We start from the raw sequence: 56,858 nt of genomic DNA on the forward strand, positions 1-56,858 counted from the left end.
TTTCAGCAGTCGCTTGGGGATTAGGTTACTTCGGACAACCCCATATTATCGTTCGTTTTATGTCAATTAAATCTCATAAAATGTTACCTGCCGCAAGACGTATCGGTATATCATGGATGGCAGTTTCATTAATCGGTGCATGTATGACAGGTTTAATTGGTATAGCGTTTGTAAATAAATCAGGCGTTAAATTAGAAAACCCAGAAACAATTTTTGTAATGATGAGTCAAGTACTCTTCCATCCATTAATAGCTGGATTCTTCTTAGCCGCTATATTAGCAGCTATTATGAGTACAATTTCTTCACAATTATTAGTAACAAGTTCAGCATTAACACAAGATTTCTACATGTTACTTAAGAAAACAGATTTAAGCGACGTTTCAAGAGAAAAAGAATTTGTAATGGTCGGTAGATTATCAGTTTTATTCGTGGCAATCGTTGCTGGTGCCATTGCTTGGAGCCCTAACGAAACAATTCTAGCGTATGTTGGTAAAGCTTGGGCAGGATTTGGTGCTGCTTTTGGACCTTTAGTTTTACTTTCTTTATTCTGGAAAGGCTTATCTAAGCAAGGTGCGATTACAGGAATGATTTTAGGATCTATAACAGTAATTTTCTGGATTGTTATGCAAGGAATTTTAGGTGATAATAAAGGTATATTTGTACTTTACGAAATCATTCCAGGATTCATCATCAGCTTCGTATCAACGGTCTTAGTTTCAATGATGACACCGAAACCAGAGCAACGTATTATTGATGAATTTGATGAAATGAAACGTATTGTAAGAAGTTAAAAGTGCTATATAAATGCATCAATAGGGCGGGGACAATTTGTCCCCGCCCTATTTTTATATTCTTATAGCTTCTTTTTCTAAATCACGAGCGATTTCTTAGCGTTGCTTCCAATTTGTTCGATCCTAAACGCATTGAAAATAACCTCTATTGCTGATACACATGAATCTTCGGTTCTTTATCCGCTTTCTTTTTCACAATTAACGCCAATGGTTTATCATTATCGACAATCGAAATCTCAACATCGTCAATTTGGCTGAAATGCTTCATTGATAAATCAGCAATATATTGTGTAATCCCAATCACTTCTGCTTTCCCAAAATAATCTAAAGGCACATTAATATGCAACGATTTAATTGAATCATTCTCAAAATATCCTGTCCCAATAGATTGCGTGAAATTAGGGAAATACGTCTGCAGTTGATCATTAAATTGTTTATAGTCATTGTTTAACTTTTCATTTAACTCATTTGCTTCACCTGACGGTAATAACACATATTTCTCATTAACAGCTTTCCATTTACCAATCTTCTTACTACCTTCTTCACTCTCAGCATACGACACAAAATTACCCGGCGTAATACTTTCCGCTGAAGACTGAATATAAATCGCAAATGTAATCGGTATATCTTTTAACTCTTGTTTCACACGTAAACGAGATAAGATTTCATCTGCCATTTCTTTACCTTTTTTCTCGACTTCTTTTTTATCGAGCTTTTCACTATACACTTCTCCGTACTGCTCTTTTTGATAATAATACACACTATTCATTGCAAGTCCAATCGTCATACCCGATATTTTATCGCGCTTCGCATCAGACTCTGTATAGAAATCCTGTTCAATAATATGCGACAAATAAGCTGGCGATCTTTTAGCGATCTTCTCAGGATCCGTCTCACCTTTATGTGACGGATTTAACCCAAAATTGGCATACGCATTTTTCTCAATACGTTCATCTTTATCCATATTATCGATTTCTTCTTTTGTATATTGCGGTTCTAAATAACTTTCAACTGCATTCTTCGTCAATAATTGTCCATCACGGTATAAATAATCTTCTGGCGAAAAGACATTTTTACTAATACGTAATAACCCTGTCTCAAACGCTTCTCCGTTATAGCTACTCGCCATATTAGAACTCGTTAATCCACGAGCCTGACTTTCTTTGAACGGTAATAACGTTCTATAATAATCATTTGAGATTTGAATATCCGTTGAAATTTGCTTTTCTTCTTTTTTCTTAGATTGTTCGTTTGCTGTATTATCCGTGTTCGAACAACTTGCGAGAAGCAGCGTAGATAATACTAAATAGCCTAATCGTTTCATCGTTTTCTCCTTAACTATTACTTAAGTGCATCAATCATCATCGTTTCATTCCATACTTCAATGCCTAACGATTCCGCTTTAGCAAGTTTACTTCCTGCATCTTCTCCAGCAATTAATAAATCAGTCTTCTTTGTCACCGAACTTGTCACTTTCGCACCTAAATTCGTCAATGCTTTCGTCGCATCACTACGTGACATAATATTAAGTTTACCTGTTAATACGATTGTTTTATTGCCAAATACCGGATGCAGCGCGATATCTTCTTTCTTTTGTCCATTATAATTCATGTTAACACCGCTAGCGGCAAGTTTATCAATTAACTTAATAATATCTTCGTTTTGCATATAAGTCACTAGCGATTGTGCCATTTTATGGCCGATATCATCAACTGCTGTTAGCTCTTCTATTGTAACAGATTTTAAACGTTCCATCGTATGATATTCCTGGGCTAATATTTGACATGCTTTAGCGCCTAAATGACGAATACCTAATCCGAATAATAAACGTTCAAGTGAATTGGATTTCGATGCTTCAATCGCTGCTAATAATTTATCAACTTTCTTTTCACCCATTCGTTCGAGTGGTAATAGTTGTTCTCTTTCAAGATTATAAATATCTGCAACGTCATTAATAATCTCTTCCTGATATAAACTTTGAACGATGCGTTCACCTAAACCGTCAATATTCATCGCAGTTCTTGATACAAAATGGATGACGCCTTCAACGAGCTTCGCATCACATTTCGGATTAATACAGCGCAGCGCGACTTCTCCTTCGATACGGACAAGTTCATGGCCACATGACGGGCATACTTCAGGCATGTGATACACTTCAGTGCCTTCCGGACGACGTTCCAGTACGACACGCACAACTTCAGGAATAATCTCACCTGCTTTACGTATAACAACAGCATCACCGATACGAATATCTTTCTCATGAATTAAATCTTCATTGTGTAAAGATGCACGTCCGACTGTCGTTCCAGCAACACTTACGGGTTCTAATATTGCTGTCGGTGTTACAACACCTGTTCTACCAATCGATAATTCAATATCTTTAAGCGTCGTCACCACTTCTTCAGCAGGAAATTTATATGCAATTGCCCATTTCGGTGATTTCGCTGTAAACCCAAGTTCATCTTGTTTCGCTAAATCATTGACTTTAATAACGATGCCGTCTATATCATATGCTAAGTCATTACGCTTTTCAGTCCATACTTTAATATAGTCAAATACTTCCTGAATATTGTTGCATAATTTACGTTCATGATTCGTCTTGAATCCAATCTCATCTAATCGATCTAATGCGTCACTTTGGCTCGTCGCATTGATTTCACGTAAATCATTCACACTGTATAAGAAGATATCAAGCTTTCTTTTGGCAGCAAGTCTAGAATCCAGCTGACGTAAAGAACCAGCTGCCGCATTACGTGGATTCGCTGCAAGTTGCTCGCCATTTGCCTCGCGTTGTTTATTAAGTGCGATAAATGACTTTCTTGGCATATAAGCTTCCCCGCGCACTTCAAATGTTAACGGTTCTTTAATTGTTAACGGTATTGCATATATCGTTCTTAAATTCTCTGTAATATTCTCTCCAGTAGTTCCATCACCACGCGTCAATCCTTGAACGAACTTACCGTCCACATATTTAAGTGATACTGCAAGCCCATCAATCTTCAGTTCAACCATGTATTCGACATCGCCAACTTCATTTCTAACACGTGTATCAAATGCTAACAAATCTTCTTCACTGAATGCATTACCTAGACTTAACATTGGGGTATCATGATCCACTTTATCAAATTTCGATAGCGGTTCAGCACCTACACGTACTGTTGGTGAATCGTCAGTTCTCAGTTCTGGATGCTGCGCTTCAATCGCTATTAATTCATGTAACAATTTATCATATTCAGCATCAGGTACAGATGGATTATCCAGTACATGATATTCATAGTTATATTGGTGTAATAGCTGATGTAGTTCCTGTACTCTTTTGTCCATTGCTTACTCCTTCTTTTCAATCGGTGCAAACTGACTTAATAAGCGTTTTAAACCGACAGATTTAAATATAATATCCAGTTCCGTAGAACCGTTCTTAACACTCACATTACTTACTAAACCTTCACCCCATGATTTATGCATCACTTTATCGCCAACTTTGTACTCACTTTGAATATTCATATTTGCATTTGTATTAGGACTAGACATACGTCTAGCTGGACCGCGTTTCACACCTTTCGGAAGTCCAGGACGTACCGGTGTGTCTAAAATGTCATCCGGAATTTCAGAAATAAATCGTGACTTTCGATTGGCTTGTGTGCGTCCATATAAACTACGCATATCCGCATGCGTTAAATATAAATGCTCTTCCGCACGCGTTATTGCAACATACATTAAACGACGTTCCTCTTCCATTTCTGTATCGCTATTTAAACTTCTTGAATGCGGGAAGATTGTTTCTTCAAGACCTGCAATAAACACGACTTTAAACTCCAGACCTTTCGCTGAGTGCATCGTCATTAACGTAATACCAGCTTCTAAGTCTGCATTATCAACATCTGCAACGAGTTGTAAATCCGTTAAGAAATTAATCAGTGATTGTTCTTCGTCAGGTGTGTCTTTCTCATAATCTTTCGGAACAGACATAAACTCCTGAATATTTTCAATACGTGACTGTGATTCTAACGTATTTTCCGCTTCCAGCATGTTGATGTATCCCGTTTTCTCTAACACTTCTTCTGTTAATTCTGTAATGCTTAAGAACTCCTGCTGTTTCATTAAGTTATCCATCATGTTATAGAACTGGACAAGTGTTTCAGTCGTCTTCTTCGGTAAACCGATAAAGTCAACTTCAGCTAATGCATCGAAGTAACTTAAACCATTATTTTCAGCGTATGCAATAATCTTATCTAATGCTGATGGACCGATTCCGCGCTTCGGTGTATTAATAATACGTGCGAAACTAATATCTTCATTGCTATTCGCAATTAAACGTAAATAACTTAATAAGTCTTTAATTTCTTTTCTATCATAGAACTTTGTACCGCCAACCATCGTATAGTTTACATTTGATTTCATGAGTGTTTCTTCAAGCACACGCGATTGTGCATTTGTACGATAAAGGATTGCCATGTCTTTCAAGTCATACCCGTCACGTTTTTTCTTTAATATTTCTGATACAATATATTCTGCTTCAGAACGTTCTGACTGTGCTTTAAAGTAATTGATTTTAGAGCCGTGGTCATTATCTGTCCATAATGCTTTCGGTTTACGTTCTGTATTATTTTTTATGACTTCATTTGCAGCAAATAATATATTCTTCGTCGATCTGTAGTTGCGTTCTAAGAAAATGGTCTTCGCATCTTTATAATCTTCTTCAAAACTTAAAATATTATAAATATCCGCGCCGCGCCATCCGTATATCGACTGGTCCGAATCCCCTACTACACATAAATTCTTGAATTTAGCAGCCAGCATTTTCACTAACAAATATTGTGCTCTATTCGTATCCTGATACTCATCAACGTGAATATACTGGAACTTATTCTGATAATAATCTAATACTTCAGGCACACGTTCGAATAACTTTAACGTCACCATAATTAAATCATCGAAGTCTAATGCGTGGTTCTTCAGTAATTTCTCTTGATATTGTTTATATACTTTTGCCACCATAATACTCATAAAGTCATTCGCATTTAATTCAGCATCTTCTGGTGTTTTAAGCTCATTCTTTAAATTAGAAATTTCACCTACAAACATTCTCGGGTCATATTTTTTCGGATCAATATTTTCTTTCTTTAATATATCTTTAACGACTGAACGTTGGTCTGTCGGATCAAGAATTGTGAAGTTACGTTCTATTCCAATTCTATCGATATCGCGACGCAGTATTCTGACACACATTGAGTGGAATGTTGAAATCCAGATTACATCTGAAGCATCTCCAATGATATTTTTAACACGTTCTTTCATTTCTTTCGCTGCTTTGTTCGTGAAAGTAATCGCTAATATTTTGTACGGCGATACATCTTTCTCATCAATTAAGTAAGCAATACGATGTGTCAACACACGCGTCTTACCCGATCCGGCACCTGCCATAATGAGCAGTGGACCTTCTGTTGTCTTAACTGCGTTACGCTGTTCTTCGTTCATATTTTTTAATAAATCATTCACAAATATTAACCCCTAACTTTAACTGTTTGTAATGCGCTTTTTAAATCTGAATAAATAACGTTACCGACAACAATCGTATCTGCCACTTCAAACATTTCCTGTGCTTTTTGAAGTGAATCAATACCGCCACCATAAATTAAACGCGTACGATTAAGTCTATCTTTCGCTGCTTTTACTATTTGAACATCACCATACGTACCACTGTATTCAATATACATCGCTTTTAAACCATATAAATGCTCGATCATTTCAGCATATGCAGCGACATCTTCACGACTTAATGCAGTATTACTATCTGTAAGTTGTGCTACTTTACTATTTGCGTTTAATACGATATAACCTTCCATCGTAAATAAATCAAAGTCCATCATATGTCCCATTTGTTTGACTGCTTCGTGCAATAAACCGTTATGGAAATGGACATTGTGACTGTTTAATACTGAAGGAATTAAATAATGATCAAAGCCTGGAATAGCACTTTCAATATTTGAAATCTCTAATACACAAGGCACTGGATATCGACGTACACGACTCATTAAATCCAGTACATTTTCCATTGTTACATTGTCTGTACCACCAATTAATATCGCATCCGTTCCCGATTCACAAATCAGCTCTAAATCTGAATCGCTAATCGTTTTTGCAGGATCTAGTTTGAATATATGTTGCCAATCTTGAATCTCGTACATTTCGAATCTCCTTTTATAATAATAATGAATATTATATCATTTTTTAAGATAGAGGCAGTATTCAATGCGTTTAGGATCGAACAAATTGGAAGCAACACTGAAAAATCGCTCTTTGATTTTGAAAGTGTTGCTGAAATTTGACGAGATCCTGCATTGAATATGCCGTTTAGAGGCAGTATTCAATGCGTTTAGAAACCGTATTCAATGCGTCTCCCCACAAAAAAACCGAAGAAAACTAATAAATCACTGATTTATCGTCTTCGTTCGGTTTTCAAGTAATTCTATCAATCATTTATCGCGTGAATAATGGTTGTTCTGTACTTATTTGTATCTTTGACATCGATTGCTCTGTACTTATCGGCATTTCACTACTCGGCTGTTTATTAACAATAGATGACTGTACAATTGGTGTTTGTTCTATTGTCGGTTGTTCAGTCGTTGATTGTTCAGTTGTCGTCTTTTCAGTCGTTGGCTGTGCTTTCGTATTTGCCGCTTTACTTTGCGTTACTTTTTTCTTGTTAACCGATGGCTTATATACACCCAAATACTCTTCTAACGTCTGACCTGAACGATATAAACGCGCTGCATGATTTTTGCCAACATATCGAATATGCCACGGTTCATATTGATATCCTGTAATATGTGTCTTTCCTTTACCATACCGAATAATAAACCCATATTCATGCGCGTGCGCTTTCAGCCAGTTCCCTTCTTCTGTTTGACCAAACTGAATACTCATATCAGCTACAGATTCACGTGACCCTATATCAAAAGCAAGTCCCGTTTGATGTTCCGACTGTCCGGGCTTTGCACTGTACGTTTCAGCCATTGCTTGTCCATCTTTCGCCACGAAACTGTTATACAACGCTTGTTGATCAGCATATGAGCGATAGCCACTTCGAATCACTAAATGCATATTATCTTGCGCAGCATCTTTAATCATTTGATTTAACGCCGCTCTTGCTTCTTTATTTTCACCAGGATTATATGTAGATGGTAAACTGATTTGTTTATTCACAATGATAATACCGTTAATATACGTAACACCTTTAATCACTTGCTTATTATATTGAGGCACTGTAACTTTTGGTTTCACAACTTTCTTTTGTGGCGCTTCGGTCGTTGATTTCTCTGATGTACTTGGCAGACTACAACTTGAAAGTAATAGCACTGATGCAATTAATATTCTTTTCAATTTATTTCTCCTTAAACTCAACTTACTTCAGCCCTAAATATTCTTCTAATGTCAGTCCAGTCGCCTGAACTTTCTGTGCTGTTTCTTTCCCTAAATAGCGTAAGTGCCATGGCTCATATTGATACCCTGTAATATCGGTCTGACCTTTAGGATAACGTATAATAAAGCCATATTCATGTGCATGTTCTTTTAACCATTTTCCTTCAGCGGTTTGCTCAAATGACGTTTTGAAATCATCATTTGCCGCTTCATTACCTAAATCAAACGCTAGCCCCGTCTGATGTTCCGAATGTCCTGGTTTCGCACTATACATATCCGCCTTCGCCTGACCATCACGTGCAACATAACTATTATATAGCGATGCTTGCGTTTCATAACTTCTAAAGCCACTTCGCAATGCAAAGTGCAGACCTTGCTGATTACCTGCAGCCATTAATGTATCCACTGCTGCTCTTGCTTCCTGATTTTCTCCAGGCGCATAGTCTTGCGGTAATGCTATCTCTTTATTGACAATTAATATGCCATCAATATACGTAACACCTTGTTTCACTGTTCTTTTATGTTTCTGATTTGATTGTTGTGACGTAGATTGCTCAGATTTCGTTTGTGCTGATTGCTGTGTCGTATTATTGTCAGCATGCTTTTCGTCTGCTTGCTTCGTCAGTTGATTACATGATGCGAGTAACAATGTACATAAGATAATAGATGTCTTCTTCATAATCCGCCCTCATTTCTATCCTATTATATGACAAAAAAAATACTGAATCAAACTTGACCCAGTACTTCACAATTTAAATTTTCGTTTCGATATTCATTCTGTCTAACACCATCGTATAGGCATCATTTCCCCATTGTAATGAGCGTTTCACGCGTGAAATCGTTGCCGTAGAAGCACCTGACTCTTTCTCAATTGCAGCATATGTAAAGCCTTGCTTAATCATTTTAGCTACGAGTAAGCGTTGTGATAATGACTGAATTTCATTAACCGTACATAAATCATCAAAAAACTGATAACACTCTTCACGTGTTTCTAGCGTTAGAATTGCATCGAACAATTCATCGAGCTGTTTCCCCTTTATTTTTTCGATTTGCAATAAAAACACCCCTTCAACAAATTATATATATAAATTTTAACGCATTACATCGTTAAAGTACAGTAAGTTAGCGATTATTTCCTAGTAACCCACTAAAGTTTCTTATTTATATCTTAATTCATTTAACATAAATTTGTAAATATTAACTGTTTCATTATTTATCATTTCAAAAAAAGAATCTCCGAAGAGATCCTTTCAACAACACATTATTCTAAACCAGCACGTTTAAATAATGTATCAATTTGATTTAAATGGTGATTTTCGTTAAAGCACTCATCTAATTCTTCTTTAGATAATAAGTTCGTAATCTTTTCATCTGCTTCTACTAATTCACGGAATGGCGTCTTAGTAGCCCATGATTCCATTGCTTTCGGTTGCACTGTATCATATGCTTCTTCACGTACCATCCCTTTATCAATTAACGTTAACATTACACGTTGAGAGTAAATTAAGCCGAATGTTTTTTCCATGTTCGCTTTCATGTTCTCTTCGTAAACTGTTAAGTTATCAATAATGTTTGTGAAGCGGTTTAACATGTAATCTAATGCAATTGTTACGTCAGGTAACATAATACGCTCAGCTGATGAATGTGAAATATCACGTTCATGCCATAACGGAACGTTCTCGTACGCTGTCGTAATATATCCACGAATCACACGTGCAATACCTGTAACGTTCTCTGAACCGATCGGATTACGTTTATGCGGCATTGCTGAAGATCCTTTTTGACCTTTCGCGAATGCTTCTTCAACTTCACGCGTTTCAGTTTTCTGTAAACCACGTACTTCTACAGCAAATTTCTCAATTGAAGTCGCGATTAACCCTAAAGTCGCGATATAGTATGCATGGCGATCACGTTGTAATGTTTGTGTAGAAATTTCAGCAAAGCCGATGCCTAATTTCTCACATACATAGCTTTCTATTTCAGGTGGAATATTAGCAAATGTACCTACTGCACCGCTCATTTTTCCAACTTCGATTTCTTTACGCACTTCTTTGAAACGCTTTAAGTTACGTTGCATTTCCATATACCATAATGCCATCTTTAATCCGAAAGTCGTCGGTTCAGCATGCACACCGTGCGTACGCCCCATCATTAATGTCGTTTTGTGTTTTAATGCTTTTTGTTTCAATACTTCAATAAAGCGCTCTAAATCCGCTTCAATAATATCGTTTGCTTGTTTAATCACATAGCTTAATGCAGTATCCACAACGTCTGTACTCGTTAATCCATAATGTACCCATTTCTTCTCTTCACCTAAAGTTTCAGAAACTTGACGTGTAAATGCTACAACATCATGACGCGTTTCAAGTTCGATTTCTTTAGCGCGTTCTACATCAACTTTTGCATTTTGACGAATGAGTTTAACGTCTTCTTTAGGGATGTAGCCTAATTCAGCCCATGCTTCACTCGCTAAGATTTCAACTTCCAACCATGCTTCAAATCTATTTTGCTCTGTCCAGATATTCGCCATTTCAGGTCTTGAATAACGTTCAATCATGATCAAATTCCTCCGTATATTTCATAGTCAATTGTAGTATAACAAATAAATACAAATACGTACATTATTATTTTTATCTTATAAAAAGTTCGTAAATAAACTCATTAAAAGCATCAACATCTTTATTTTAACATGCTTTATTCATTTTTACCCATAAAAATAGACCAGCAATAACTGATTACTGATCTATTTTCTATTGATGCTGTTAAAGTAATACCATCAATATTATTCCGTTATCTTTTTGCCGGTAAATATTATTTGCTCTTTATATATTTCAATATCACCTTTTTCGTTTTCTTTGAAAATAGGCTTTTGAAATCTTTTGACCGGCGTATAGCCTGCTGCTTTCATGCGTGCTAAACATTCTGATATCGTCTCGTTATCTTTCACTTCAAATTTCATCTGTATCATACGCCTTTAACCTAGTACTTTTAACACCTTTAACCCAGAATCCACCGTGAATATTCTTCGGCTCATAAGCAATAATAAATGCCTTAGGATCGAGGTTCTTTACTGTATCCATGAGCTTGAGTTCATATTTACGTGGTGTAAGAATTTGCATCACTAAACGTTCTCCGTCACGACCTTGTGCTGCATAATGCGTAACACCATAACCTAAATCACGTAATGTTCTCGGAATTTCCTTGTCATATTCAGCGGTTGTCACATTGACAACGATATAACCAAGCGCTATCATCTCTTCTATCTTCATCCCAACGATAATACCTGCACCAAATCCAAGTGCGTACGCTATAATATTCTCAATCTTATCCAGACTGTTCATTACCAGTCCTAATCCTACGACATAAATAATAACTTCTACGACTGAAACTGCTGCCGCTAAATATCTGTAACCTTTTAACGTTAAGATCATACGCATCGTTAAAAAAGTCACATAAACGATATTAATCACAAATATTAATGCGACAACAACCCAGTGATTACTTAATATATCCATTTCAATCCTCCTGGCTTCGTTTCAAACACACTATACCATTTTTATTGAATGATTTCATGGAAAGAAAATCTCGTAATCGGCAACATACGTTTGTGTTGCGTTCTTAAATAATGTTGTTCAATCTTTTGTGCTGCTGCTTCCTCAATTTGTTTACCTTCAAGATAATCATCAATTTGATCATATGTGACACCCAATGCCACTTCATCCGGTAATTGTGGTTTGTTCTCTTCTAAATCAGCGGTCGGCGTCTTCATATATAAATGTTCAGGTGCATTCAAATGTTGCAATATCGCCTTCCCTTGTCGTTTATTCAGGCCGGCAAGCGGGAAGATATCTGCACCACCATCTCCAAATTTCGTATAGAAACCCGTAATACTTTCAGCTGCGTGGTCTGTACCAATTACAATGCCATTATGATGTGCTGCAATCGAATATTGTGCTTTCATACGTTCTCTTGCTTTTTCATTTCCTTTTTGAAAGTCCGTTAACGTAACGCCTTGTGCTGCAAGTGTTGCAACACTTGCTTCTACAGCAGACTTTATATTAATCGTATACGTCTTATCAGGTTGAATAAAATCAAGTGCGTCCTGACAATCTTGTTCGTCTTTTTGTACGCCGTATGGTAAACGGACGGCGATAAACTGGATATCCTTTCCTTCATTTCGAAGTTCTGTCGCAGCAATTTGACACAACTTACCACATAAAGTTGAATCTTGACCTCCAGATATACCTAATACAAATGATTTGATGAATGAATTTGCTTCGGCATACTGTTTAATAAAATTAATGATTTCACGTGAAGTTTGAACGGGATCAATTTCAGGCTGAACATATAAATCTTTAATAATTTGTTGTTGTAACGTCATTTATTTCACTTCTTTCACTTTTCTAGATACTTCATAAATTTCAGTGTTTTTATGTTCCCAGCATAACGTACTTAAATCCACTGGATATTCTTCCGGATTTAAATAACGTGTCGTTTCTTCCCATAATAACGCTAAATTGTCTTTTAAGTAGTTACGTGACTGCTCTAAAGTTGGCACATCATAAACAAGTTCACCATTAATAAAAATATCTGCATGTAAATCTTTCGCTGTAAAGTCATTAATCCATTTTTGCTTATATGTGTGTATCGGGTGGAACATCTTTAACGGCTTCTCTTTTGATGGATTTTCGAAATCAAGTGTTATATAATCCCCTTCAGATTTCTGCGTTTGATTGTTAATAATGCGATATACTTTCTTCTTACCCGGCGTTGTCACTTTTTCAGCATTATTTGAAATCTTTATACGATCTTCAAGCTGACCTGCTTTGTTCTCAATAGCAACAAGTTTATATACTGCACCTAGCGCCGGCTGATCAAAGGCAGTAATTAACTTCGTACCGATACCCCACGCAGAAATTTTAGCACCTTGTAGCTTTAAGTTCGTAATCGTTTCTTCGTCCAGATCGTTTGAAGCAAATATTTTAGCGTCCGGGAATCCCGCTTCATCCAGCATACGACGTGCTTCTTTAGATAAATACGCTAAATCACCTGAATCCAGTCTTATGCCGACAAAGTTAATCTTATCACCTAGTTCTTTTGCAACGCGAATCGCATTGGGTACACCTGACTTTAACGTATGGAAAGTATCGACTAAGAAGACGCAGTTCTTATGGCGTTCTGCATATTTTTTAAAGGCGATGTATTCATCATCATACGCTTGTACCATCGCATGGGCATGTGTGCCAGACACAGGGATGCCAAATAATTTCCCGGCACGTACATTACTTGTTGAATCAAACCCTGCAATGTATGCTGCCCTCGTTCCCCAAATCGCCGCATCCATTTCCTGTGCGCGTCGTGTGCCAAATTCCATAACAATTTCATCTTTCACGACTTGTTTAATACGGCTCGCTTTCGTCGCGATTAATACCTGGAAATTCACGATATTAAGTATTGCAGTTTCTAACAACTGTGCCTGAATTAATGGCGCTTCAATTCTCAGCAGCGGTTCATTGTTAAAACATATTTCCCCTTCCTGCATCGAACGAATATTACCAGTAAACTTTAAGTCCTTTAAATATGATAAGTAGTCATCTTTATAACCTAATGTCTTCAAATATTCTAAGTCTGTCGCTGAGAAAGTAAACCGTTTAACATATTCAATTACACGCTCCAGTCCAGCAAACACTGCATATCCACCTTCAAACGGCATATTTCTAAAATATACGTCAAACACTGCTGTTTGTTCGTGAATACCATCATTCCAATACGTCTCTCCCATATTAATCTGATATAAATCTGTATGCAGCATTAAACTATCGTCATCATATTTGTACATTATACTATCTCCCTTACACTTTGATGAGTCTCTCATGATCTATTATGATATTAAATCCATAGTAACATAACGATTACGTTTAGGCATCGTTAATAAATTCTGTTACAATCAGAAATAAGGAGGCATACCATGTTTAAGAAGAACTTTTTGATTTTAACAATTATCGTGTCGATTTCAGGATTAACGCAAGGGATGTTATTACCCCTCATCGCTATCATATTTGAGCGCGATAATGTGCCGAGTTTCATTAATGGGTTGCATGCATCGTCACTTTATATCGGCGTCTTTATAGCATCTTTATTTCTGGAAGGATTACTTAGGAAAGTTGGCTATAAGAATTTAGTCGTCCTCGGTGCCATATTAATTGTCATCTCAATGGCTTTATTTCCAGTATATAAAGAAATGACATTCTGGTTTATTCTGCGTTTGCTTGTCGGTGTTGGAGATAATATGCTGCACTTCGCTACGCAATCATGGTTAACAGAAACAACGCCGAAGCATAAGCTGGGACGTATTATTTCGCTATACGGATTAAGCTTTTCACTTGGATTTATGGCAGGCCCGATGTTAGCGAAACTTCATGACATTCATGAAAGTTTACCATTCATATTAAGCGCAGTATTCACTTTGTTTGCTAGCGGATTGGTCTTTATGTTAAAGAATGAATTCCCCGAAGATAACGCAAATAATATATCGTTTCGTTCAACGACGATTAATTTCGGCAAAGTGATGAAGACAAGCTGGGTGGCATTCTTATTTCCAATGATGTACGGTGTATTGGAAGCTTGTCTGAACAGTAACTTCCCGGTATTTGCAATGAAGCAGCACATTCCGGTGGATTTAATTATTATTATTTTGCCGGCATTTAGTTTAGGTGCGATCTTATTCCAAGTACCGCTCGGCATGATTTCAGACAACATGAATCGCAATGTATTGCTTGTAATGGTCACATTTATTGGTGCGATAATGTTCATGCTATGTCAAATCTTCAGTCAATCTGGATATGTACTTATCGCGTTATTCTTTATTACTGGTATTTTCGTCGGATCATTGTACTCATTAGGCGTTACATTTATGACCGAAATTACACCGAAACAACTCTTACCGGCGGGAAATTTAATGTGCGGTTTAATCTTTAGCGTCGGCAGTATTCTTGGCCCAATCATCGGTGGATTCGTAATTCAAATATCAAACCACACACAATTTTTCAGTTATATTGCTTTTATACTACTAGCGATTAGCTGTGCGACGTATTACGATTATAAGAAACGCAAACAGTTTCTTATTTAGCTTTAAAGCATAATAGAGAGATAAAGAGGTGAAACAAATAATGTATGAGAAAGCTAAAGCATTTATTATACAAATGCATCGAGAGTTAAACATTGCACCTCAAACGACGGATGCAAGATTACTTGCAATTCAAAGTGAAATCGATGTAACTGGAACGTATACACATACGTCAGAAGAATTAACGTATGGGGCACGGCTTGCCTGGCGTAATAGCAATCGATGTATCGGTCGTTTATTCTGGGATAAATTAAAAGTTGTCGATATGCGACACGTTACAGATGAACGCGATTATTTACAGGCGTTCGAACAGCATATTCAAAGTGCGACGAATGACGGAAAGATTATACCGACCATTACGATATTCGCGGATGCGAGTAAGATTCAATTCGAACTATTGAATGACCAACTCATTCGTTATGCTGACGATCCAATTGTTAGCGATACGAAGCAGTTGATTGAACATACAGGTTATCATCAATTCGGTCGTTTCTTACCATTGTTATATCGCTTTAACGGTGTGTATAAGACGTATGATCTTCGTTCAGATTTCATTCAGGAAGTGAATATTCAGCACCCGGACTATCCGAAGTTTAACGCACTCCATTTAAAATGGTATGCCGTACCAATTATTTCTGGCATGGATCTGAAAATCGGTGGCATAACGTATCCATTATGTCCATTTAACGGCTGGTATATGGAAAGTGAAATTGCCAGCAGAAATTTTCTTGATGAATATCGTTATAATTTGCTTTTACCGATAGGAGAAAGCATGGATTTAGACACAACACGCACGACGAGTTACTGGCGAGATAAAGTTGTTGTGGAATTGAATTACGCTGTCTATCATTCGTTTAAACAGCAAGGCTACTCAATTGTTGACCATTACAATGCAAGTAAGCAGTTCTTAAAGTTTGAAAACAATGAAGCAGCCAATCACCGTCAAGTGACCGGTGACTGGACGTGGCTGATTCCACCGATATCACCTTCACTTGTACATAACTGGCACAAAGGATACGACAATACGTACAATGAACCGAACTTCTATTATAAAAAGAAAAAAGCAGCGTGTCCGATTCATTAAAGGACACGTTGCTTTTTTACAATTCTTTATTACTTTCATCTCTAGCCATTTCTTCTGTATAGAACTCATCGACTTCTACTTTTTTAATTTTCTTCAAGTTTTTATTTTGCATACAAACGACATTTTTCGCTTTACCAATTTTTATCGTACAAGCATTATCTTCGCTAAACGTATTATCGATAATGTAAATATCTTTGTTTTTCTCTCCTTCATAACTTTGGAAGAGAATTGCATATTTATCGTTGATAGAATGGAAATGGTTATTTCGAATGACCGTCATTTCACCTGCTTGTGCACCATGATCATTACCGTTTAAATCTAATGAGTATTTGCCTTTTTTCGTTGCTAAATAACGAATACCACCATTACAATCGTTGAACGTATTATCATGAACGTGAAGAACTTTGGACTTTAAGAACGTTAACGCATAATCGCCCATTTGATTGAATGTATTATTTTTAATAGTAATGTTCTCATAATAAATCTCATATGTGCTGGCATGACTACCGATTGCACGATTCCACGGTTTCATTAAAGGCTCTTCAGAATTACCGAAATAACAATCCGAAATAATCACGTTCTTTGTAACTGTACCATCATACTCACCGAACTTCGGAAAAGAATCTTTCAGTTGTAAGTCTAATTGTATTGCTTCGCTAAATGATCGTTCGCCTGTATCATCTCTGAACCCTAAGAACTTGCATCCTGTCACTTTAAAACCATCAATACCACATGCATCAATCGCATGACCTTGAACGACATTTTTAAATGTAACATCTTTTATAGCTATCTCTCGGGCATGACCGAGCGACATAATACTATTATTATAATTAAGCACGTGACCATATTGATCAAACGTGCCACCTTCAATCGTAATAAAGCCATTACCGTCATAGCCTTTATACCCTTCACGCTTTTTACCGTTTTTGAGCATGGCAAACGGGCTCATTCGGCGTAGCACTGCATCGGGATGTAAATGCAAATACGTATGTGCATAGATGACAAGTTCATAACCGATATAATACGTCCCTTCAGGAATATAAACTTCTACCGGTTCTTTCTTTGCTTGATTGAGTGCACGTTGTATCCCAATCGTATCGAATATGACGTTACACCCTTTTGCACCGAAATCTTTAACATTAATCTTCTTCATCAACTAACACCTTCAAATCATTAATATGTAATACATATTATACCCATGTTTTCATTAATTCATACACAATAGCAATCAATACAATGTAATTGCACTGCAAGACTGTAGAAGAGATTGATTAATCATGATAAAATAAAGAGTAATTACAATCAAAGGAGACTATTATGAAAATATTAACTTTCGGACACAAAAACCCAGATACAGATACAGTAACATCTGCTTTAGTAATGGAAGATTTACAAAAAGCATTAGGTAAGGATATCGAAGCGGTACGTTTAGGTGATTTAAACGGTGAAACAGAATATGCTTTAAAGCATTTCAATGTGAATGCACCACGTGTGCTTGAGCGTTTACACGGTGAAGAGGTTATCTTAGTCGATCATAACGAATTCCAGCAATCAGCTGATGGCATTGAAGATGCAAATATCTTAATGGTTGTTGACCACCACCGTATTGCTAACTTTGAAACTGCCGGACCATTATACTACCGTGCTGAACCGGTTGGATGTACAGCAACAATCTTAAATAAAATGTATAAAGAACACGGTGTTGAAATTAAACCTGAAATTGCAGGACTGATGGTATCAGCGATTATTTCAGATTCATTATTATTCAAATCTCCAACATGTACTGAAGAAGACGTTAAAGCGGCTGAAGAATTAGCTGCCATTGCAAACATTGATTTACAAACATACGGCTTAGAAATGTTAAAAGCAGGTGCGAAAACATCTGATAAAACACCTGAAGAATTATTAAATATTGATGCGAAATCATTCTCTATGGGTGAACATGAAGTACGTGTTGCTCAAGTTAACACAGTTGATATCGATGAAGTGTTGAGCCGTCAGGAAGAATTAGAAAATGCAATCAATGCTGAAACAGCGCAAGAAGGCTATGCATTATTTGTATTAGTTGTTACAGATATCTTAAACTCTAACTCAAAAGTATTAGCGTTAGGTGCGCAACAAGCTGCAGTTGAGAAAGCATTCAACGTAACGTTAAATAACAATACAGCATTACTTGAAGGTGTTGTATCACGTAAGAAACAAGTCGTACCGCAGTTGACTGAGGCGTTATCGTAGGAGAGGCTGTTATTAGAGGTGATAGTAATGGAAATTATTCAAGGCAACAATAAATTTTACATCGGTGATGCAACACATCCTGATGCAGAAATCACATTCCAGCCAGCAGGACAAGACACCATTGCAATCGATCACACATTTACTAATCCGAAACTTCGTGGACAAGGTGTTGCAAAAGCCCTCGTACTTAAAGTAACGGATTATGCTAAAGCAAATAATTTGAAAATCATTCCGTTATGTTCATATGCACGTGTCGTAATGGAACGTGATGAAGATTTAAAAACATTAATTAAATAAAAGTAAACGAGGCACATCAGATTGATGTGCCTCGTTTACTTTTATTTGAAAGAATGAAAAAATGGTATGGCTTTATTATAATTTAAATTTTCTGAATAATCAATAACTTATTTGATTAAAATCCCAATTTGTTGTTTCACTTCATCCATTACTTTCATTGTTTCGTGGCTCGTTTTTAAATTTAATGCTTGTTCGTCATTGTTTTTAATCGCTTCAATAAAATGTGCAATTTCATACGACATCGGTAATTTGTCACTCACCAATTCATCTATCACATCACCTTGTCGATTCAACTTCTGTACTTTATTCGGCGCTGATATTTTATCAATTAAAATAATCCCTTCTTCTCCAATAATTTCTGAAGGTAAGTGACTATCAATTATTTTCGAATAACTTAATACAGACGTCATATAATGATGATTACAAATAATCGTGCCTTGACCATCCGCACCCGTCGATAATAGTTTACCTGTCGCCTGAACGGTCTTTGGCATTCCGAATAAATTCACTAGCGGACTAATGGTATATACACCTAAATCCATTAAAGCGCCATTACCTAACTCTGGTTTAAAGGCATTTTCAACGATTCCCTCTTTATATTTATCATAACGAGATGAATATTGATTATAATGAAAATTAACACGACGAATCGTACCAATATCGTGAATCCATTCATGCAACTTCTTAAACGATGGTGAATAAATACTTTTCATCGCTTCCATAAAGAAAACGTTATTATTTTGCATCGCCTGATACATTAAGTTAAAGTTTTTCTCACTTGTTGCAATTGGCTTTTCACATAATACATGCTTTCCGTGGTTCATTGCTTGTATTGCCTGTTGATGATGTAATATATTTGGTGTAGCAATATAAATAATATCAACAGCTTCATCGCTTAAGAACGTATCGAGATCATCTGTATAATTAGGAATCTCGTGTTGTGCTGCAAAGCTTTGAGCGCGTTCAATCGTACGAGAATACACACTATGTAATTCAAATTCATTTACTGTACGACCTGCTTCAATGAATCGATCAGTGATCCAGTTCGTTCCGATAATACCAAATTTCATACGTTCCACCTCAAATATAAATTAATTTATTTAATAGTATACACTTTAACAATTCTTAATGGAGGATTTTTTCATGAATATTCAACAACAAATCAATGCAATGCGCGATTACTTCGATACACATGAAACGAAACAAATCAAGTTCCGACGAAAAAAATTAAAAGCATTAAAAAAAGCAATAAAAGCACATGAGACAGATATTCTTGATGCGTTAAATAGCGATTTAGGAAAAGGGAAAGTAGAAGCTTACGCAACTGAAGTCGGAATCGTATTAAAAGAATTAACAACATATATTAAAGAAATTAAAAACTGGAGCAAAACGAAATCGATTAATACGCCGATGATGCAATTCCCTGGTAAGAGTTACTTAATGTACGAACCATATGGTACAGTGTTAATTATCGGACCATTCAATTATCCGTTCCAGCTTGTCATGTCTCCATTAATCGGTGCGATTGCTGCAGGTAACTGTGCTGTTGTGAAACCGTCTGAACATACACCACAGACGAGCATTATTATCGCACAAATTATTTCTGAAGTGTTTGCATCCGAACACGTACAAGTCATTCAAGGTGAGAAAAATATTACAGCTGAACTGCTTGATACACGTTTTGATTATATATTCTTTACTGGTAGTTCAAAAGTTGGGCAAGTTGTGTATGAGAAAGCTAGTAAGCATTTAACACCTGTCACATTAGAATTAGGTGGGAAAAGTCCAACGATTGTTGATGCGACTGCAAATGTTAAAGTCGCTGCAGAGCGTATTGCGTTCGGGAAATATATGAATGCAGGGCAAACATGTGTTGCACCAGACTATGTATTGATTGATAACAGTATTAAAGATAAGTTTGTGAAAGCTATGAAATCAACGTTAAAAGAGTTTTACGGAGATAATGCGCTTGAGAGTGAAGATTACGGCCACATTATTAATGACCAACATTTCAATCGCCTCACAGCAATGATTGACGAAGCACAAGATCGCGTGCTTATTGGTGGAAAGTCATATGCAGATGCGCTTCATATTGAGCCTACTTTGATTGATGCACATCTTACGGATTTATCGATGCAGGAAGAAATATTCGGACCGATATTACCAGTTATCGGGTATAACGATAAAGAAGAAATATTTAATATTATTAAGCGTTATGAGAAACCATTAGCATTATATATATTCAGTGATGATCATGACTTTATTAGAGATGTGTTCAATCGCGTTTCATTTGGTGGTGGTTGTGTCAATGATACCGTGATGCATGTTGCGAACCCGTACTTACCATTTGGCGGTGTAGGACATGCTGGAATTGGACATTATCACGGGAAATACACATTTGAACTATTCAGCCATCAGAAAGGTTATATGACTAAAAGCACGAAACTTGAATCCGGCATCATGTTCCCGCCGTATAAAGGAAAGTTTAGATATGTAAAACAGATATTTAAGTAGGAGACTATCGAATGAACGGTTAGCTGCGAACAAATTGAAACCCCGTCTGAAACTTCAGACGGGGTATTTCATGAATATAAATCCTCTCTTCTCGTTGTAAGCAAAGGTATTGCCCGTCTTATTTCACGCACTTCATTTAAATCAATCGTTGCAGTAATTGTTCCTTCCCCTTCTAACATTTGTGTCACTGAATCCCCTAATGGATTAATGATCATTGATTGCCCACCAAACACAGTGTTTTCACATTGGCCGACTGTATTACAGGCAATTACAAACAATTGATTCTCTATAGCTCTTGCGTATAGTAATTTTTCAAATTGCTGTATGCGCTCAACGGGCCACTGCGCAACTACAAAGAGTACTTCTATACCACTTAACGTTAACTGACGTGCAATTTCCGGAAATCTCAAATCGTAACAAATGATAATCCCCATTTTCACATTGTGTAATTCAAAAATCGAAATGTGCTGTCTTGGCGTTAAATATGCCGGTTCATTCAGCATCGGTACTAAATGCACTTTATCATATTGATGAATGACTTCTCCGTCTTTGTTAATAATAACTGCTCTATTGTATATGCTGCCTTTTACTTTTACAGCAATCGATCCTGCAACGATATGTATTTGAAAGTGCTGTGCTAACTGTTGCAAAGCTGCTATTTCACGTTGTCCATTTTTTGATGTAATAGATTGCAGTTGTTCTAATGTATATGACGTATTCCACATTTCCGGAAGCACTGCGATATCAATATTTTCTAATGTCTGCATCCATTTTTTTATCTTCTCAATATTTTTATCTGGATTTCCAGGAATAACTTCCATTTGGTATATAGCGATTTTCATATTCCTCACTCCAATTTTACAAATTTTTAACTCCTATTTAATATTGGCGATTTATCATTATTTTATCATTGAAATTGTAAAAGGAGATTGTTAATGATCATAAAGGAAAGAAAATTTGATGATGAATTATCGTATTTGTTACAGGTTAGTATTAGAGCTAAACTTTCTGAAACAGATAATGAAAGTATTAATGTGCGGATTAAAGGTATTAATGGAGAACGGCGCTTTGATGATTTAGCTATACAATATATTAAACATGGATTGATTCTTAATAATTTACAATTTATCGTGAATCAACAATACTTCCAGATTGATACGCTGATCATTATGAATAACGAAATATATATATTCGAAATTAAAAACATACATTATGATATCTTCTTTAAAGATAATTACTTCTACTTTAATAATGGTGCACCTATTGAAAAATTAAACGAACAGCGTACAAGAACACCAAAATTATTTAATCAACTACTGATACAAAACCACATTGATTTACCCTTCAATTATTACACTACTTTTGTGAATCCCGATTATAAAGTTTATGGCTATTCAACGCAAGATAATGTCTTAGAATTTCATATGATACCCAAAATGTTACAGACCTATCGAAATTGGTGATCCTCCAATTTCGGCATGTACTCACACAACTACCTCTGCCCCTATTCACCAAAAAAATCCTACCTCACCCGAGGTAGGATTCATCCATCTTATAAAAATTGAACACATACGCCTTCCGGGGTACGTTGATGATTCTCTAGTAGCGTAAGTCGGCCTGTTGCTTTATCTCTTTCAAATAAACTTAACACACCATCCACTTCGTGTGCACAAACTAAAAATGTATCACTTGGATCAATGTTAAAGTCACGTGGCCAGTCACCAGCACTACCAACGATTTCTACTAATTCAATCTTTTCACCTTCACCTAACACTTTAAATACAGTAATCGATTGATGACCGCGATTAGATGCATATAAGTATTTCCCATCATGACTTAAACGAATCGCTGCACCTTGTGAATTCTCTTTAAAATCACCAGGTATCGACGAAACTTTACTTAACATCTCAAAGATACCATCTGCATATTTCAATACAACAACTTCATTACTTAATTCCGTAAATAAATACGCGTATTTCCCGTTCTCATTAAACACTAAATGTCTTGGCCCCATGCCATGCTCAACTTTTAATGTATGAACACGCTTAAATCCTGCATCATCAAACGTGAAGGTAATCACTTCATCAGTTCCTAAATCAACAGCAACTGCATATTTGCCATCTGGTGTTTCTTGAATATAATGCGTATGTGCATGATCCTGACGTTCCTTATTGGGTCCAGTTCCTTCTTGCTGTGCCACATCTATCAGTTCCAGAATTTCTCCACTCTCTGAATCAAGTTTGTATAACCTCACAACACCTGGTCCGTAAACTGCTTCTAATAAATACTTACCATCTTGCGTCACCCAGATATGACAAGCTGAATCGGTAGAAGATAAATTATCATTAATCACTGCTAAACTACCATCATCTTTAATTTGATAACTTTGAATCCCTGCTTTGTTGTCTACTTTTTTAATACCGTATAATTTATCACCATGTTGCATAATATATGTTGAGGCCGGCACTTCAAACGCTGTCTCAACCTTTGTTATCGATTTAGCCTCAGTATCAAGTGTAAAGCTGTAAATCCCTTTACCATCTTGTTTCGTGTACGATCCAATCCATCCTTTTACTTCACTCACACTATCGCCTCCTATTGACTATATTCTAACAAATTCAATACAACTTTGCGAAAAGTAGAAAATTATTTTGTAAAAATGAAAACTTTTTGTTGCTAATAGTTTAGTAATACATTACAATTTGTTTGGTATTCATAAAGCAATAGTAATACCATACAATAAGTTAAGTGAAACTAATATTTTCCATAAAATAAGCTATAAAGGAGTGTCTTATGATAAACACTCAACAAAAAAAAACATTTACAACTATTAATTACGAGCGACAAGCTGAAACACCTTTGTTCGATGCTTTGAAAGTGTATGAACACGAACAAGTAACGAGCTTCGATGTGCCAGGCCATAAACGTGGTTTAGATAAATCATATCAGCTAAACTATTACGGCGATCGTACGTTACGTCATGATATCAACTCTATGCCAAGACTTGATAACTTTGATCATCCGACTGGTGTGATTCAGGAAGCACAACGTTTGATGGCTGAACTATTTTTAGCTGATGATGCCCATTTCTTACTGAATGGCACAACATCAGGTATTCAGGCAATGATTCTCTCTGTATGCAAACCGAAAGATAAATTAATTTTGCCGCGTAACGTTCATAAGTCAGTCCTTAATGCAATGGCTTTAGCAGACGTTACGCCCATTTATTTAGTCCCTGAGTTTGATACAACATTTGGCATCGCACATAATGTAAGTCTTAAAAGTGTAGAAGATGCGATAAAGCAACACCCTGATGCAAGTGCGATATTCTTAATGAATCCAACGTACTTTGGTGCAGTCAGTGAGTTACAAGCAATAACAACTCTAGCGCATCAGCACAATATGCCTGTCCTTGTCGATGAGGCACATGGTGCACACTTTAGATTCTCAAGCGAACTACCGATGTCTTCTATGGAAGCTGGCGCAGATATGGCTGCAACGTCACTGCATAAAACAGGCGGTTCTTTCACACAGACAAGTATATTACTTGTGCGTGATACGCTCATCGATCGCCATAAAGTAAAAAGTGTGATAAACATGCTGACATCTACTTCAGCTTCATATTTACTAATGTCTTCTTTAGATATTGCCAGACAACATTTAGCACTCAATGGTCAATCACGTATCGAACACAACCTTGAACTTGTACGTAACTTTAAAGCACGCATAAACCAAGTGCCTGGTTTCCATATGATTGAACCGAATGCATTTAGTCAACAATACAAACAAGCATTAGATGAAACGAAGCTTACGATTTATATCGATCACGCTTTAGACTTATCAGGCTTTGAAGTATATCATTTACTACGCAATGAATACGACATTCAAATGGAACTTGCTGAACCGAACATCATTATGGGGATTGTTTCATTTATGGATAACGAAACGGTACTCAATCAATTATTAGACGCATTGATTGATATTAGCCGAAATCATTTTAAACCGAATCAGGAAGTTGTACCTCCAATTTTGAAACAAATGGACATTCCTGAACAGAAGATGGGCTTACGCGATGTATTTTATGCAGAAAAGAAAAGTGTGCCGTTAAGCGAAGCACTTGATGAAATTTGTGCAGAAAGTTTAATGATTTATCCACCGGGTATTCCGATATTGATGGCCGGTGAACGTATTACTCAGAAAGTCATTGACTACTGGTCATTCATTAATGATCAGCCGATTGTAAAAATCGGCGCTGAAAATAAAAACGAAGTATTTATTATTGATAATAAGGGAGATAATTAAACATGAAATTAACAACATTAGGTAGACACGTATTAATCGAATATTACAACTGTGATAAAGAAATCTTAAAAGATCATGATGCCATTGAACGCATCATGAACGAAGCAGCAGTAGTTTCTGGTGCAACAATCGTAGAAAGCTGTTTCCATACTTTTAACCCATACGGTGTAAGTGGTGCAGTTATCATTTCTGAATCACATTTAGCAATTCACACTTGGCCAGAATACGGCTACGCATCAGTAGACGTATTTACATGTGGCGATTCAGTTGATCCTTGGAAAGCTGAAGATTTCTTACAAACAGCATTAAAAGCTGAGTTATCAGATTCATTTGAAATGGGTCGCGGTATGGCTGATAAAATCGAAAAATATTCAAACGGCGAATTTAAAGTAGAATCATTCAAACCAGTAGAAGGATAAGGAGGAACTGCACATGTTAGATTTATGGTATACAGAAAATCACACGGATAATGTTAAGTTCTCAATCAAAACGACTGAACACATCTTAACTGAAAAAACACCTTTCCAACAAATTGACTTCTTTAAATCTGAAGAATTCGGTACGTTCTTTACTTTAGACGGTTTAATGATGGTTAACGAAAAAGATGAATTCGTTTATCACGATATGATTACACACGTTGCGATGGCAACTAACCCTAATATCAAGAAAGTATTAGTAATTGGTGGCGGTGACGGTGGAACTGTACGAGAATTAACACGTTATGCTTCTATCGAACAAATCGACATGGTAGAAATCGATGAGCGTGTTGTACGTTTATCTCAACAATATTTACCAATCACTGCAGGTAAATTAGAAGACCCACGTGTTACATTATTATTTGAAGATGGTTTAGCATATGTTAAGAATAAAGAAGATGGCTACTACGATTTAATCTTAGTGGATTCAACAGACCCAATCGGTCCTGGTGAAGGATTATTCTCACACGATTTCTATAACAACTGTTACCGTGTGTTAACGGATGATGGTATTTTAATCAACCAACATGAATCACCATATTATGCATCTTACGCACATGAAATGAAACGTGCACACTCTAAGATTAAAGGTTTATTCCCGATTACACGCGTATACCAATTCCATATGCCAACTTACCCATCAGGTCACTGGTTATTCGGTTTCGCTTCTAAATCATTTGATCCTTTAAAAGATGCAGACTTAGATGCATGGAACAAACTTGGCATTAAGACGAAATACTACAATACTGACATCCATACTGGTGCATTTATGTTACCGACATTCGTTAAGGAGATGTTAGCAGATGAAGCCGAATAAACATGTTTACATGAGTTGTGAAGCTTCATTTGAAGAAGCAACAACAGTGATTTACGGTGCACCGTTTGACGGTACCGTTTCTAACCGACCGGGCACACGTTTCGCAGCAGATGCGATTCGTTCTGAATCATACGGGTTAGAAACATATAGCCCGTATTTAAACAAAGACTTAGAAGACGTTAACATTATCGATACAGGTGATGTTGATATTACAATTGGTAATAAAGTCAAAGTATTAGAAGAATTAGAAGACACGGCACGTACAATATTAAATGCAGGTAAACTGCCGTTTATGATCGGTGGCGAGCATTTAGTAACGCTTGGCCCTTTCCATGCTGTTCATGAAAAATATCCAGATGTTGTATTAGTGCAACTGGATGCACATACAGATTTACGTGACGACTACATGGGTGAACCATTATCTCATGCGACTGTCGTTCGTCGTATCCATGATATTACTGGCGATAATCGTATTTATCAATATGGTATTCGTTCAGGTACGAAAGAAGAATTTGACTGGAGTGACACACATACAACTTTAGAAAAATTCTCAATCGATACATTGAAAGACTTACCAGGTTTAATCGGTGATACACCAGTTTACGTTACAATCGATTTAGATTGTTTAGACCCATCAATCTTCCCGGGAACAGGTACACCTGAACCAGGCGGATTAACTTATAAGGAACTTGAGCCGGCATTTAAAGTATTCGAACAACTTAATGTTGTAGCAGCTGACATTGTAGAACTGTCACCACCATACGACCATAGTGGCGTTTCTAATGCAGTCGCAGCAAAAGTTGCACGAGAACTTATGTTAGCTATTACAAAATAAGTTAGGACATTGTCCTAGCTTATTTTTTTATCTATATTTTCTGATTATTATGAAATATAATGTATATAGACAGAAAATATCGAGGTATTGCTATGAAATTCAAAGACTTCCCTTCAAACGTTAAACTACGCATTATTTGTGGTTTCTTTAGTCATGTCGCCTCTATGAGCGTCATGCCTTTCATGGTTTTATATATTGCTGATGAACTTGGAAAAGTTACATCTGGTATATTAATGTCGATTAATGTATTTGTCAGTTTATCCTGCAATTTAGTCGGCGGTTACTTTGCCGATCGTTTTAGTCGAAAAGGTCAACTCATTTGGGGTCAATCGCTTTCTATCTTATTATATACAGCAATGGCGATTGGCATACATCCACATATTAATATGGCATGGTTAGTGGCATTATTATTTATGTGTCTGGCCATTCCAGGTGCAATGATTTTTCCGGCACTTGAAGCGCTCATTATTGATTCTACTGACGAAGCAAGTAGAAAGTCAGTCTATGTCACTACCTACTGGACGAATAATTTAGCAACAGCGATTGGTACTGCAATCGGCGGTTTATTTTATAAAGAGCATCGCTTTTTACTCTTTATGATTATTATCGTTATTATGTTAATCAACACCGTCATCTTTTATAAATTTTTACATGACCCGACAACGCATAAAGAAAAAGTCATTGTACATACCCATTGGATTCGCGACCTTTTCGGCAAATACAAAGTTGCTTTAAAAGATACACGGTTTGTCTTGTTTACCGCAGCTGCGATATTTATATTCTCAGCAGAGTTCGCATTGACAAACTATATCGGTGTCCGCCTCCACGAAGTGTTTAAGCCCATTGATTTATTTGGCGTGCATGTAGATGGTGTGCGCATGATGAGTATAATGCTTATTGAGAATACCATTCTTGTCGTAACGATTACTTTCCTCGTTAACAAAATCGTTGAACCTTTCAATCAACGTACGATGCTCGTCATCGGTGGCTTAATGTATACGTTTGGCTATGCATTAACACATACGATAGCCACGTGGTGGATATTAATGCTTTGTATTCTATTTGCAACGATTGGTGAACTAATTCAAAGTCCGATTTATTCTACTTATATGGCGAAACTCATGCCGGATGACGCGCGTGCAAGTTATGTGGCATTTAGTTCGCTTGGCTACAGTGGTGCGAGTTTAGTTGCTAGTTCAGGACTTATTATCGGAGTTGTGCTGAATAGTATCATGATGAGTGTGTATGTAGCGCTCCTCGGAGTGATTGGTGTCACACTTATCGTTATTGCTTTAAACCTTCCTGGACAACATCAATTTAAGACGAACAAATAAGCAGTGGAAAATTCCACTGCTTATTTGTATTGCGAAACAGAACGTATGTTCGTATAATAAAAGAAAAGACGAAGGGAGTGAGACGATGATTCACCCTATTTACGGCGAAACCGATTATCGAAAAGTAGATCCAAAACAACTCAATCGAAATATTCCGAAAGGGCGCGGCATGATTAAATGGGCACCTTTTGCAACGATGCCACAACAATTTGCCGACGTACGACGTCAAATCGACAATCAGAATAAGATAGAGCGTCCAGAATTATCAGAAGACCGCTTGCAGGAGATTAACACTACGTTACACATCGCACTTGCGAAACATCAGGATGTGACGATTGATTATTATATGGATGGCTATATTCAATCTATCGATATGACCATCGAAAAGATTGACCAGTGGTCGGCCATTATCATCGGTACAGCTAAAAATAACAATCAGACTTTTTTCATCTCTTTTATAGATATTATTAATATTACGCCACACTAGAAAGTTATCCCTACCAATACCAATAGCAAAAGCACTTAAAACAGACTGTTTTAAGTGCTTTTCGTTTCAATTTCTTCGATAATCCCTAAGTTGATGCCTTTAATCACAGCGCCTAATCTGGATTCTACACCTAGTTTACGAATGATCTTCGTAATATGATATTCAACAGTACGTTTACTAATATGTAGCGCTTCACTAATATCTTGGTTTTTCATATCTTTTGCTACCATACGTAATATCTCTTTTTCTTTTTTCGTTAATAATGGCTTCGCTAACACCGTGTCATTTTTTAAATTATGATTAAAGTAGTACACTGCACGAATGCCATCCACTAACTTATCCGTCGATTCATCTTTCAGAATAAAACCTACTGCGCCATTCTCATATGCTTTAATCTTATATTCTTCCAGGTTATACCCGCTTAACATAATAAACTTCACTTTAGGATATTGTTTAGAATATATCTTCACTAAATTTAAGCCATTTACATCTTTAATCTTAATATCACATAATACGATATTTGGATTTAATGTTTTAATATAATGCGTTAATAAATTAGGATCTTTAAAGACTTTAACGACGGATAAATCCTCTTCTGCTTCAATTATTTTTGCTACGCCGTGTCCAAATAGTTCGTGGTCATCTAATATAATAATCTTTACCAAACAATCACCTCTAATCTAATGGCAATGTAACGCTGACAATAAGCCCTTTTCTATGAGCATTCTCATCAAATACCGCGAAATCAATTTCCCCATCAAACATGTTAACCTGGTTAATTAAATACTTTAAACCATTGTTTGATCCTCTGAGTAATATATCTGAAACATTATGAAATTGAATACCTGAGCCGTCATCCGCAACTTTAAATGATAACGTGTCCAACGCTTCTGTTACTTCAACATAAATATGTTTCGCATCGGCATGCTTTATCGCGTTATTAATCAATTCTTTAATCATACGATAACTGCTAATCTTAATTAATTTATCGATAATCACATTACTTTCCTTATAATCCAGTTGTATATTAATCATCGATTCGTATAAATGACGACGAATTAAGCCGTTTAAGCTGTCATTTAAACCGAAGTCATCTAAATCTGCCGGGAATAAATCTTCACATGCTTCACGAATCGCATAAATGGACTCATCTAAAATCTCTTCTACGTGCTCACGATTGCCCTCTTTGTCTAATGTTTTTGTTTCATTCAATGCGAGAATAATATTTTGTAATATATCGTCATGCAGGAATATCGATAAACGTTCACGCTCCTCCTCAAGCGCTGCATGTGATAAATAAATGCGATTCTTATAATCTTCATCCATTAATTTAATAGAATAATTCTTCATAAAGAAATCGAACTGCTCTAGCAGGCCGACAAACTCATGGTACTTGAATTGTTCAACATCTGATGAATGGATTGCGATAAAGGCATTGTTCGTCAATGAGCGGTGGATATAGACCGTAATATCTTGTAACTGGTTAATTGCAATGACTGAACGTTCGTAAATCATGTGCGCTTTTGAAATAATGTCATCATAATTAAATGTTCCAGCTGGGAATCGATATTGTTCCATTTGATCCTGAGATTCAATAAACAAATAATAGTTCGGAAGCTTGATGTTGTTCTGAATTAAAGTGTCATAAATATTCTCGTTAATGTTACTACGCGTGTTGGCCGTGCGATGTTTAATTTGATAACGGTGCTTTAAATAAAAGGCAGCTGCGCATACGACAAGTAGTAAACTATGGCATATGATAACGTACACAAGCGATGGTTCTGCTAAGAAAAATACGTAAAATATAATCATTGCGCATAGCATTAATACGTTCCAGATTTGAAATAATCCAAATAATATCGATGTGTACGATTCTGAAATGATGATTTTAAATTTACAGAAAGAATAGAGTAAATATAACGGAAAAATAATTAATGTCGGTAACAAGTAATAGTATGGAATACTGCTATCAAAGAAATGCAGGAATATATTAAGCGTGAACATTGGTAATATACTTAATAGCAGTGACGCTAAAATCAAATACAATTCTCGACGAATTTGCCCTTGCGAATTACGAATGATTGAAAAAATGACATAAAACACACTTAATAATAAGATAATGCATACGATGATGAGCATAACAAAAGAAAATAATATAAATTCACTTCTTTGAAGCATCACGTTAAGAATTAATGCAATAACAAATAAAAATAGAATTAAATAGTTGTTAAGTTTCAAGAAATTATTTAATTTATTTGACCTGGAGAACACAGGATAAATACTAAATAATTTAGACAGCATCGCTAAAACAAAAAATAATAAAAATATTTCTGTCGTCGTACCAAACCCTTTAAAAATCGGATCATAAAAAGAAAATGAAATCGTATTGGCCAATAAAAAGCAAAGTATAAAAAAATGCTTTTGCACATAGGAGTTAAACTTATTAATCAATTGCAGAACTAAAATACTGATAAAAAAGCAAAAGCATGCAGTGCACGTTGTTAAAAAAGTAAAGTCGTTATCAATATCACCATTTAAATGTGATGTTTTTATTGCATAGAAAAATTTTAACTGCATTAGACATGCCAATAGCACTAACCCAATATAAAATGGCAATGACATGCTTTTTAATTTAAAAATTGAATTCATTTTTTAATTTCCTTATTCCTTCAGATTTATCAGGAAAAGCATCCAATAATATACTGTAGGCTTTTTCGATGTAATAATTATACAACAATCTACAGTAATCAAGCGAACCTGATTTTTGAATGTTTTCACGTGAATAATGTTGAAGTGTAGAATCTCCGGAAAAATAAATATATTTGATCAATGGTAAATACATCTTTTTTTGATTAAAGTCATTTTTATGTAAGGATAATATACTATCTATGTCATTTTTAATCTGAGCAGCAACACCTATATATAACATAAATTGGTTTAAAGGTTCATTGTGTTTATCAATAATTAAAGCAATCAATTGCATTAACTGACCAGATTTTTGTTGTACTAAATTTAAATAATCATCTTCTGATATATCAGAATGATACTGAAAATCGAATGTAATATCTTGAAATTCAGCATAGCCTGCCTTCACGATTAAATCCATTACTTCATCCCTCATATCGTGTTGAAACATTCTTAAACCTTGCAACATGACAATATGAGATAAGACAATTTGTTGCTCTTTTGAAATCCATTTTAATAATTGATCATCATCTACAACATCGTCTACTAAGTCAAATGCCCAAAAAACAAGCTGAATTGCAACAGAATTCTTTTGCGTATCAGCTTGTGTATTAATATTAAAAAGTTTATTAATCGTTTCGTAATAACTGCCCCAACTGTCTTGCTTAATTTTATTCGAAACATAATCTAATAATTGAGATTCATGCTCTGCTGATAAATTTAGTTTGCTTATTAATTTCGTAATATATTGGTTTAACACCTTAAAAATCGCCTGTCCAATACTTTGAAATTTTCACATCTATTGCCTTTCTTGCTGCCGAGTCAATAACTGTAACGACATCTTCGCTAAAGCCTAATTGTTTGTTGTGGTCTAACAATTCTTCCAGAGATAAGTTCATTTCTTTCATCTTTAACACTACTTTTTCTAACTCTTCTCTCATCACAATTTCCTCCAATCATAAATAATAAATTGCTTATGATAATATTACACGAAATTTTCAAAAAATTCGATACTTATTTCAATATTTTTATAATTCAATTTACATTAATACAACAAAAACAGCCTTCATAATTTAAGAAAATAGGATATAAATGGCGAATCTCATGCAAAAATCACAACTTTTATGACACAAAATTAAACGATATTAACCCAATATAAACTTACTAAAACAATTGTGAATTAATGGATATTATATAGCACTTCTTACACAATTATGTCATAATAAATGCAACAAGCTTAAAGGAGTGCCCCATGAAAAAATTCATCTTATCACTCGTGATACTCATCTCATTATCACTACCAACCCATGCGGATGCCCATACAAACCCAACAGTATTATATTTTCACGATACACAACACGAACCTATACAGCATTTCCCATTCAAAGTTGAGATCAACGAAGAAATGCATAATTTCAACGCGCTGGATGATGGTTATAAAGTATTAGAAGATGATGTTGAATCTATAGAAGTCGCAGGTATAATGTTCAAAATACATCCTGGAGAATTAAACGAAATTGAAGTGTTTCATCCTGATGTTGCTTTGCGTAAAGACACTTTACGTAAAGACGCAGTAGTCACTTCAACAGAAATGCCTTCAACCGAAACACCCGATACAACGAACAGGCATACTATTACAGTGTTTCCTGTGGATCGTTCTTTCTCAAAACTGGAAGATGGTACAATCGTTTATTTGAAATTAAACGATAAAGTAATTACACAACAGGAAGTTGCAGATGGTGCTGTCACATTTCCTCAAATTAAAGCTGACCAACACTATACGGTGAGCTTTGATAAAACTTCATCTGATAATGACTTAGCTATTTCAGCGAATGAAGAAAAATACTTCATTTACGAAAGACAGACGCGACCTGTAAAACGCATGCAAACGATGCATGTACCGTCACGTTCATCATATATGAATGCAAGTTTACGCAAAGCACCAGAAGACATTCCACCACTTATTGCAAGACGCCAAACATATAAAGAAGAACGCAAGACAGATCGCGAGAACGACAAGCGCGATACGCAATCAAGCGATACATCGTCAAAGAATAACAAGCAAACAAATACATCAACAGCAAAGAAACAATCGGAGCGTAAAACTCGCGCTACAGAACAAGAAAAGAATCAAGAAGCAATACGTAATCGTAACGTTAAGCCACAACTTCCAGTAAACAATAGGCACGTGAATCCGCTGCAACAATCATCAAATCGTACGGATAATATAACTGTAAGAGATAATACAATGTCTCCAAATGTTAGCCCTGCTTATCGTTTGTCTAAAGATATTACAGACGCACGTCAATCAAACACACCCGCTACACAAGAGAATACAACTGCAAATACGAACAGTAGTAATGCTACATATCGTGATACAAACAATACACATCCTCAAACCAGCACAAGTACCGACACGAAACAAGATGATGATGCTATAGACCTACCAGCAACAGGTGAGGCAATGAGTATACTTCTTCCGCTTGCCGCACTGATGACGGTAGCAGCAGGACTCGCATTATTGTATTTCACAAGAAAAGAGAAACAATAACAAAAGACGCAACACATATTTCACGTGTTGCGTCTTTTGTTATTATATTATTTGTATAATGCCATCCTGCACTGAAAAATAAGTCCCAATCTTAGATGTCCCTTTCAACCCTTCAAATATAAACATTCCACCACTATTAATCATATGCTGAGATTCGAGTGTCGATAATACGAAAGTGCGATTAGCTTTTATTTCAGTAAATCGATGCAGTCTTCTCATAATTTGTTCAAATCCATGCGTTTCACCCAGCGCAACAAATGCATCCGGAAGATGTTGTGCAATCCGATTAACATATTTATTAAACGACGATGAGTTCGGGTTCCAGCTTACAATCGCAAGAACTGTGCCCCCACTACCGTCAAAGCCACCATATGTTTCCCATAACACTTTAAACTGATAAGCTTGCTGTAACGCTTGATTATTCCTACTACATCCTATTACGATATCATGAATAACAGGTCTTTCATTGCTCATCAACTGGATAAGCGCCATCATTTCCTCATCCGTTTGACTATGATCAAACCTCTGTAACCATTCATTTGAAATAGATTGTAATGGACTCAATTGAACACCCCTAAAGTTTAATTTAATCAAAAGAAAAAGACTCTAAAGCAGAGTCTTAAACATTTTCAGATTCAATTTTTGCAACGATTTCTTTCGTACGACGCTCAATATCTTCGAAGTCTTTCTTAAAGCTAATTACAAATAAAGCTGCACCAGCTGTTACGATAACAGATAATACTAATAACGTAATCATTAAAGCTTTAAAAAGTGATTTAATAAATTCCATTGACGTTTCACTCCTCAGTGATTCTTTATGTCTCTATATTAACATATCAATAAAATGGAATGAAATAATTAACATTATTAATTTCAGTTTATGTTATAGTATTAATTAAGAACTTAAGAATAGGATGAGAAATATGCCACACGTACATCTATTAGCTGCATGGCAAAATAATGATATTGAAAAAATTAAAGAACTTGTAGATCATAATATTGAAACAAATATTATTGATGAAGACGGTAATGAGCATGAAAAAGGGTACGACGCGTTCATCTCAGCTATTCAAACATATCTGGAAGAGACAGAAGTAAAACATTTAGAATGGCAATTTGATGTGATGCATAAAACAGAACGTGGATTAGCTAACATTGTTATTATCAAGATTTCACGTGGTGATGATCAATACAATGTTTCTGAGAAAGCTGCTTTATGTATCTTTACTTTCGATACAGTACATAATAATGAGCGCAAAATGATTCGTGCATATGTTGAAAAAGGTGTTGCTAACAATTAGCAGCATCTTTTTTATTTAACGTGATTTGAAATGTTACTTTTGTTAAATGTGCTAATTTACTGTATTTTCTGATAAATTGAATTATGTTTCGTTCATTTTATGTAAATTTATGTTATATATTCTACTTTGTTAACTTTTTGTCGTTATAAAATTTACGGTTTACACGGGTGTTTTGAAATTAAAAATCACTATAATAAATTTTGTAACAACAATACATACAAAAAGGAGATTACAAAGATGAAGAAAAAGTATATTATTCCTGCAGCAGTATTATCTACTACATTGCTTACAAGCTTCGTACAAACAGATGTCGGTTATGCTAAAACCGAATCGTCAAAAGCGTTAGCTAAAATTCAAAAAGTTGAATCAAAAATGGATGCTAAAAATTTCTTGAAATCTCTTCCTGGTGATTCAAACGCTAAAAAGCATTATAAACAATATGAAATCACGAAAGTTGAAAAAGACGACAAAGGATTTACCCACTACACTTTAAAAGCACAAAATAACGGTAAAAAAACACTCAACAAAGAAATCAAAATTCACGTCAATGATAAAAATGAAGTTGTCCACGTGAACGGTGAATTAGATCTAAAAGAAGTGAAACCTACTAATACACAAAAGATTTCTAAAGATGAAGCAATTAACCTTGCGTTTAAAGCTGCTGGTGTTGAGCAATCTAAGGTAAAAAATATTGATAATCGCGATGTTGTTAAAAAAGCAGATGTTGTCATTAACGCTGATAAAAATAAACTCGTTTATGACGTTCAGTTGATTTATGTTACACCACAATCTGCGAACTGGCATATTCAAATCGATGCAGAAACAGGAGATGTCATCAAAAAGCAAAATATGTTGTTTGATGCTGCGACAACAGGATATGGTTACGGAATTGATAATAAATTCAAACCGTTAAATATATTCCAGGAAGGGACTGCCTTCTATTTAGCTGACACGACACATACAGGAAATATTGAAACATATGATGCGAATAATTCACAAAACGTTAAACTCGTGCAGGATACCGATAAATATTTCACGACTGACCGTCAAAAAGCAGCAGTAGATGCACATTATTATGCCGATATCGTCTACGATTATTATAAAAACGTACACCATCGTGATTCATATGACGGCAAAGGTGCTCCACTTTATTCTGTAGTACATTACGGCTATAATTACAACAATGCACAGTGGAATGGTGAAGCGATGTTATATGGAGATGGAGACGGTAGAACGTTTACTTCTTTATCAGGTGCCAATGATATTATTGCGCATGAATTAACACATGCGGTGACGGAACATACAGCAGGCTTGATATACGAGCATCAGCCAGGTGCTGTGAATGAATCAATGTCTGATGTATTTGGCTATTTTGTTGATCCTGACTTCTTAATGGGAGAAGATGTTTATACACCAGGTAAGCCGGGCGACGCATTACGTAGTTTCGAAAACCCTGAACTTTATGATCAACCATCACATATGGATGACTATCAGTTCCTTCCAAATACTGAAGACGGTGATTTTGGTGGTGTGCATATCAATTCAGGTATACCGAACAAAGCGTTTTACAATACAGTCACTAAAATAGGTAAATCAAAATCAGAACAAATTTATTATCGTGCATTAACGTACTACTTAACTTCAACGTCTAACTTTAAAGACACGAAAGAAGCATTGATTCAGTCAGCGCAGGATCTTTATGGTCAAGCAGAAGCTGATACGATTAAAGCTGCATGGGATGCAGTTGGTGTTTACTAATGTGATAAATTGATAATGGCCCGATTCCATGTAGGAACCGGGCCATTTTTTCTCACGCTTCAGCGCTGACGTCCTCCTATATTAATATTTTCTCCATAGCATAAAGTTACTTACTGAAAACGTTAAGAACATAATCGCTAACATAGTAATTATCGAACTTTCAGCTCTCATAGTTGTAAGACCAAATGTATATAAAGTGATAAAAATCATTCCAACAAATAAAGTTACTAAATATGATGTTTTAAATGCGCGATTGCTTAAATTAACTACACGTTCATCAACAATATCATCTCTATTCTGAACCCCCATCAGTATCAAATGGATACCTAACACCAATTGCATCGCATACAATTCTGGTTTCTCAAATACCACAATCATTAAAAATATAGACGTAAGTAATAATCCAAATCCAAGAAAATATAACACAGGTCGGTTCCCTTCTAAATGATCAAACATGATATCCCTCCTACTTATAATCGCTTTCTTCTATTATAAAAATATCTTCAACCTTCACTTTAAATATTTCTGCTATCATCAACCCTAGTGGTAACGATGGATTATACTTTCCTTTTTCAATCGAAATAATTGTCTGTCTGGACACCTTCAAATGTTGAGCTAATGTTTCTTGTGAGTACCCATGTAAACTACGATATTCAGCTAATTTATTTTTCATACAGTCACCTCTTCAATATCATTATAATGTAAAGTACCCTTTACGTAAAGTAAGCTTTACATTCAACATCAAAAACTATTCTTTGCTATAATTTCAATATAGTACGGAGGAGGTCACATAATGCAACAAGTCAAAAGTGTCATCACAGAATTTCGTGGAAGTCATTTCGATTTCGGAATCGAACAAGGGAAATGGCTAAAAACGACTTTAATGATGGAGAATCGTGAACGCGAATGGCGTCTGCGTCGTCCACGCTTTGATATAGATATTCAGGAAACAAAAGCAGCATTCAAGCGCTTCGCTCCTGGTATATGGGAAGAATTATTAGGACTTCAGGCAGCACTCAAAATGGATATGACACAAATTCTACTTAACTTTGGACATTACCGTGTATATGCGAAACCAAGTGGTTGTAGTGTCTTTACTACTGAAGATTACCTGCTGAGAAATTATGATTACCACCCTGCTACATACGACGGACGTTTCACGTTCTTTCAACCGGCAGACTCAGGCTATGCGACCATGGCACCTGTTTCCCGTATCACTGGCCGAATGGACGGGATGAACGAACATGGTTTATCAATGGGATATAACTTCATGCATCGTAAAGTACCTGGTGACGGCTTTGTCTGCTACATGATCGGTCGTATGATATTAGAATGTTGTAAAGATGTGGATGATGCTGTGCAATTCCTACAAGAAATCCCGCACCGATCAAGCTTTAGCTATATATTATTAGACAAAAAAGGTGTTACCCAAATCGTTGAGGCAACACCACGTGATATCGTTGTTCGTGAACATCACTATTGTACGAATCATTTCGAAGTATTAACGCATGAGAATCGTCGTGTTCTGAGCGATTCCAAGATGCGTATGACCAACTTAAAAGCACAAACGACTTCCAACATGGATGCGGATACCGCATTTAAAATCATGAATGATCCAGATGCCGGTGTCTTTAGTAGTATGTATTCCAGCTGGAGTGGAACGATTCATACGAGTTGCTACTTCCCAAAAGAGTTAACCGTTCAGTTTGCTTTAGGTGGCAACAACACACCTACGACACTTAATTTCCAGGACTGGCTTGACGGTAAGCCACTTCCGATTCAACAGTTTAACGGACATATTGATAGTGATATTACATTTGCCAGTGAATAAAAAGCAGCGTTCCACTCATACGGAACGCTGCTTTTTATTGGAATGACGTAATTATTTTAAACGGATTATTCTCATATAAATCAAACTTCTGCATTTTCATTTCTAATGCTTTTAATATACGATCTTCTGACACTTTGCGGTGCACATATTGCGAGATATTATCTTTTGTAATCGCGTAATATCCCACATCAGTTGTCTCTCCTTCTCGGTTCTGTAAAGTGCCACCGACCACTTCACCTAAGAACGTAAAGTTAACCACACCACTCGTTTTATTATGAGAACTATATAATAGTCCTTTAATTTCAACATCTAACCCTGTTTCTTCTTTCACTTCACGGATTGCACCGGTAATCATATCTTCATCTTTATCAAGACGGCCACCAGGCATTTCTAGCGTATCACTTCTATGTAGACTCCTTACGAGTAATACTTCACCTTGATTATTTTGAATAAGTACATTCGTAGACACGATATGTAAATCAACTTTATAATCTCCGGTTGGTGTGATAATCATATCTTTCTTGGAAATAATCCATTTGTCGTTTGCTAACTTATCCGGTAAAGAGTTCTGATAATGCTTCGTCTGCTTTCTCAATTCAAAGAAATCACGATAATGCTGCTCATCTAAATAGCCCCAGATTTCAGTGATAATCGTCTTGTCCTCATTCACCCATCGTCCAACGAGTGTAACGCCGAGCTCCAAATAATTATTCAAGACATGCTTATGAAAATAACGGTTCGTCGATTCATAGCCATCAGGAATAATCTTTATTTCCGTTTTCACTTCGAACATTAAGAACACACCCTTCACATTCACTTAATTTCATTATACTTTAAAGCGATATATATTTCATTTCACACCCCTTTAAACATGCTAAGAATAACAATCAAATATTTATCATTCTAGTGCTAAAAATTTTATAATAGAATCATCATCAGAAAAGGAGCATGACTATGAAAACTTTACTTAATACACCTTTCACGTATAAAGGATTAGCTTTGAAAAATAGAATCGTAATGCCACCGATGTGTCAATATTCAGTAGAAAAAGAAGACGGTACACCAACAGATTGGCATTATATTCACTATGCTTCTCGTGCTGTAGGACAAACGGGATTAATTATAGTAGAAATGACGAACGTAGAACCTGAAGGACGTATTACAAAAAACTGTCTCGGTTTATGGGATGATGCACAAATTCCTGCGTTTAAACGTATCGTAGATGGTATTCATGCAAATGGAGCGAAAGCAGCGATACAAATTGCGCATGCCGGACGTAAAGCACGTGACGTAGAAACACCGGTTTCTTCATCAACGACACCTGTAGAAGAACCGACAGATTTCGGTCCTATTCGTTATCCACGAGAACTTTCAAACTCAGAAGTAAAAGCAATGGTTAATAAGTATAAAGAAAGTGTTCGTCGTGCTGTTGAAGCTGGATTTGATGCGATTGAATTACACGGTGCGCATGGGTATTTAATTCATCAGTTCCATTCACCAAGTATCAACAAACGTACCGACGAATACGGTCAGGACTTATCATTGTTTGGGGTTGAAGTGATTAAAGCAGCGAAGTCTGTTATGCCTGAAGATATGCCGTTAATCTTTAGAATATCTGCCCGTGAATATATGGATGGAGGTTACGATGTTGAACATGCATTAGCAATCTCTGAGCAATATTTAGCAGCAGGTGTAGATATGTTCCATATTTCAACAGGTGGCGAAGCACCGGCAGGTAATGATAAACCAGGTAATTATCCAGGATACCAAGTACCTTTCGCAAAACGCTTTAAAGAGAAATTCGATGTACCTGTTATCGCAGTCGGTATATTAGATAATCCAGAAACAGCAGAAATGACGTTACGCAATGACGATGCAGATTTAGTGGCAGTTGGTCGTGGTATGCTCAATGATCCTTACTGGGCGATTCATGCTGTTAAAGCGTTACGCGATGATATTACAGTACCGAAACAATATGAACGAGGAATACGATAATGTATGAGCATATATTATTTGATTTAGATGGTACATTAACTGATCCCCATTTAGGGATTACAAACAGCATTATCTATTCACTGAATAAAATGGGTATTGATGCACCAGATAATGATGCTTTGACACCATTTATCGGACCACCATTACAGGAAAGCTATGAAGTATATTATAACTTATCTGGTGATAACAACCTGGAAGCCGTAAGATTGTACCGTGAATACTTCAGCGATAAAGGTATGTATGAAAATGAAGTATATCCTGGCATTGAGTTATTGTTACAAGCATTAAAGTCTATGGATAAGAAATTATACGTGGCAACTAGTAAACCGACATATTTTGCACGACCGATATTGGAACATTTCAATCTTGACCATTATTTCGAATCAATTACCGGAAGTAAATTAGATGGAACACGTACTGATAAAGCTGAGATTATTCAACACGTACTTGAAACACATAACTTAGATAAATCAACTTGTATCATGATTGGTGACCGTAAACATGATATTATCGGTGCACAGAAAAATAACATTGATTCAATCGGTGTGTTGTATGGATATGGAAGCGCAGATGAAATAAAGCAAGCGAGCCCAACTTATACGATTGCTACAGTAGATTATTTACTGGAAGGAATATTAAATAAGATAAATTAAATAAGATAAATTAAATAATTTCACCTTAAGTGAGCAATAAATAACAAGCGAGTGGTCGGAAAACACATTTTTCCGACCACTCATCTTTTATTTTGACGGTAAAATTTAACTGAGTGGTCGGAATATTTCTTTTTCCGACCACTCGCACCTATTTATAACAATCTTATATTACCCAGTTACCGTCTCTAAAGACTGGTTCTACTGTGCCATCTTCTTTAATACCATCTATTGCTAAATCACAACTACCCATCATGAAATCCACATGTATCATCGATTGATTTAAACCTTTGTCGATTAATTCTTCCTTCGTTAATGACTTACCGTCTTTAATTGCATTCGGGAAAGAGCGTCCTAACGCCACGTGACATGATGCATTCTCATCATATAACGTATTGTAATAAAGAATACCTGAATTTGAAATTGGAGAATCATCAGGTACTAATGCGATTTCACCCAAACGGCGTGCACCTTCATCATTATCTAACATATTCTTCAGAACATCATACCCTACACCCGCTTCAAAGTCCGTTACAACACCATCTTTAAACGTTAACTTGAAGTCATCTACAATCGCACCTTGATATGCTAATGGACGAGTATTACCAATCACACCATTTACTCTACGATAATCTGGTGATGTAAACACTTCTTCAGTCGGCATATTGACCTGTATCTCAACACCATCAGCATTGACTGCACTGGCTCCTAGCCAAACATGACCTTTCGTTAATCCTATTTCCACATCGGTAGTCGATGATTTATAATGCAGTCTGTCATAATTTTTCTCAGTTAATACGCGTGCTTTCGCATTAATATTTTCATTGTGCTGTTGCCAAGCCTGAATTGGGTCATCATGATCGACACGAACCGCTTTAATCATCGCTTCTAATAACTTCATCTTCGCTGCTTCACCTTTAAGTTCCGGGAATACTAACTCGCCCCACTTATCATTTGGGAATGCTACAATACACCAAGAGAAGTCATAGCGTCCAACCGCTCTGGAGAAATCTTTATTTGCTTCTCCTAATGCCTTCGCTTGTGCCGCAATTTTTTTTGGATCTGCATCCTTCAATAATTCTGGTGTTTGAGAATATACACGAAGATGTGCTACTTTATGTTTCACATAATCGTTCGTTTCATCTATTTTATATTGCGGTATACTTTCAAATACTTCAACCGGTGCATATTCAAATGTCATTTGCGTCGAAGGCCCATCTGTTAATTTCTGTATTACTTCTTTCGCTCCTTTTTGATAAGCAGCTTTCGTCACAGCACGTACAAAATCAATGGCATCAATATCTGCATTTACAACGACAGTCTGACCTGGTTGCACATTTAAACCCACACTAACGACTGTTTCCGCATACTTCGTAACAATTGCTTCATAGTTCATACTATCTCCTCCTTATGAATAATCATAACTATTATATCGGATACCGAATTAAATGCAAATAAAAAAGAAGACAATATTTATTGTCCTCATTCTTCAAATAATTCAATTCGTGTTACTTTATCACCTTTAAAAATAAACTTCATACCGACATGGTCTTCTTTATCTTTATAGTGAAATTGCGTTTGCTGTTTTGGTAAGATAGATTTCTTGTACGTGTCACCGTACGCATCAATAACTTCTTGTTTCGCACTGCCAATTGTAATATCACGACTCGTGTATACATGATTATCTTTGAATAATACAATCGCAGTAATACGATCATGCTTATTATCTTTACGAATCACTAATCCTTTACTATCTTTCGCATGATAGAACGACTTACCTTCTAATTGAATTTTCGGGTCAATTTCAAAGTCATTACCGATTTCTTTGAACGGTTGATTCACACTAACATCACCAAGGCTCTCTTGACTTAAATCATTGTCAGGTGTTGTACAATATGTATATAACCATAACCCTAAAGCGAAACAAAGTATTAATGATATTACTATTACAATATATTTTTTCATCATTCACACACTTTCATCATTTGTCTTAATTAATATACCATAAAATAACAAGTCTTAAAAATAAAAAAGCGGGTAGTTTTCACTACCCTTAGAGAAGACTTACATGTATGAAAAATTATTAGCTGAGTACAGTTTATCATGACAGTTATCGTAAAACATCCGTATATACCGTAAATTTTCAGAACATTTTTTCAATAATCAATTGAACATCATATCTTTTGTTCGATTATTCTGAAATTGTTATAATGTATTTATATTTTAAAAGACTATTAGGAGGCCATCATGACAACGTTAAACGATTATTTTGACCAAGGCTTATCGCTAGAACAGTACATTAAAGAGATGAAAGTCAACAAAGCAGAAATGCATAAAATTTATGAAACATTTGAACTACCTCATGATCCACGTCTGCAAGTTGTAAAAGATAACAATTTAAAAGTAATCGTCATTACAGAAGATTGGTGTGGCGATGCAATGATGAACTTACCAGTATTAATGAAGATTGCTGAAGCAATTGACATGCCAATTCGAATTGCATTACGTGATAGTACACCAGACCTTATGGACCAATACTTAACAAATGGTGCACGCTCGATTCCTATTTTCATCTTTTTAAATACTTCAGGCGAAGAATATGCAACTTGGGGGCCACGTGCTGAAATCGTACAAGATTTCGTAACAGACGTCCGTAAAGATTTACCCGCTAAAGAAGCATCTGATTTCGAAGCGAAACAAAAGGAAATCCATCATCAAATTCATGAAAAATATAAAAATACACCTGAATTCTGGAATGAAGTGTATGACTCAATCATCGCACAGCTGACAAAATAGTCGGCTGTTTTTTTATAGTGATTATCACTTTATGAACATTAATCATTATCATGCATCACACGATTTAAATGCGATTGGCGCAATCGTTTATGCTTCAATAATGCATTAAACGCTTTCGGTGTTAAATAAGATAAACGAATATGAAAGTAATTAATATATTCTACAATCGCAAAGCCAAATAAAAATAAACTCACACCTATATAATCTTGCTGCTTCATAATCGCATAGATAAATAGCACGCTACAAATAATCAGTAAAAGTAGCGCTACACGCTTGAGCACGACAAATATTCTTTTCTGTTGTGATGTTAATACCATCTTTTCTCCTTTAATGACGCTACCGAGCATCAATTTCCAGAAATAGGCACCAATCATTAATATGAAACAAAGCGTTATTGTTGGTAATGCAATATTCAATAGACGTGCAATTTGTTGATAATCATCATTGAAACATGCATAAAGCCAAATGATAAAGAAAGCAATACTCGACAATCCTTCACCCGAATATAAACTTTTTAATTCTTTAATGAGTGAATTTTGCATCGTTTCTCCTTTCAATGTCTTAAAGTGATTCAATCAGGGTATAAATAAAATATCAAACTGTGAGGTGAATCGAATGAATAATAGTAATCAAATTTACTTAGATGTAAAACAATCAAGAGATGAACTACTCAATCAAATTAAACAACTTAGTACTTCTCAATTAAACTATAATTTCGGCTCAAAGTTCAAAAGTATTAAATACAATTTATTGCAAATCGCATATGCTTATCACGAAGGTTTAACAGCACATCAAGAACAGATTGGAGATTATCAATTATTTAAAGAAAAAGGTCACACTTTAAATATGATTGATGTCCTTAATTATTTTGATAATATCGACTATGCCATTGAACAAAATCCAGTGCATCCGAATGAAGTGATGCCACTTATCTTTAATGAATATGAATATCGCGGCAAGATTAAATTTTTAATGACGTTCTTTGAAGTACTGGATAGTAATTTAGAACAAAGTATTCAAAACTTAAAAGTGACAAAAAAGTAATAACAAGAGGCAGGGACAGAAGTGTTCTGCACAAAGCAACAACCGAACGAAACTCATAAATCGCGCTTTGATTTATAGTTTTCATTCGGTTGTTGTTGTAGTGGCAACTTCTGTTCCGCCGTTTAAGCTATTAATCGTAAGAGGATAAAGCATCATGACTCTTTTTTGATCATTAATAAAGTACCCTTTTACTTAAAAAACGCGTCTGTCGTTCCAGCATCGATGGCGGCATTATTTTGAGTGCATTATTTCTCGCATTAATGAGTAATTTATTCTCCAGTTGTGCTGACTTACCAATTTGACGTGACTTTAATATCACTTTCTTAGCATGTGCCACACTTAAATTATCATATACATGTAATGCTTGATCTAACGGATAACGCTCAAGTTGTTGCGCTAAACAAATGGCATCTTCTATCGCTAATGACGCACCTTGCCCCATATTCGGTGTCGTTGCATGCGCAGCATCCCCAAGTAATACGACACGGCCTTTATAGAAACGCTTCAATGGATTAATATCATATATATCATGATGAATCGGATCGTTTATTGTAGCTGCTAACGTATCCGTCACATCGATTGGGAAGTCTTTAAAGTAATGTTGTAACTTCTTCTTATTGTAGTTACGAAACTCGCTATCACGTTCTCTCGCATTCATACAACAGAACCAGTACACTTGCTGATCGGTTAACGGTACAATACCAAATCTACCATCTTCACCCCAATACTCTATCGCCGTCTTATCGCTTAACCCGACATTCACGCTCGTACCTCTGAAACATGTATAGCCTTGGTAAATTGCCTCACTATGTTTAAACATTTGTCTTCTAATATTCGAATGAACACCATCAGCAGCAATAATCAAATCAAATCGATATTTCGTCCCATCTTGCAAGACTAACGTCGGTTGATCGAAATCTTTAATACGTACGACATCTTTAATTAAATGGATAGGCGCAGTCGTATGATTTAACAATATTTCATGTAACCTTTCACGTTGAATTGTTACATTATCTTCTTCTGAAATAGCTAAATTGAAAGCATTCAGCAATACATCTTTATCCGTTCTAAATTGGCATTCTGTTAATGTATTACCTGAATCTCTTATCGCTTCATCCAATCCGTATGCTTTCAAAGCACGAATCGCATTCCCACCTACACCGAGACCTACACCAAGTTGCTTTAATACGTGCCGCTTTTCAAATACTTCTACTTCGTGTCCCGCCGCTTCAAGTGCAATGGCAGCTGTCAATCCACCGATGCCCGCTCCAATGATACCGATACGCATTCTCTTCACCTCTATTATTTAATAACGATTATGTGCACATCTTTACTTTCAAATAATAAAAAACCCTCACCTATGACTGTTTACTTTACTACATTATAACGTAGCACAAGTGATTTGACAGTTTTAAGGTAAGGGATTCATTTATCCATACAATCTATCAACTATTTACGCATTAAGCGTAAACTATTCAATGTAACAAGCAGTGTTGCACCCATGTCTGCAAATATTGCAATCCATAAAGTCAACCAACCTGGTATGACGAGTAGTATCGCAATTAATTTCAATCCTAATGCGAAGCCAATATTTTGTTTAATTGTATTTAAAGTGCGTTTACTTAGTTGAATGACATCAGGTAAGTCCGTCAAATCATCTTTCATAAACGTAATATCCGCTGTTTCTATCGCAGTATCTGTAGCAGCACCACCCATTGAAAAGCCTACGTCTGCTTGTGCCAATGCAGGTGCATCATTTACACCATCTCCGACCATCGCGATATGACGTGCTTGACGTTGCTGCGCTTTAATTAAATTCAATTTATCCTCAGGTAACAATTCTGAATATACGTGTTGCACACCTAACGTGTGACCGATAGCGTCAGCCACTGATGCGTTATCACCCGTAAGCATAATCGTATTGATATTGGCGTTATTTAATGACTGAATGACTTCTTTCGCTTCAGCTCTGACTGTATCCTGAATAAAGAAGATTGCCTTTACTTTGTCCACTGTTCCGAACAATACTTTCGTAGTACCTGCCCTTTCGATCGAATCAATCATTAACGCATCATGTGTATTTAAATTAAAGAATTTACGCTGACCAATACGATATGTTATACCGCGGTGCACACCTTGCACACCAAGTGCTGTTACTACTTCATAATGCGATAACTCTAATTGTTCTTTAGAATTCAAATTATTGACGATAGCTTTGCTTAACGGGTGTCCGGCATCACTTTCTAACGTATAAATAAGCTTTAAATCATCTTCTGTTAAATCTACTAAGTCAACGCGCTCAATAACGACGGGTTCACCTTTTGTCAACGTACCAGTCTTATCAAAGGCAATCGTATCAAGGCGGCCAGCGTTCTCAAGATGAATACCACCTTTAATTAATATCCCTCTGCGTGCTGCACTACCGATTGCTGTTACAATTGCTACCGGGGTAGAAACGACGAGTGCACAAGGACAACCGACAACGAGTACCGATAAACCTTGGTATAAATAATGTTTAAAGTCTCCACCAAATAATGGCGGAACAACGATGACTAACAACGCGATAGCCATAATAAGCGGTGTATAGTATTGTGCAAACTTATCTACAAATTGTTGCGTCGGTGCTTTCTCGCTTTGTGCTTCTTCAACTAAATGAATCATTTGCGCAAGTTTCGTTTCATGACTACGCTTCGTGACGCGGACTTCAAGTTGTGCCGATTCATTTAACGTTCCTGAATAAACTTCATCATGGACAGATTTCGATACCGGTATGCTTTCACCTGTAATACTCGCTTGATTAACGTTACTATGACCCTGTACTACGATACCGTCAATTGGTACTTTCTTACCCGGTAATATACGTACGATATCACCGACAATTAAATCTTCAACTGACACTTCCTGATATTCTAATCCCGCTTGTTTCAATGCAACTTCCGGCGATAAATCAATTAAACTTTGAATACTATTTCGCGACTGTTCCATCGCGTAACTTTCGAGCGCTTCACTAATCGCAAACAATAAGACGACCATCGCACCTTCCTGTATTTCCCCAATTAGCGTGGCACCAATGATGGCAATCGTCATCAGTACATTCATATCAAAATTCAATTTAATGAGCTGCTTTAGTCCATCCATAAATAAAGCATATCCACCAACAATGATCGTTCCAATAAATAATGCACGTGTATACCAACTTTCTTCACCTAAAGCAAAGCTACAATATACGCCAATCATAAATAGCACGATAGCAATCGCAAATGGAAGATGTGCTTTATTGCGGTAAAATGGTATTTTATGCGCACGTTTAACATGTGCAGGTCTTACTTTAATATGATCAAATTTGCCTGCTTCTTCGAGTTGTTCTACAGTAACGTTTCCTGCGACATTCAACTTTGCAGCACCGAAATTTAAATCGACCGCTTCAACGCCAGGAATCGCCTCAATATTCTTAACGAACTTTGCAGCACAATTTGTGCAACTTAATCCGTCTAAACGATATGTTGCCACCTGTTTAGTCATCTGTCTCACCTCCGTGTGCTAATGCCGTACGAATTAAAGTCTTAATATGTTCATCTTTCAATCGATAGAATGCGTTCTTGCCTTCTTTTCTGAAATCAAGCACTTTCGCCTGGTGTAAATAGCGTAAATGATGACTTGTTGTAGCGACACTGGCATCTAATATATTTGCTAAATCGCAGACACATAATTCATCTTCTAACAATAAACTAAAGCAAATCTTTAATCGATTCTTATCTGCTAACGCTTTATAAATAATGAGCACTGGATTTAAATCAACTAAATCTTGTTGTACTTTGACGCGTTCTACCTTGTCGGCATCATATAAATAAATATCACAAAGTCCTTCAGACATACGTACCACCTCATTCAAATATGTATTTGAATAAAGTATACCACTAAATATTCATTCAAACAATCATTTGAATGATATGTTTATGTAATAATCATAAGGGAATATTAAAGATTGAAGAAATAAATAAAAGGAGCTTTTAATTTTAAATGAGTACTGAAAGTAATTATTTAACAATCGAAATTCAATTAGATAATGGAGAGACCGTCTATCATCAAGAATTCTTTACGACAGATGAAAAGATTGCGTTTAATAACTTTATGAAGAAAGTCGATTTGAACGATACAGGCTTTTTGCCGGTAAATGAGAAAGATGCTGCATGCACCATCAATATTAATAAAATCGTGAAGATTACGCCGAAAGGTGTTTAATCAATAAAAAAAGTGGACTCCTGTTTTACGAAGTCCACTTTTCTACTTATCAATCTTTAATACTTTCTCAACATACGTCTGAACAACTTTACCGCTTTTGTTTATAACGACAGCCGCCATTGCATCATGATTCCCTGCACCCGCATCAATATTTAATGTATGATATTGTTTCATATAAACCGGTTTACCGATTTCTGTTGGCGTATGACCAATCACTTGTAACTTCTTCATCTTCTTCAGCTTACCGCGAAAGCGCAATACACTCCACATACTCTCTTGTTTAAACTTTCTAAAGCCTAAGAAATTCACGCCTGCATGCGATACATATAGTACACTATTCTCATAGTATAAAGGTAAGTCACGCATCCAGAGCACATCCGCTTTATATTTATGTCTTAAATCGTAGTGTTCCAGTGTATTCTTGTAATTTTCTTTTATTTGATGCTTCGGCGTATCATTCAATATATATTCAGCCATTTGATGTTCATGGTTCCCTTTAATACAAATCGTATTCGGATACTCGCTTTGTAATTTACGAACGAGCTGGACAACCTCTTTCGAGTGCTTTCCTTTATTGATATAATCTCCAACAAAGATCAGCTGTTCTTCTTTAGGATTCCAGCATTTCAATAATTTCTTTAAAGTATGATAACAACCATGTATATCTCCAACGATAAAATAATTCATAACATAACATCCTTAACGTTTGAATTCTCTTAGTTGATTATATAGGAGTTCCGATTAAATCTAAAGTTAATTTTATGTTAAGCCATTCTTTCGTTGTGTTATGATACGTTGCTATAACCTATCGTAATTACCCATTTACTTAATGATTTCACTTAATTTCAAGTAGACGTATGACGATTCACCTGATCTGACAAAATTATTATTTATTTTCTTTCCATTGACATACACATCGTAATACGTCCCGACTGTAATGTTCTTCGTAAATACAGCCTTCCCTTTTTCATTTGTCTTAACTGTTTGAACTTTCACTTTCCCGCGGTAAATATCAACCGTTTGACCTTTAACCGCTTCACCATCTTCATTAACGACGTTCACTGTTGCAGGTTGTGTTGGAACATTATATTGATATGCCCCTTTTTTATTGACATAAAATGTAGTCGCAAATTGTGTCCCTTCTGAGCCACGAATTGTATACCCTTGATTTACGCCATTTACGTAAACTGCGAAATTTCGTTCTGCAGGTAATTGAGTGAAAGTTACTTTTCCGAATTTATCCGTTTTCTTAACAGCATACACTTTAGTACCTTTCGTAATATCAACTAATTTCACAACTTGATTTTTCACATATTGATATTGATTGTTGATGACATATGCATTGAATGTCACACCTTTTTTAACGGGTTGTACTTTATGATGTGCAGGGTTTGCTGCTGGCTTAGCGGCTGCATGTGCATTCTCAACCGCATACGGAGCAACTGTTGTCGCGATAAGTGATGAAGTTAATATTACTTTTCCAAATACGTTTTTCATTTTGACCTCTCCTTAAATCGTAATCATTACGATTTAAGTATATCCTTTCATGTATTTTTTTCAAGTACTAAATATTACACTTCTGTATCGGTATGAATATTATATTGAGTGTTTCAAAATGAATTGTAATTTCTTACTGTTTCATGTAATCTATTCTTACTTAGACCGTTTTCAAAATAATCGGCAGATCATAAATGAGGTTAACTATGAAACTACAGATTAAAAATCCATACTTAGTCATTATCAGTTCGTTCTTAGTGTTTCTTGTTATCGGAACACTGTTACTGTATATGCCTTTTTCACAAAAGCAACCGACGTCGTTAGTCGATTGTCTGTTTATTGCGACAAGTGCTTTTACTGTTACTGGACTGGCCACTATTGATATTACACAGCACTTCAATTACATCGGCTATACAGTAATTATGATGCTTGTGCAATGTGGTGGTTTAGGAATAATTACGTTAGCGATGATTGTGTTTATCATGCTTGGTAAGAAAGTAGGCTTTAAAGGTAGATCATTAGCGACAGAAGCATTAAATCAGCAGAATACGGGCGGAATTATCCGACTTGTGTTAATTCTCTTCTTTATCAGCTTAATCTTCGAAAGTATTGGTGCGTGTTTACTAGCGTTGGAATGGGTACCGTTATTAGGCTGGAAGAAAGGAATTTACAATAGTATCTTTACTGCGGTAAGTGCATTTAACAATGCAGGGTTTGCATTACATAGTGATAACTTAGTACAATTTCGTACGAATCCAATCGTTAACTTTATTATTACAAGTTTAATTATTATTGGCGGGATAGGATTTACGGTCATTCTTGATTTGTATAAGACGAAGCACTTTAAGAAGTTGCGCGTGCATACGAAAGTGATGTTAATCGGGACGCTGCTCGTTAATACGATAGCGACATTAACAATATTCCTGCTTGAATACAGCAATAAAGCAACACTTGGAGGTCACTCAACGTTTGACCAGTTTCAAATGGCGTATTTCCAGGCCATTACGACGAGAACAGCTGGATTTAATACCGTCGATATTGGGGCGTTAACAACACCAACGATTATGATTATGATGCTGCTCATGTTTATCGGTGGAGGACCTACATCAACTGCCGGTGGGATTAAACTGACAACAGCGGTCGTCATTCTATTTGGTTCTTTAAGTTTCGTGAAACATAGAGAGCATTTGAGTTTATTTAAGCGAACGATTGATAATCGATTCTTATTTAAAAGTTTGGCCGTCGCAGTGTTGAGTACAGGTTTCTGTTTCACGATAGTATTTGCGCTCGTACTCGCTGAGCCGAAAATGCCATTCTTAGCATTGCTCTTTGAAGTAATATCAGCATTCGGCACAGTTGGACTAACAATGGGCATTACAGCAAAACTCTCAGTTATCGGTAAACTACTCATTGTACTGATGATGATGATTGGTAAAGTCGGTGTCTTAACGATTGTACTGACATTCTCTAAACCACAGAAACAATTGTATAGCTATCCTAAGGAAGATATATTGACAGGGTAAAAGCTATATACTAAATACAAAATACTATACACAAAAAAGTTCCCGGATTTATTTCTTCCGGGAACTTTTTATGATTTACTATTTAGCATTTCTCATTTTGTATAATTTATAGAATAAAGGGCTTAACGGCTTTTCGAAATCTCCAACGTATTCTTCAACAACCGCATTGAAACCTTTCTTAAATTTAAGCACACCATAATCTTCAGCGTCTTCAGTGAAAACACCACTTACGCCATAGAAATTATACGTCTTTAAATTTAATGATTTCGCATATTGAATCATGCGCCACATCATGTGATACGCGCCCATAAATTGATTATATTTTGGATTTGATCCACTTGATAAATAATACAATTCATGTTCATTATGAATATATAACGCACTTGCTAAATCCAGTATCTCACCGTCTGTTTCGCGTAACTGTTCAATCTCTTCAACTTTCTTCTTCAAACGATTAACTGTATTTTCTAGTTCTTTCGTTTTGTTTTTCAGTTTACGATAATCTGGGTTTGCATTTAATTCTTCTACAGATAATTCATGTTGTTTTACAGCAACACCAAGTTCTACATTTAACTTCTCTAAATACTCATTTAAATCAATATACGTTAATATTAAACGACATTGTTTACCGTATGTGCGTTGCATACGTTCGAAATACGCTTTATCTCTAAATGAAAAGCCATGCTTGTCTTCTGCCATCTTGAATAACTTAAAGAAACGATCTGTTTCTTCAATCGATAAATCTTTAATCTTTACACCCATTTCAATCGTCTTGTTAATATTACGACGTGTCTTATATTCCATTTCCTTTAACAGCTGGTCTTCAGACTTACCTTCTAAATGTAGCACTGATAACCATCTTGCTTGAGAATCCATTGAATAACCAACGCTAAATCCTTTATGTTGGTAGCCTAATTGATTCATTTGATCAATAAAGCTGTCGACACGGCGTGATTCAATGATGTCACCGTCGTGATTACGAACGTTATAAATAATATGAGGATCAACTAAAGCAAATAAACCTTTACGCTTTTTCAAGTACTTCGTTAAACCTTCGAAGAATGTTGAAACTAATAATTTATTCGTGTAATCCATTACTGGTCCGCGATGTGAATAGAAATAATTAAAGAATTTGAAAGCAGGTGCGCTGTTTAAAAGACATGCTGCTAATACTTCGTTTCCTTCTTTTACGCCAACTAAGTATACTGGTTCGTTGTGTTCGACTTTGTAATCATAATGAATTCTTGATTGCGTATAATGACTGAAGTGCGCATTAACAAATTGTTCGAATTCTTCCGGGGTTAGTTCACAAAATTGCATTGAATACACCTTTTCTGTTGTTTATTTAATATCAATATTTTTTCCATTATTGTTGTGCACATGAAATAATACCGTATATAGTATAGTCTTGATGCAATAAGAATACAATAATAAGACGTGATATTTTCCATTAATTTTCAATATTTTTACTTAATATTTTGTAAAAACATGTATACATTATTATGATAATAGTGCATGTAATCCGATGCATTGAAGTTACTTCTATTAATCGTTCTCCAAATGTATTTACCAAATATAAATATAATACCATATTTTAATATTATATCAAAAAAAAAAACAGTACGATATTACACTTTAATACCGTACATTTATTGATTTGTAGTAACAAGTGCCGCTAATTGCATAAAAAAGACAGTGCTCGATGCACTGCCTTTAGTAAGTGAATATTATTTGTTGTTATATAAGTAATCGTATTTCTTCGTATTTGGATTACCTGGGTAAGGGTTGGATGGATATACTGATTTCTCCTGACCCGATTCAATTCTGAGAGAACTTTCATATGCTGCATCTGCAGGCCCTTCCATCACGTTGCCTTGTGGAATAATGCCATTCAGCACTGCGCTATTATACGCTGTAATCTTGTCCATTTGTGAATAGTTACCGTAAATAACTGTTTCTAATTGTTGTCTGTTCGTTATATTTTTTATGTTAATATAAGCAGTATTTGCTGTGTTAGATGTATTATTACTCTTTGCTACTGCATTCTGATTGACGTTATTTTGAGGTGTTTGATTTGCCTGTGTGTTATTATGCATATTGTTTGATTGAACATTTGCTGAAGGCATTTCCGTTGTTGGTGGTTGAGGTGTCGCCGCTTCAGTCTTCTGGACTTCTGTTGTAGCGACTTCAGTTGTTGTAACTTCTGTAGTTGGTGCTTCAGTCGTTGGTTTTTCTGTCGTAACTTTCTCTTCAGTAGATTTCTTATCCTTCGACTCAGTTTTCTTTTCTTCTGTTGTGACAGTCTTATCCTTGTCTTTATCCTTCTCGCTTTCACTATTACCTTTGCCACATGCGCTTAACAATACACTTAAGGATAATGCAGCATAACCAATTGCCTTTAATTTCATTTAAAAGCTCCTCCTTTTATTAATTTCAATAATTTTTTAATTTAACTTTTTATTGGCTATTATTCAGTTTCATTATAATATGATGGTGTTCGAATTTAAAATAGTTTATGACTAATTTAGAAGTTACAAATAATTATGCAAATAGCAAAAAAGCAACCCAAGATACATGGGTTGCTCTTGTACATACTATTCACTTACTGCAAAGAAATTCCCTTGTCCATCCTGGAAATTAAATACGCGAACGCCACCCATATCAATGATATCATGGCCTGTTAAATTTAATGCTTTCAGTTTGTCATATAATGCATCAAAGTTTGTTTCTTTGAACATTAAAGATGGTGTTTCAGTGCTTACTTCCGGACTGTATTTCTTGATGAATGCTTTATCGAATAAAGTGATTGATGTCTCAACATTCTCGTTTGGAGCTACTTCAACAGCTTTGTAATTGTCCGGCATTTCTGTTTCCTGAACGATAACGAAATTTAAAGTCTCAGTCCAAAATTTCACGGCACTTTCTAAATCATCTACATAAAGCATTACTTGATTTAATTTATCCATAGGTCATCTCCTGATTGTTAATGTTAGTTGTATAACTTAACTTTTATTTGTTATGCAATTATATTGTAATCGATAAGAATGAGATTTGCTAATAAAGTTAACTTTGGAGTATGGGGAAGGTTAGGTAGGTAATGAATAGTAATCATAGATATTTATTACTAAATAAATATTTATCAACAATGAAGAATCTGTAAGTTTTTTACTTCATTCTATAATCTATAAGATTACAGTCCAAAAAAGCACATTTTTTAGTGTTAAAATTTGTAAAGGTAAGTTAAATTATTTAAACTATACATACA

General features: G+C 35.8%; 59 protein-coding genes (1 of these 59 only partly in view). 23 read left to right on the forward strand and 36 right to left on the reverse strand.

Annotated elements, in window-relative coordinates:
* Window positions 1-791 carry the 3' portion of a sodium/proline symporter PutP gene (gene putP / locus OCL94_RS08710; RefSeq protein WP_262996535.1) on the forward strand. 751 nt of this gene lie to the left of the window's left edge, so only the last 791 of its 1,542 coding nucleotides appear in the window; its start codon lies beyond the left edge, outside the window; its stop codon occupies window positions 789-791.
* Window positions 792-936: 145 nt separating this feature from the next.
* Here putP and OCL94_RS08715 read toward each other — a convergent pair whose 3' ends face one another.
* The 12 genes from OCL94_RS08715 to OCL94_RS08770 form a co-directional block, all read right to left on the reverse strand.
* Entirely contained in the window at window positions 937-2,115 is a 1,179-nt protein-coding gene (locus OCL94_RS08715) for a CamS family sex pheromone protein (protein WP_262996536.1), read from the reverse strand.
* Between the two features lie 17 nt (window positions 2,116-2,132).
* Window positions 2,133-4,115 carry an NAD-dependent DNA ligase LigA gene (gene ligA, locus OCL94_RS08720; RefSeq protein WP_262996537.1) on the reverse strand — a complete coding sequence of 661 codons (1,983 nt, stop codon included), beginning with the start codon at window positions 4,113-4,115 and terminating at the stop codon, window positions 2,133-2,135.
* Window positions 4,116-4,118: 3 nt separating this feature from the next.
* Window positions 4,119-6,290 carry a DNA helicase PcrA gene (pcrA, locus tag OCL94_RS08725; protein WP_262996538.1) on the reverse strand — a complete coding sequence of 724 codons (2,172 nt, stop codon included), beginning with the start codon at window positions 6,288-6,290 and terminating at the stop codon, window positions 4,119-4,121.
* 5 nt (window positions 6,291-6,295) lie between these two features.
* Complete coding sequence (gene pcrB, locus OCL94_RS08730) at window positions 6,296-6,979, reverse strand: heptaprenylglyceryl phosphate synthase (RefSeq protein WP_262996539.1); 684 nt, start codon at window positions 6,977-6,979, stop codon at window positions 6,296-6,298.
* 292 nt (window positions 6,980-7,271) lie between these two features.
* A complete protein-coding gene (locus OCL94_RS08735; RefSeq protein WP_262996540.1) occupies window positions 7,272-8,174 on the reverse strand; it encodes a M15 family metallopeptidase in 903 nt (300 codons plus the stop codon).
* A gap of 22 nt (window positions 8,175-8,196) precedes the next feature.
* Complete coding sequence (locus OCL94_RS08740) at window positions 8,197-8,892, reverse strand: M15 family metallopeptidase (RefSeq protein ID WP_262996541.1); 696 nt, start codon at window positions 8,890-8,892, stop codon at window positions 8,197-8,199.
* A gap of 73 nt (window positions 8,893-8,965) precedes the next feature.
* Complete coding sequence (locus OCL94_RS08745) at window positions 8,966-9,268, reverse strand: YerC/YecD family TrpR-related protein (protein WP_262996542.1); 303 nt, start codon at window positions 9,266-9,268, stop codon at window positions 8,966-8,968.
* 206 nt (window positions 9,269-9,474) lie between these two features.
* Window positions 9,475-10,770, reverse strand: a complete 1,296-nt coding sequence (purB, locus tag OCL94_RS08750) for an adenylosuccinate lyase (RefSeq protein WP_262996543.1) — start codon at window positions 10,768-10,770, stop codon at window positions 9,475-9,477.
* A gap of 225 nt (window positions 10,771-10,995) precedes the next feature.
* Complete coding sequence (locus OCL94_RS08755) at window positions 10,996-11,172, reverse strand: NETI motif-containing protein (RefSeq protein WP_262996544.1); 177 nt, start codon at window positions 11,170-11,172, stop codon at window positions 10,996-10,998.
* Window positions 11,162-11,728, reverse strand: coding sequence for a DUF2179 domain-containing protein (locus OCL94_RS08760; RefSeq protein ID WP_262996545.1), 567 nt, complete (start codon window positions 11,726-11,728; stop codon window positions 11,162-11,164). Before OCL94_RS08760 ends, OCL94_RS08755 begins: the two co-directional genes overlap by 11 nt.
* Before the next feature lie 41 nt (window positions 11,729-11,769).
* Entirely contained in the window at window positions 11,770-12,594 is an 825-nt protein-coding gene (gene nadE / locus OCL94_RS08765; protein WP_262996546.1) for an ammonia-dependent NAD(+) synthetase, read from the reverse strand.
* The gene (locus OCL94_RS08770; RefSeq protein ID WP_262996547.1) at window positions 12,595-14,052 is read right to left on the reverse strand and encodes a nicotinate phosphoribosyltransferase; all 1,458 of its coding nucleotides are present in this window, start codon (window positions 14,050-14,052) and stop codon (window positions 12,595-12,597) included.
* A gap of 129 nt (window positions 14,053-14,181) precedes the next feature.
* On the opposite strand from OCL94_RS08770, the gene OCL94_RS08775 reads away from it, so the two are divergent.
* Together OCL94_RS08775 and OCL94_RS08780 are read left to right on the forward strand one after the other, a co-directional pair.
* Window positions 14,182-15,342, forward strand: coding sequence for an MFS transporter (locus OCL94_RS08775; RefSeq protein WP_262996548.1), 1,161 nt, complete (start codon window positions 14,182-14,184; stop codon window positions 15,340-15,342).
* Window positions 15,343-15,379: 37 nt separating this feature from the next.
* Entirely contained in the window at window positions 15,380-16,423 is a 1,044-nt protein-coding gene (locus OCL94_RS08780) for a nitric oxide synthase oxygenase (protein WP_262996593.1), read from the forward strand.
* Between the two features lie 16 nt (window positions 16,424-16,439).
* Here OCL94_RS08780 and OCL94_RS08785 read toward each other — a convergent pair whose 3' ends face one another.
* The gene (locus OCL94_RS08785; protein WP_262996549.1) at window positions 16,440-17,576 is read right to left on the reverse strand and encodes a glycoside hydrolase family 55 protein; all 1,137 of its coding nucleotides are present in this window, start codon (window positions 17,574-17,576) and stop codon (window positions 16,440-16,442) included.
* Between the two features lie 161 nt (window positions 17,577-17,737).
* Between OCL94_RS08785 and OCL94_RS08790 the strand changes: the two genes are divergently transcribed.
* Window positions 17,738-18,658 carry a manganese-dependent inorganic pyrophosphatase gene (locus OCL94_RS08790; protein WP_262996594.1) on the forward strand — a complete coding sequence of 307 codons (921 nt, stop codon included), beginning with the start codon at window positions 17,738-17,740 and terminating at the stop codon, window positions 18,656-18,658.
* Window positions 18,659-18,685: 27 nt separating this feature from the next.
* Window positions 18,686-18,955 carry a GNAT family N-acetyltransferase gene (locus tag OCL94_RS08795; protein ID WP_262996550.1) on the forward strand — a complete coding sequence of 90 codons (270 nt, stop codon included), beginning with the start codon at window positions 18,686-18,688 and terminating at the stop codon, window positions 18,953-18,955.
* A gap of 107 nt (window positions 18,956-19,062) precedes the next feature.
* On the opposite strand, the gene OCL94_RS08800 is transcribed toward OCL94_RS08795, so the two are convergent.
* Window positions 19,063-20,025 carry a Gfo/Idh/MocA family protein gene (locus OCL94_RS08800; protein WP_262996551.1) on the reverse strand — a complete coding sequence of 321 codons (963 nt, stop codon included), beginning with the start codon at window positions 20,023-20,025 and terminating at the stop codon, window positions 19,063-19,065.
* A gap of 73 nt (window positions 20,026-20,098) precedes the next feature.
* Between OCL94_RS08800 and OCL94_RS08805 the strand changes: the two genes are divergently transcribed.
* The gene (locus OCL94_RS08805) at window positions 20,099-21,469 is read left to right on the forward strand and encodes an aldehyde dehydrogenase (RefSeq protein ID WP_262996552.1); all 1,371 of its coding nucleotides are present in this window, start codon (window positions 20,099-20,101) and stop codon (window positions 21,467-21,469) included.
* A 68-nt stretch (window positions 21,470-21,537) separates the two neighbouring features.
* Here OCL94_RS08805 and OCL94_RS08810 read toward each other — a convergent pair whose 3' ends face one another.
* Window positions 21,538-22,311 (reverse strand): carbon-nitrogen family hydrolase, encoded by a 774-nt coding sequence (locus OCL94_RS08810; protein WP_262996553.1) that lies wholly within the window; start codon window positions 22,309-22,311, stop codon window positions 21,538-21,540.
* Window positions 22,312-22,404: 93 nt separating this feature from the next.
* Between OCL94_RS08810 and OCL94_RS08815 the strand changes: the two genes are divergently transcribed.
* A complete protein-coding gene (locus OCL94_RS08815; RefSeq protein WP_262996554.1) occupies window positions 22,405-22,932 on the forward strand; it encodes a nuclease-related domain-containing protein in 528 nt (175 codons plus the stop codon).
* 89 nt (window positions 22,933-23,021) lie between these two features.
* Here OCL94_RS08815 and OCL94_RS08820 read toward each other — a convergent pair whose 3' ends face one another.
* The gene (locus OCL94_RS08820) at window positions 23,022-24,053 is read right to left on the reverse strand and encodes a lactonase family protein (RefSeq protein ID WP_262996555.1); all 1,032 of its coding nucleotides are present in this window, start codon (window positions 24,051-24,053) and stop codon (window positions 23,022-23,024) included.
* A gap of 209 nt (window positions 24,054-24,262) precedes the next feature.
* Here OCL94_RS08820 and OCL94_RS08825 point away from each other — a divergent pair, with 209 nt between their 5' ends.
* From OCL94_RS08825 to OCL94_RS08850, 6 genes are all read left to right on the forward strand, one after another.
* A complete protein-coding gene (locus OCL94_RS08825; protein WP_262996556.1) occupies window positions 24,263-25,771 on the forward strand; it encodes an aminotransferase class I/II-fold pyridoxal phosphate-dependent enzyme in 1,509 nt (502 codons plus the stop codon).
* Window positions 25,772-25,773: 2 nt separating this feature from the next.
* Window positions 25,774-26,190, forward strand: coding sequence for an adenosylmethionine decarboxylase (gene speD, locus OCL94_RS08830; protein ID WP_262996557.1), 417 nt, complete (start codon window positions 25,774-25,776; stop codon window positions 26,188-26,190).
* Window positions 26,191-26,203: 13 nt separating this feature from the next.
* On the forward strand, window positions 26,204-27,064 hold the full coding sequence (speE, locus tag OCL94_RS08835; RefSeq protein ID WP_262996558.1) for a polyamine aminopropyltransferase: 861 nt from the start codon (window positions 26,204-26,206) through the stop codon (window positions 27,062-27,064).
* Window positions 27,051-27,899: an agmatinase gene (gene speB, locus OCL94_RS08840; protein WP_262996559.1), complete on the forward strand. Its 849-nt coding sequence runs from the start codon at window positions 27,051-27,053 to the stop codon at window positions 27,897-27,899. Before speE ends, speB begins: the two co-directional genes overlap by 14 nt.
* Before the next feature lie 92 nt (window positions 27,900-27,991).
* Window positions 27,992-29,233 (forward strand): MFS transporter, encoded by a 1,242-nt coding sequence (locus tag OCL94_RS08845; RefSeq protein ID WP_262996560.1) that lies wholly within the window; start codon window positions 27,992-27,994, stop codon window positions 29,231-29,233.
* An 85-nt stretch (window positions 29,234-29,318) separates the two neighbouring features.
* Window positions 29,319-29,720: a YolD-like family protein gene (locus OCL94_RS08850; protein ID WP_262996561.1), complete on the forward strand. Its 402-nt coding sequence runs from the start codon at window positions 29,319-29,321 to the stop codon at window positions 29,718-29,720.
* Window positions 29,721-29,770: 50 nt separating this feature from the next.
* Here the strand turns inward: OCL94_RS08850 and OCL94_RS08855 are convergent, their stop codons facing one another.
* The 4 genes from OCL94_RS08855 to OCL94_RS08870 form a co-directional block, all read right to left on the reverse strand.
* Window positions 29,771-30,385 (reverse strand): response regulator transcription factor, encoded by a 615-nt coding sequence (locus tag OCL94_RS08855; RefSeq protein ID WP_262996562.1) that lies wholly within the window; start codon window positions 30,383-30,385, stop codon window positions 29,771-29,773.
* Between the two features lie 10 nt (window positions 30,386-30,395).
* Window positions 30,396-32,114: a sensor histidine kinase gene (locus tag OCL94_RS08860; protein ID WP_262996563.1), complete on the reverse strand. Its 1,719-nt coding sequence runs from the start codon at window positions 32,112-32,114 to the stop codon at window positions 30,396-30,398.
* 238 nt (window positions 32,115-32,352) lie between these two features.
* Window positions 32,353-33,165, reverse strand: coding sequence for a class 1 isoprenoid biosynthesis enzyme (locus OCL94_RS08865; protein ID WP_262996564.1), 813 nt, complete (start codon window positions 33,163-33,165; stop codon window positions 32,353-32,355).
* Window position 33,166: 1 nt separating this feature from the next.
* Window positions 33,167-33,346 carry a hypothetical protein gene (locus tag OCL94_RS08870; protein WP_262996565.1) on the reverse strand — a complete coding sequence of 60 codons (180 nt, stop codon included), beginning with the start codon at window positions 33,344-33,346 and terminating at the stop codon, window positions 33,167-33,169.
* Between the two features lie 311 nt (window positions 33,347-33,657).
* On the opposite strand from OCL94_RS08870, the gene OCL94_RS08875 reads away from it, so the two are divergent.
* A complete protein-coding gene (locus tag OCL94_RS08875; RefSeq protein ID WP_262996566.1) occupies window positions 33,658-34,956 on the forward strand; it encodes an LPXTG cell wall anchor domain-containing protein in 1,299 nt (432 codons plus the stop codon).
* Between the two features lie 42 nt (window positions 34,957-34,998).
* Here OCL94_RS08875 and OCL94_RS08880 read toward each other — a convergent pair whose 3' ends face one another.
* Both OCL94_RS08880 and OCL94_RS08885 read right to left on the reverse strand, forming a co-directional pair.
* Window positions 34,999-35,520 (reverse strand): type 1 periplasmic-binding domain-containing protein, encoded by a 522-nt coding sequence (locus OCL94_RS08880; RefSeq protein WP_262996567.1) that lies wholly within the window; start codon window positions 35,518-35,520, stop codon window positions 34,999-35,001.
* A gap of 55 nt (window positions 35,521-35,575) precedes the next feature.
* Complete coding sequence (locus OCL94_RS08885) at window positions 35,576-35,746, reverse strand: hypothetical protein (RefSeq protein WP_262996568.1); 171 nt, start codon at window positions 35,744-35,746, stop codon at window positions 35,576-35,578.
* 133 nt (window positions 35,747-35,879) lie between these two features.
* Here OCL94_RS08885 and OCL94_RS08890 point away from each other — a divergent pair, with 133 nt between their 5' ends.
* Both OCL94_RS08890 and OCL94_RS08895 read left to right on the forward strand, forming a co-directional pair.
* Complete coding sequence (locus OCL94_RS08890; protein ID WP_262996569.1) at window positions 35,880-36,257, forward strand: hypothetical protein; 378 nt, start codon at window positions 35,880-35,882, stop codon at window positions 36,255-36,257.
* Between the two features lie 237 nt (window positions 36,258-36,494).
* Window positions 36,495-38,015 (forward strand): M4 family metallopeptidase, encoded by a 1,521-nt coding sequence (locus OCL94_RS08895; RefSeq protein ID WP_262996570.1) that lies wholly within the window; start codon window positions 36,495-36,497, stop codon window positions 38,013-38,015.
* A gap of 81 nt (window positions 38,016-38,096) precedes the next feature.
* Here OCL94_RS08895 and OCL94_RS08900 read toward each other — a convergent pair whose 3' ends face one another.
* Both OCL94_RS08900 and OCL94_RS08905 read right to left on the reverse strand, forming a co-directional pair.
* Window positions 38,097-38,471, reverse strand: a complete 375-nt coding sequence (locus OCL94_RS08900) for a hypothetical protein (RefSeq protein WP_262996571.1) — start codon at window positions 38,469-38,471, stop codon at window positions 38,097-38,099.
* A gap of 10 nt (window positions 38,472-38,481) precedes the next feature.
* A complete protein-coding gene (locus tag OCL94_RS08905; RefSeq protein WP_262996572.1) occupies window positions 38,482-38,688 on the reverse strand; it encodes a helix-turn-helix transcriptional regulator in 207 nt (68 codons plus the stop codon).
* A gap of 120 nt (window positions 38,689-38,808) precedes the next feature.
* Between OCL94_RS08905 and OCL94_RS08910 the strand changes: the two genes are divergently transcribed.
* On the forward strand, window positions 38,809-39,846 hold the full coding sequence (locus tag OCL94_RS08910) for a C45 family autoproteolytic acyltransferase/hydolase (RefSeq protein ID WP_262996573.1): 1,038 nt from the start codon (window positions 38,809-38,811) through the stop codon (window positions 39,844-39,846).
* Window positions 39,847-39,880: 34 nt separating this feature from the next.
* Here OCL94_RS08910 and OCL94_RS08915 read toward each other — a convergent pair whose 3' ends face one another.
* The gene (locus tag OCL94_RS08915; RefSeq protein WP_262996574.1) at window positions 39,881-40,639 is read right to left on the reverse strand and encodes an NUDIX hydrolase; all 759 of its coding nucleotides are present in this window, start codon (window positions 40,637-40,639) and stop codon (window positions 39,881-39,883) included.
* Between the two features lie 161 nt (window positions 40,640-40,800).
* Between OCL94_RS08915 and OCL94_RS08920 the strand changes: the two genes are divergently transcribed.
* Complete coding sequence (locus OCL94_RS08920) at window positions 40,801-41,841, forward strand: NADH:flavin oxidoreductase/NADH oxidase (RefSeq protein ID WP_262996575.1); 1,041 nt, start codon at window positions 40,801-40,803, stop codon at window positions 41,839-41,841.
* Entirely contained in the window at window positions 41,841-42,494 is a 654-nt protein-coding gene (locus OCL94_RS08925) for an HAD family hydrolase (RefSeq protein ID WP_262996576.1), read from the forward strand. Before OCL94_RS08920 ends, OCL94_RS08925 begins: the two co-directional genes overlap by 1 nt.
* Before the next feature lie 163 nt (window positions 42,495-42,657).
* Here OCL94_RS08925 and OCL94_RS08930 read toward each other — a convergent pair whose 3' ends face one another.
* Window positions 42,658-43,887: an aminopeptidase gene (locus tag OCL94_RS08930; RefSeq protein ID WP_262996577.1), complete on the reverse strand. Its 1,230-nt coding sequence runs from the start codon at window positions 43,885-43,887 to the stop codon at window positions 42,658-42,660.
* Window positions 43,888-43,973: 86 nt separating this feature from the next.
* Window positions 43,974-44,459, reverse strand: a complete 486-nt coding sequence (locus tag OCL94_RS08935; protein WP_262996578.1) for a hypothetical protein — start codon at window positions 44,457-44,459, stop codon at window positions 43,974-43,976.
* A gap of 279 nt (window positions 44,460-44,738) precedes the next feature.
* Here OCL94_RS08935 and OCL94_RS08940 point away from each other — a divergent pair, with 279 nt between their 5' ends.
* On the forward strand, window positions 44,739-45,287 hold the full coding sequence (locus tag OCL94_RS08940) for a thioredoxin family protein (protein WP_262996579.1): 549 nt from the start codon (window positions 44,739-44,741) through the stop codon (window positions 45,285-45,287).
* A 38-nt stretch (window positions 45,288-45,325) separates the two neighbouring features.
* Here OCL94_RS08940 and OCL94_RS08945 read toward each other — a convergent pair whose 3' ends face one another.
* Complete coding sequence (locus tag OCL94_RS08945; protein WP_262996580.1) at window positions 45,326-45,829, reverse strand: hypothetical protein; 504 nt, start codon at window positions 45,827-45,829, stop codon at window positions 45,326-45,328.
* 73 nt (window positions 45,830-45,902) lie between these two features.
* Here OCL94_RS08945 and OCL94_RS08950 point away from each other — a divergent pair, with 73 nt between their 5' ends.
* Window positions 45,903-46,331 carry a DinB family protein gene (locus tag OCL94_RS08950; RefSeq protein WP_262996581.1) on the forward strand — a complete coding sequence of 143 codons (429 nt, stop codon included), beginning with the start codon at window positions 45,903-45,905 and terminating at the stop codon, window positions 46,329-46,331.
* A gap of 172 nt (window positions 46,332-46,503) precedes the next feature.
* Here OCL94_RS08950 and OCL94_RS08955 read toward each other — a convergent pair whose 3' ends face one another.
* The 3 genes from OCL94_RS08955 to OCL94_RS08965 form a co-directional block, all read right to left on the reverse strand.
* Window positions 46,504-47,619: an FAD-dependent monooxygenase gene (locus OCL94_RS08955; protein WP_262996582.1), complete on the reverse strand. Its 1,116-nt coding sequence runs from the start codon at window positions 47,617-47,619 to the stop codon at window positions 46,504-46,506.
* Window positions 47,620-47,780: 161 nt separating this feature from the next.
* A complete protein-coding gene (locus OCL94_RS08960) occupies window positions 47,781-49,853 on the reverse strand; it encodes a heavy metal translocating P-type ATPase (protein ID WP_262996583.1) in 2,073 nt (690 codons plus the stop codon).
* A complete protein-coding gene (locus OCL94_RS08965; protein WP_262996584.1) occupies window positions 49,846-50,205 on the reverse strand; it encodes an ArsR/SmtB family transcription factor in 360 nt (119 codons plus the stop codon). The genes OCL94_RS08960 and OCL94_RS08965 overlap by 8 nt, the downstream gene beginning before the upstream one ends.
* A 146-nt stretch (window positions 50,206-50,351) precedes the next feature.
* Here OCL94_RS08965 and OCL94_RS08970 point away from each other — a divergent pair, with 146 nt between their 5' ends.
* Entirely contained in the window at window positions 50,352-50,573 is a 222-nt protein-coding gene (locus OCL94_RS08970) for a hypothetical protein (RefSeq protein WP_262996585.1), read from the forward strand.
* Between the two features lie 42 nt (window positions 50,574-50,615).
* Here the strand turns inward: OCL94_RS08970 and OCL94_RS08975 are convergent, their stop codons facing one another.
* Both OCL94_RS08975 and OCL94_RS08980 read right to left on the reverse strand, forming a co-directional pair.
* The gene (locus tag OCL94_RS08975) at window positions 50,616-51,260 is read right to left on the reverse strand and encodes a metallophosphoesterase family protein (protein WP_262996586.1); all 645 of its coding nucleotides are present in this window, start codon (window positions 51,258-51,260) and stop codon (window positions 50,616-50,618) included.
* Window positions 51,261-51,395: 135 nt separating this feature from the next.
* A complete protein-coding gene (locus OCL94_RS08980; RefSeq protein ID WP_262996587.1) occupies window positions 51,396-52,070 on the reverse strand; it encodes a hypothetical protein in 675 nt (224 codons plus the stop codon).
* A gap of 206 nt (window positions 52,071-52,276) precedes the next feature.
* On the opposite strand from OCL94_RS08980, the gene OCL94_RS08985 reads away from it, so the two are divergent.
* Window positions 52,277-53,593, forward strand: a complete 1,317-nt coding sequence (locus tag OCL94_RS08985; protein WP_262996588.1) for a TrkH family potassium uptake protein — start codon at window positions 52,277-52,279, stop codon at window positions 53,591-53,593.
* 78 nt (window positions 53,594-53,671) lie between these two features.
* On the opposite strand, the gene OCL94_RS08990 is transcribed toward OCL94_RS08985, so the two are convergent.
* The 3 genes from OCL94_RS08990 to OCL94_RS09000 all read right to left on the reverse strand — a co-directional run bounded on the left by OCL94_RS08990 (window position 53,672) and on the right by OCL94_RS09000 (window position 56,559).
* A complete protein-coding gene (locus OCL94_RS08990; RefSeq protein ID WP_262996589.1) occupies window positions 53,672-54,913 on the reverse strand; it encodes an aminoacyltransferase in 1,242 nt (413 codons plus the stop codon).
* Window positions 54,914-55,320: 407 nt separating this feature from the next.
* Window positions 55,321-56,001: a hypothetical protein gene (locus OCL94_RS08995; protein WP_262996590.1), complete on the reverse strand. Its 681-nt coding sequence runs from the start codon at window positions 55,999-56,001 to the stop codon at window positions 55,321-55,323.
* A 186-nt stretch (window positions 56,002-56,187) separates the two neighbouring features.
* Window positions 56,188-56,559: a VOC family protein gene (locus tag OCL94_RS09000; protein ID WP_262996591.1), complete on the reverse strand. Its 372-nt coding sequence runs from the start codon at window positions 56,557-56,559 to the stop codon at window positions 56,188-56,190.
* Window positions 56,560-56,858: the final 299 nt, after the last annotated feature.

Origin of the sequence: Macrococcus capreoli (assembly GCF_025628935.1) — a bacterium.
In the GTDB taxonomy this organism is placed as follows: Bacteria; Bacillota; Bacilli; order Staphylococcales; family Staphylococcaceae; genus Macrococcoides; species Macrococcoides capreoli.

Bases quoted from the DNA above. Each gene is read 5' to 3' on its own strand.
- OCL94_RS08985 (WP_262996588.1), top strand. From the start codon at position 52,277: ATGAAACTACAGATTAAAAATCCATACTTAGTCATTATCAGTTCGTTC.
- OCL94_RS08740 (WP_262996541.1), bottom strand. From the start codon at position 8,892: ATGAAGAAGACATCTATTATCTTATGTACATTGTTACTCGCATCATGT.
- OCL94_RS08785 (WP_262996549.1), bottom strand. From the start codon at position 17,576: ATGAAGAAGATTAATGTTAAAGATTTCGGTGCAAAAGGGTGTAACGTC.
- speB (WP_262996559.1), top strand. From the start codon at position 27,051: ATGAAGCCGAATAAACATGTTTACATGAGTTGTGAAGCTTCATTTGAA.
- OCL94_RS08980 (WP_262996587.1), bottom strand. From the start codon at position 52,070: ATGAAAAACGTATTTGGAAAAGTAATATTAACTTCATCACTTATCGCG.
- OCL94_RS08895 (WP_262996570.1), top strand. From the start codon at position 36,495: ATGAAGAAAAAGTATATTATTCCTGCAGCAGTATTATCTACTACATTG.
- OCL94_RS08770 (WP_262996547.1), bottom strand. From the start codon at position 14,052: ATGTACAAATATGATGACGATAGTTTAATGCTGCATACAGATTTATAT.
- OCL94_RS08885 (WP_262996568.1), bottom strand. From the start codon at position 35,746: ATGGAATTTATTAAATCACTTTTTAAAGCTTTAATGATTACGTTATTA.
- speE (WP_262996558.1), top strand. From the start codon at position 26,204: ATGTTAGATTTATGGTATACAGAAAATCACACGGATAATGTTAAGTTC.
- OCL94_RS08760 (WP_262996545.1), bottom strand. From the start codon at position 11,728: ATGGATATATTAAGTAATCACTGGGTTGTTGTCGCATTAATATTTGTG.
- OCL94_RS08795 (WP_262996550.1), top strand. From the start codon at position 18,686: ATGGAAATTATTCAAGGCAACAATAAATTTTACATCGGTGATGCAACA.
- OCL94_RS08960 (WP_262996583.1), bottom strand. From the start codon at position 49,853: ATGACTAAACAGGTGGCAACATATCGTTTAGACGGATTAAGTTGCACA.
- OCL94_RS08975 (WP_262996586.1), bottom strand. From the start codon at position 51,260: ATGAATTATTTTATCGTTGGAGATATACATGGTTGTTATCATACTTTA.
- OCL94_RS08995 (WP_262996590.1), bottom strand. From the start codon at position 56,001: ATGAAATTAAAGGCAATTGGTTATGCTGCATTATCCTTAAGTGTATTG.
- OCL94_RS08875 (WP_262996566.1), top strand. From the start codon at position 33,658: ATGAAAAAATTCATCTTATCACTCGTGATACTCATCTCATTATCACTA.
- OCL94_RS08755 (WP_262996544.1), bottom strand. From the start codon at position 11,172: ATGAAATTTGAAGTGAAAGATAACGAGACGATATCAGAATGTTTAGCA.
- OCL94_RS08845 (WP_262996560.1), top strand. From the start codon at position 27,992: ATGAAATTCAAAGACTTCCCTTCAAACGTTAAACTACGCATTATTTGT.
- OCL94_RS08935 (WP_262996578.1), bottom strand. From the start codon at position 44,459: ATGATGAAAAAATATATTGTAATAGTAATATCATTAATACTTTGTTTC.
- OCL94_RS08930 (WP_262996577.1), bottom strand. From the start codon at position 43,887: ATGAACTATGAAGCAATTGTTACGAAGTATGCGGAAACAGTCGTTAGT.
- OCL94_RS08800 (WP_262996551.1), bottom strand. From the start codon at position 20,025: ATGAAATTTGGTATTATCGGAACGAACTGGATCACTGATCGATTCATT.
- nadE (WP_262996546.1), bottom strand. From the start codon at position 12,594: ATGACGTTACAACAACAAATTATTAAAGATTTATATGTTCAGCCTGAA.
- OCL94_RS08925 (WP_262996576.1), top strand. From the start codon at position 41,841: ATGTATGAGCATATATTATTTGATTTAGATGGTACATTAACTGATCCC.
- OCL94_RS08910 (WP_262996573.1), top strand. From the start codon at position 38,809: ATGCAACAAGTCAAAAGTGTCATCACAGAATTTCGTGGAAGTCATTTC.
- OCL94_RS08870 (WP_262996565.1), bottom strand. From the start codon at position 33,346: ATGAGAGAAGAGTTAGAAAAAGTAGTGTTAAAGATGAAAGAAATGAAC.
- speD (WP_262996557.1), top strand. From the start codon at position 25,774: ATGAAATTAACAACATTAGGTAGACACGTATTAATCGAATATTACAAC.
- OCL94_RS08810 (WP_262996553.1), bottom strand. From the start codon at position 22,311: ATGAAAATCGCTATATACCAAATGGAAGTTATTCCTGGAAATCCAGAT.
- OCL94_RS08825 (WP_262996556.1), top strand. From the start codon at position 24,263: ATGATAAACACTCAACAAAAAAAAACATTTACAACTATTAATTACGAG.
- OCL94_RS08805 (WP_262996552.1), top strand. From the start codon at position 20,099: ATGAATATTCAACAACAAATCAATGCAATGCGCGATTACTTCGATACA.
- OCL94_RS08950 (WP_262996581.1), top strand. From the start codon at position 45,903: ATGAATAATAGTAATCAAATTTACTTAGATGTAAAACAATCAAGAGAT.
- OCL94_RS08955 (WP_262996582.1), bottom strand. From the start codon at position 47,619: ATGCGTATCGGTATCATTGGAGCGGGCATCGGTGGATTGACAGCTGCC.
- ligA (WP_262996537.1), bottom strand. From the start codon at position 4,115: ATGGACAAAAGAGTACAGGAACTACATCAGCTATTACACCAATATAAC.
- OCL94_RS08905 (WP_262996572.1), bottom strand. From the start codon at position 38,688: ATGAAAAATAAATTAGCTGAATATCGTAGTTTACATGGGTACTCACAA.
- OCL94_RS08890 (WP_262996569.1), top strand. From the start codon at position 35,880: ATGCCACACGTACATCTATTAGCTGCATGGCAAAATAATGATATTGAA.
- OCL94_RS08915 (WP_262996574.1), bottom strand. From the start codon at position 40,639: ATGTTCGAAGTGAAAACGGAAATAAAGATTATTCCTGATGGCTATGAA.
- OCL94_RS08815 (WP_262996554.1), top strand. From the start codon at position 22,405: ATGATCATAAAGGAAAGAAAATTTGATGATGAATTATCGTATTTGTTA.
- OCL94_RS08775 (WP_262996548.1), top strand. From the start codon at position 14,182: ATGTTTAAGAAGAACTTTTTGATTTTAACAATTATCGTGTCGATTTCA.
- OCL94_RS08715 (WP_262996536.1), bottom strand. From the start codon at position 2,115: ATGAAACGATTAGGCTATTTAGTATTATCTACGCTGCTTCTCGCAAGT.
- OCL94_RS09000 (WP_262996591.1), bottom strand. From the start codon at position 56,559: ATGGATAAATTAAATCAAGTAATGCTTTATGTAGATGATTTAGAAAGT.
- OCL94_RS08990 (WP_262996589.1), bottom strand. From the start codon at position 54,913: ATGCAATTTTGTGAACTAACCCCGGAAGAATTCGAACAATTTGTTAAT.
- OCL94_RS08965 (WP_262996584.1), bottom strand. From the start codon at position 50,205: ATGTCTGAAGGACTTTGTGATATTTATTTATATGATGCCGACAAGGTA.
- OCL94_RS08900 (WP_262996571.1), bottom strand. From the start codon at position 38,471: ATGTTTGATCATTTAGAAGGGAACCGACCTGTGTTATATTTTCTTGGA.
- OCL94_RS08970 (WP_262996585.1), top strand. From the start codon at position 50,352: ATGAGTACTGAAAGTAATTATTTAACAATCGAAATTCAATTAGATAAT.
- OCL94_RS08850 (WP_262996561.1), top strand. From the start codon at position 29,319: ATGATTCACCCTATTTACGGCGAAACCGATTATCGAAAAGTAGATCCA.
- OCL94_RS08940 (WP_262996579.1), top strand. From the start codon at position 44,739: ATGACAACGTTAAACGATTATTTTGACCAAGGCTTATCGCTAGAACAG.
- pcrB (WP_262996539.1), bottom strand. From the start codon at position 6,979: ATGTACGAGATTCAAGATTGGCAACATATATTCAAACTAGATCCTGCA.
- OCL94_RS08945 (WP_262996580.1), bottom strand. From the start codon at position 45,829: ATGCAAAATTCACTCATTAAAGAATTAAAAAGTTTATATTCGGGTGAA.
- purB (WP_262996543.1), bottom strand. From the start codon at position 10,770: ATGATTGAACGTTATTCAAGACCTGAAATGGCGAATATCTGGACAGAG.
- OCL94_RS08920 (WP_262996575.1), top strand. From the start codon at position 40,801: ATGAAAACTTTACTTAATACACCTTTCACGTATAAAGGATTAGCTTTG.